This window comes from Bacillus sp. FJAT-50079, from assembly GCF_018343515.1.
Lineage (GTDB): Bacteria > Bacillota > Bacilli > Bacillales > Bacillaceae_C > Lederbergia.
Genome location: NZ_JAGYPD010000002.1, coordinates 115,344 through 173,014 on the forward strand (window position 1 = coordinate 115,344; position 57,671 = coordinate 173,014).

Annotated in this window: 64 protein-coding genes and 6 pseudogenes (2 of these 70 cut by a window edge); 57 read left to right on the forward strand and 13 right to left on the reverse strand. The window is 36.4% G+C overall.

The genetic code is table 11. The annotated features are described in order from the left end of the window. Together KHA95_RS23085 and KHA95_RS23090 are read left to right on the forward strand one after the other, a co-directional pair. On the forward strand, positions 1–88 hold the 3' portion of the coding sequence (locus KHA95_RS23085) for a hypothetical protein (protein WP_283248137.1). 65 nt of this gene lie to the left of the window's left edge; the window shows 88 of its 153 coding nt (coding positions 66–153); its start codon lies beyond the left edge, outside the window; the stop codon is at positions 86–88. Further along, positions 75–551: pseudogene (locus tag KHA95_RS23090) on the forward strand (aminotransferase class III-fold pyridoxal phosphate-dependent enzyme). The gene KHA95_RS23085 and the pseudogene KHA95_RS23090 overlap by 14 nt, the downstream one beginning before the upstream one ends. Here the strand turns inward: KHA95_RS23090 and KHA95_RS04390 are convergent. Continuing rightward, complete coding sequence (locus tag KHA95_RS04390) at positions 544–1,440, reverse strand: LysR family transcriptional regulator (RefSeq protein WP_213136276.1); 897 nt, start codon at positions 1,438–1,440, stop codon at positions 544–546. The pseudogene KHA95_RS23090 and the gene KHA95_RS04390 sit on opposite strands and share 8 nt — an antisense overlap. A 247-nt stretch (positions 1,441–1,687) precedes the next feature. Here KHA95_RS04390 and KHA95_RS04395 point away from each other — a divergent pair, with 247 nt between their 5' ends. The 4 genes from KHA95_RS04395 to KHA95_RS04410 all read left to right on the forward strand — a co-directional run bounded on the left by KHA95_RS04395 (position 1,688) and on the right by KHA95_RS04410 (position 5,226). Further along, a complete protein-coding gene (locus KHA95_RS04395) occupies positions 1,688–2,398 on the forward strand; it encodes an MOSC domain-containing protein (RefSeq protein WP_213136277.1) in 711 nt (236 codons plus the stop codon). A 340-nt stretch (positions 2,399–2,738) separates the two neighbouring features. After that, complete coding sequence (locus KHA95_RS04400) at positions 2,739–3,107, forward strand: iron chaperone (protein ID WP_213136278.1); 369 nt, start codon at positions 2,739–2,741, stop codon at positions 3,105–3,107. A 289-nt stretch (positions 3,108–3,396) separates the two neighbouring features. After that, positions 3,397–4,125 carry a metal-binding protein ZinT gene (locus KHA95_RS04405; protein ID WP_213136279.1) on the forward strand — a complete coding sequence of 243 codons (729 nt, stop codon included), beginning with the start codon at positions 3,397–3,399 and terminating at the stop codon, positions 4,123–4,125. Positions 4,126–4,335: 210 nt separating this feature from the next. Beyond that, positions 4,336–5,226, forward strand: coding sequence for a PhzF family phenazine biosynthesis isomerase (locus KHA95_RS04410; RefSeq protein ID WP_213136280.1), 891 nt, complete (start codon positions 4,336–4,338; stop codon positions 5,224–5,226). A 205-nt stretch (positions 5,227–5,431) separates the two neighbouring features. Here KHA95_RS04410 and KHA95_RS04415 read toward each other — a convergent pair whose 3' ends face one another. Then, positions 5,432–6,208: a class I SAM-dependent methyltransferase gene (locus KHA95_RS04415; protein WP_213136281.1), complete on the reverse strand. Its 777-nt coding sequence runs from the start codon at positions 6,206–6,208 to the stop codon at positions 5,432–5,434. A 192-nt stretch (positions 6,209–6,400) separates the two neighbouring features. Between KHA95_RS04415 and KHA95_RS04420 the strand changes: the two are divergent. The 6 genes and pseudogenes from KHA95_RS04420 to KHA95_RS04445 all read left to right on the forward strand — a co-directional run. Continuing rightward, a pseudogene (locus KHA95_RS04420) lies at positions 6,401–7,102 on the forward strand (helix-turn-helix transcriptional regulator); the annotation flags it as partial. Between the two features lie 64 nt (positions 7,103–7,166). Continuing rightward, complete coding sequence (locus KHA95_RS04425; RefSeq protein ID WP_213136283.1) at positions 7,167–7,562, forward strand: hypothetical protein; 396 nt, start codon at positions 7,167–7,169, stop codon at positions 7,560–7,562. Between the two features lie 62 nt (positions 7,563–7,624). Then, positions 7,625–8,350, forward strand: coding sequence for an alpha/beta fold hydrolase (locus tag KHA95_RS04430; protein ID WP_213136284.1), 726 nt, complete (start codon positions 7,625–7,627; stop codon positions 8,348–8,350). Positions 8,351–9,081: 731 nt separating this feature from the next. Continuing rightward, complete coding sequence (locus KHA95_RS04435; protein WP_249316586.1) at positions 9,082–9,315, forward strand: hypothetical protein; 234 nt, start codon at positions 9,082–9,084, stop codon at positions 9,313–9,315. A 41-nt stretch (positions 9,316–9,356) separates the two neighbouring features. Beyond that, positions 9,357–9,679: pseudogene (locus tag KHA95_RS04440) on the forward strand (zinc ribbon domain-containing protein); the annotation flags it as partial. Positions 9,680–9,979: 300 nt separating this feature from the next. Next, positions 9,980–10,861 (forward strand): NAD-dependent epimerase/dehydratase family protein, encoded by an 882-nt coding sequence (locus tag KHA95_RS04445; protein WP_213136285.1) that lies wholly within the window; start codon positions 9,980–9,982, stop codon positions 10,859–10,861. Positions 10,862–11,028: 167 nt separating this feature from the next. Here KHA95_RS04445 and KHA95_RS04450 read toward each other — a convergent pair whose 3' ends face one another. Further along, positions 11,029–11,922: a manganese catalase family protein gene (locus KHA95_RS04450; protein ID WP_213136286.1), complete on the reverse strand. Its 894-nt coding sequence runs from the start codon at positions 11,920–11,922 to the stop codon at positions 11,029–11,031. A 39-nt stretch (positions 11,923–11,961) separates the two neighbouring features. Beyond that, the gene (locus KHA95_RS04455; RefSeq protein WP_213136287.1) at positions 11,962–12,183 is read right to left on the reverse strand and encodes a YuzF family protein; all 222 of its coding nucleotides are present in this window, start codon (positions 12,181–12,183) and stop codon (positions 11,962–11,964) included. Positions 12,184–12,504: 321 nt separating this feature from the next. On the opposite strand from KHA95_RS04455, the gene KHA95_RS04460 reads away from it, so the two are divergent. The 18 genes and pseudogenes from KHA95_RS04460 to KHA95_RS04545 form a co-directional block, all read left to right on the forward strand. Next, positions 12,505–13,386 carry a hypothetical protein gene (locus KHA95_RS04460; RefSeq protein ID WP_213136288.1) on the forward strand — a complete coding sequence of 294 codons (882 nt, stop codon included), beginning with the start codon at positions 12,505–12,507 and terminating at the stop codon, positions 13,384–13,386. Positions 13,387–13,458: 72 nt separating this feature from the next. After that, on the forward strand, positions 13,459–14,271 hold the full coding sequence (locus KHA95_RS04465) for an ABC transporter ATP-binding protein (protein ID WP_213136289.1): 813 nt from the start codon (positions 13,459–13,461) through the stop codon (positions 14,269–14,271). A 2-nt stretch (positions 14,272–14,273) separates the two neighbouring features. Then, positions 14,274–14,978, forward strand: a complete 705-nt coding sequence (locus KHA95_RS04470) for a hypothetical protein (RefSeq protein WP_213136290.1) — start codon at positions 14,274–14,276, stop codon at positions 14,976–14,978. A 30-nt stretch (positions 14,979–15,008) separates the two neighbouring features. Continuing rightward, positions 15,009–15,194, forward strand: a complete 186-nt coding sequence (locus KHA95_RS04475) for a hypothetical protein (protein WP_213136291.1) — start codon at positions 15,009–15,011, stop codon at positions 15,192–15,194. Positions 15,195–15,448: 254 nt separating this feature from the next. Next, a complete protein-coding gene (locus KHA95_RS04480) occupies positions 15,449–16,456 on the forward strand; it encodes a ketoacyl-ACP synthase III (protein ID WP_213136292.1) in 1,008 nt (335 codons plus the stop codon). Positions 16,457–16,502: 46 nt separating this feature from the next. Beyond that, positions 16,503–16,928: a 3-hydroxyacyl-ACP dehydratase FabZ gene (gene fabZ, locus KHA95_RS04485; protein WP_213136293.1), complete on the forward strand. Its 426-nt coding sequence runs from the start codon at positions 16,503–16,505 to the stop codon at positions 16,926–16,928. Positions 16,929–16,948: 20 nt separating this feature from the next. Then, complete coding sequence (locus tag KHA95_RS04490; RefSeq protein WP_481748409.1) at positions 16,949–17,518, forward strand: histidine phosphatase family protein; 570 nt, start codon at positions 16,949–16,951, stop codon at positions 17,516–17,518. A 168-nt stretch (positions 17,519–17,686) separates the two neighbouring features. Then, a complete protein-coding gene (gene panE, locus KHA95_RS04495; RefSeq protein ID WP_213136295.1) occupies positions 17,687–18,607 on the forward strand; it encodes a 2-dehydropantoate 2-reductase in 921 nt (306 codons plus the stop codon). Positions 18,608–18,676: 69 nt separating this feature from the next. Then, positions 18,677–19,486, forward strand: a complete 810-nt coding sequence (locus tag KHA95_RS04500; RefSeq protein WP_213136296.1) for an MBL fold metallo-hydrolase — start codon at positions 18,677–18,679, stop codon at positions 19,484–19,486. 128 nt (positions 19,487–19,614) lie between these two features. Beyond that, complete coding sequence (yiaA, locus tag KHA95_RS04505; RefSeq protein WP_213136297.1) at positions 19,615–20,085, forward strand: inner membrane protein YiaA; 471 nt, start codon at positions 19,615–19,617, stop codon at positions 20,083–20,085. 127 nt (positions 20,086–20,212) lie between these two features. Continuing rightward, a complete protein-coding gene (locus KHA95_RS04510; RefSeq protein ID WP_213136298.1) occupies positions 20,213–21,190 on the forward strand; it encodes an NAD(P)H-dependent flavin oxidoreductase in 978 nt (325 codons plus the stop codon). Positions 21,191–21,299: 109 nt separating this feature from the next. Next, a complete protein-coding gene (locus tag KHA95_RS04515) occupies positions 21,300–22,307 on the forward strand; it encodes an aminoglycoside phosphotransferase family protein (protein WP_213136299.1) in 1,008 nt (335 codons plus the stop codon). 88 nt (positions 22,308–22,395) lie between these two features. After that, positions 22,396–22,896 carry a hypothetical protein gene (locus tag KHA95_RS04520; RefSeq protein WP_213136300.1) on the forward strand — a complete coding sequence of 167 codons (501 nt, stop codon included), beginning with the start codon at positions 22,396–22,398 and terminating at the stop codon, positions 22,894–22,896. A gap of 180 nt (positions 22,897–23,076) precedes the next feature. After that, the gene (locus KHA95_RS04525; RefSeq protein WP_213136301.1) at positions 23,077–24,261 is read left to right on the forward strand and encodes an RNA-guided endonuclease InsQ/TnpB family protein; all 1,185 of its coding nucleotides are present in this window, start codon (positions 23,077–23,079) and stop codon (positions 24,259–24,261) included. 206 nt (positions 24,262–24,467) lie between these two features. Further along, the gene (locus KHA95_RS04530; RefSeq protein ID WP_213136302.1) at positions 24,468–24,884 is read left to right on the forward strand and encodes a VanZ family protein; all 417 of its coding nucleotides are present in this window, start codon (positions 24,468–24,470) and stop codon (positions 24,882–24,884) included. Further along, on the forward strand, positions 24,853–25,530 hold the full coding sequence (locus KHA95_RS04535) for a hypothetical protein (RefSeq protein ID WP_213136303.1): 678 nt from the start codon (positions 24,853–24,855) through the stop codon (positions 25,528–25,530). The genes KHA95_RS04530 and KHA95_RS04535 overlap by 32 nt, the downstream gene beginning before the upstream one ends. A gap of 63 nt (positions 25,531–25,593) precedes the next feature. Further along, positions 25,594–26,304: pseudogene (locus KHA95_RS04540) on the forward strand (AraC family transcriptional regulator); the annotation flags it as partial. Positions 26,305–26,528: 224 nt separating this feature from the next. Next, positions 26,529–26,846 (forward strand): annotated as a pseudogene (locus KHA95_RS04545) (transposase); the annotation flags it as partial. A 129-nt stretch (positions 26,847–26,975) separates the two neighbouring features. Here the strand turns inward: KHA95_RS04545 and KHA95_RS04550 are convergent. Both KHA95_RS04550 and KHA95_RS04555 read right to left on the reverse strand, forming a co-directional pair. Further along, positions 26,976–27,776 (reverse strand): CPBP family intramembrane glutamic endopeptidase, encoded by an 801-nt coding sequence (locus KHA95_RS04550; RefSeq protein WP_213136305.1) that lies wholly within the window; start codon positions 27,774–27,776, stop codon positions 26,976–26,978. 298 nt (positions 27,777–28,074) lie between these two features. Then, positions 28,075–28,479, reverse strand: coding sequence for a VOC family protein (locus KHA95_RS04555; protein ID WP_213136306.1), 405 nt, complete (start codon positions 28,477–28,479; stop codon positions 28,075–28,077). 370 nt (positions 28,480–28,849) lie between these two features. Between KHA95_RS04555 and KHA95_RS04560 the strand changes: the two genes are divergently transcribed. The 10 genes from KHA95_RS04560 to KHA95_RS04605 all read left to right on the forward strand — a co-directional run bounded on the left by KHA95_RS04560 (position 28,850) and on the right by KHA95_RS04605 (position 38,262). After that, positions 28,850–29,881: a S66 family peptidase gene (locus KHA95_RS04560; RefSeq protein ID WP_213136307.1), complete on the forward strand. Its 1,032-nt coding sequence runs from the start codon at positions 28,850–28,852 to the stop codon at positions 29,879–29,881. Positions 29,882–29,993: 112 nt separating this feature from the next. Continuing rightward, the gene (locus tag KHA95_RS04565) at positions 29,994–30,839 is read left to right on the forward strand and encodes an AraC family transcriptional regulator (protein ID WP_213136308.1); all 846 of its coding nucleotides are present in this window, start codon (positions 29,994–29,996) and stop codon (positions 30,837–30,839) included. Between the two features lie 447 nt (positions 30,840–31,286). Continuing rightward, on the forward strand, positions 31,287–32,087 hold the full coding sequence (locus KHA95_RS04570; protein WP_213136309.1) for an SDR family oxidoreductase: 801 nt from the start codon (positions 31,287–31,289) through the stop codon (positions 32,085–32,087). Positions 32,088–32,210: 123 nt separating this feature from the next. Continuing rightward, positions 32,211–34,133 (forward strand): BglG family transcription antiterminator, encoded by a 1,923-nt coding sequence (locus KHA95_RS04575; RefSeq protein ID WP_213136310.1) that lies wholly within the window; start codon positions 32,211–32,213, stop codon positions 34,131–34,133. Positions 34,134–34,333: 200 nt separating this feature from the next. After that, positions 34,334–34,759 (forward strand): transcriptional regulator GutM, encoded by a 426-nt coding sequence (locus tag KHA95_RS04580; RefSeq protein WP_213136311.1) that lies wholly within the window; start codon positions 34,334–34,336, stop codon positions 34,757–34,759. A 15-nt stretch (positions 34,760–34,774) separates the two neighbouring features. After that, on the forward strand, positions 34,775–35,320 hold the full coding sequence (srlA, locus tag KHA95_RS04585; protein WP_249316588.1) for a PTS glucitol/sorbitol transporter subunit IIC: 546 nt from the start codon (positions 34,775–34,777) through the stop codon (positions 35,318–35,320). Between the two features lie 12 nt (positions 35,321–35,332). Beyond that, complete coding sequence (gene srlE, locus KHA95_RS04590; protein ID WP_213136312.1) at positions 35,333–36,340, forward strand: PTS glucitol/sorbitol transporter subunit IIB; 1,008 nt, start codon at positions 35,333–35,335, stop codon at positions 36,338–36,340. A gap of 73 nt (positions 36,341–36,413) precedes the next feature. Continuing rightward, the gene (locus KHA95_RS04595; RefSeq protein ID WP_213136313.1) at positions 36,414–36,773 is read left to right on the forward strand and encodes a PTS glucitol/sorbitol transporter subunit IIA; all 360 of its coding nucleotides are present in this window, start codon (positions 36,414–36,416) and stop codon (positions 36,771–36,773) included. A 103-nt stretch (positions 36,774–36,876) separates the two neighbouring features. Further along, positions 36,877–37,560 (forward strand): transaldolase family protein, encoded by a 684-nt coding sequence (locus KHA95_RS04600; protein ID WP_213136314.1) that lies wholly within the window; start codon positions 36,877–36,879, stop codon positions 37,558–37,560. Between the two features lie 33 nt (positions 37,561–37,593). Next, a complete protein-coding gene (locus KHA95_RS04605; RefSeq protein ID WP_213136315.1) occupies positions 37,594–38,262 on the forward strand; it encodes an HAD-IA family hydrolase in 669 nt (222 codons plus the stop codon). A 590-nt stretch (positions 38,263–38,852) separates the two neighbouring features. Here KHA95_RS04605 and KHA95_RS04610 read toward each other — a convergent pair. From KHA95_RS04610 to KHA95_RS04620, 3 genes are read right to left on the reverse strand one after another with little or no spacing between them, the layout of a single operon-like run. Further along, a complete protein-coding gene (locus tag KHA95_RS04610) occupies positions 38,853–39,188 on the reverse strand; it encodes a DMT family transporter (RefSeq protein ID WP_249316590.1) in 336 nt (111 codons plus the stop codon). A gap of 10 nt (positions 39,189–39,198) precedes the next feature. After that, complete coding sequence (locus KHA95_RS04615) at positions 39,199–39,513, reverse strand: DMT family transporter (protein WP_213136316.1); 315 nt, start codon at positions 39,511–39,513, stop codon at positions 39,199–39,201. Then, complete coding sequence (locus KHA95_RS04620) at positions 39,513–40,058, reverse strand: TetR/AcrR family transcriptional regulator (RefSeq protein WP_213136317.1); 546 nt, start codon at positions 40,056–40,058, stop codon at positions 39,513–39,515. The genes KHA95_RS04615 and KHA95_RS04620 overlap by 1 nt, the downstream gene beginning before the upstream one ends. 122 nt (positions 40,059–40,180) lie before the next feature. On the opposite strand from KHA95_RS04620, the gene KHA95_RS04625 reads away from it, so the two are divergent. Both KHA95_RS04625 and KHA95_RS04630 read left to right on the forward strand, forming a co-directional pair. After that, complete coding sequence (locus KHA95_RS04625; protein ID WP_213136318.1) at positions 40,181–40,720, forward strand: GNAT family N-acetyltransferase; 540 nt, start codon at positions 40,181–40,183, stop codon at positions 40,718–40,720. Between the two features lie 138 nt (positions 40,721–40,858). Next, complete coding sequence (locus KHA95_RS04630; RefSeq protein ID WP_213136319.1) at positions 40,859–41,407, forward strand: GNAT family N-acetyltransferase; 549 nt, start codon at positions 40,859–40,861, stop codon at positions 41,405–41,407. A gap of 81 nt (positions 41,408–41,488) precedes the next feature. Here KHA95_RS04630 and KHA95_RS04635 read toward each other — a convergent pair whose 3' ends face one another. Then, positions 41,489–41,680, reverse strand: coding sequence for a DUF4177 domain-containing protein (locus KHA95_RS04635; RefSeq protein ID WP_213136320.1), 192 nt, complete (start codon positions 41,678–41,680; stop codon positions 41,489–41,491). A 473-nt stretch (positions 41,681–42,153) separates the two neighbouring features. Here KHA95_RS04635 and KHA95_RS04640 point away from each other — a divergent pair, with 473 nt between their 5' ends. The 11 genes from KHA95_RS04640 to KHA95_RS04690 all read left to right on the forward strand — a co-directional run bounded on the left by KHA95_RS04640 (position 42,154) and on the right by KHA95_RS04690 (position 51,443). Beyond that, positions 42,154–42,372, forward strand: a complete 219-nt coding sequence (locus KHA95_RS04640; RefSeq protein ID WP_213136321.1) for a hypothetical protein — start codon at positions 42,154–42,156, stop codon at positions 42,370–42,372. Further along, a complete protein-coding gene (locus KHA95_RS04645; RefSeq protein ID WP_213136322.1) occupies positions 42,373–42,642 on the forward strand; it encodes a GNAT family N-acetyltransferase in 270 nt (89 codons plus the stop codon). A 189-nt stretch (positions 42,643–42,831) separates the two neighbouring features. Then, positions 42,832–45,168, forward strand: coding sequence for an RNA polymerase recycling motor HelD (gene helD / locus KHA95_RS04650; RefSeq protein ID WP_213136323.1), 2,337 nt, complete (start codon positions 42,832–42,834; stop codon positions 45,166–45,168). 163 nt (positions 45,169–45,331) lie between these two features. Then, entirely contained in the window at positions 45,332–45,784 is a 453-nt protein-coding gene (locus tag KHA95_RS04655; RefSeq protein ID WP_213136324.1) for an HIT family protein, read from the forward strand. Then, positions 45,777–46,589, forward strand: a complete 813-nt coding sequence (locus KHA95_RS04660; RefSeq protein WP_213136325.1) for a PP2C family serine/threonine-protein phosphatase — start codon at positions 45,777–45,779, stop codon at positions 46,587–46,589. Before KHA95_RS04655 ends, KHA95_RS04660 begins: the two co-directional genes overlap by 8 nt. A gap of 105 nt (positions 46,590–46,694) precedes the next feature. Then, positions 46,695–46,889, forward strand: coding sequence for a hypothetical protein (locus KHA95_RS04665; protein WP_213136326.1), 195 nt, complete (start codon positions 46,695–46,697; stop codon positions 46,887–46,889). A gap of 57 nt (positions 46,890–46,946) precedes the next feature. Then, positions 46,947–47,615 carry a response regulator transcription factor gene (locus KHA95_RS04670; protein WP_213136327.1) on the forward strand — a complete coding sequence of 223 codons (669 nt, stop codon included), beginning with the start codon at positions 46,947–46,949 and terminating at the stop codon, positions 47,613–47,615. After that, a complete protein-coding gene (locus KHA95_RS04675; protein WP_213136328.1) occupies positions 47,612–48,979 on the forward strand; it encodes a HAMP domain-containing sensor histidine kinase in 1,368 nt (455 codons plus the stop codon). The genes KHA95_RS04670 and KHA95_RS04675 overlap by 4 nt, the downstream gene beginning before the upstream one ends. Before the next feature lie 114 nt (positions 48,980–49,093). Then, positions 49,094–50,005 (forward strand): ABC transporter ATP-binding protein, encoded by a 912-nt coding sequence (locus tag KHA95_RS04680; RefSeq protein WP_213136329.1) that lies wholly within the window; start codon positions 49,094–49,096, stop codon positions 50,003–50,005. Continuing rightward, entirely contained in the window at positions 50,002–50,712 is a 711-nt protein-coding gene (locus KHA95_RS04685; protein ID WP_213136330.1) for an ABC transporter permease, read from the forward strand. The genes KHA95_RS04680 and KHA95_RS04685 overlap by 4 nt, the downstream gene beginning before the upstream one ends. Further along, on the forward strand, positions 50,712–51,443 hold the full coding sequence (locus KHA95_RS04690; RefSeq protein ID WP_213136331.1) for an ABC transporter permease: 732 nt from the start codon (positions 50,712–50,714) through the stop codon (positions 51,441–51,443). Before KHA95_RS04685 ends, KHA95_RS04690 begins: the two co-directional genes overlap by 1 nt. Positions 51,444–51,582: 139 nt before the next feature. On the opposite strand, the gene KHA95_RS04695 is transcribed toward KHA95_RS04690, so the two are convergent. Beyond that, positions 51,583–51,927: an ASCH domain-containing protein gene (locus KHA95_RS04695; RefSeq protein WP_213136332.1), complete on the reverse strand. Its 345-nt coding sequence runs from the start codon at positions 51,925–51,927 to the stop codon at positions 51,583–51,585. Positions 51,928–51,998: 71 nt separating this feature from the next. Beyond that, a pseudogene (locus tag KHA95_RS04700) lies at positions 51,999–52,148 on the reverse strand (IS1595 family transposase); the annotation flags it as partial. A 156-nt stretch (positions 52,149–52,304) separates the two neighbouring features. Between KHA95_RS04700 and KHA95_RS04705 the strand changes: the two are divergent. From KHA95_RS04705 to KHA95_RS04715, 3 genes are all read left to right on the forward strand, one after another. After that, a complete protein-coding gene (locus KHA95_RS04705; protein ID WP_481748417.1) occupies positions 52,305–52,742 on the forward strand; it encodes a GNAT family N-acetyltransferase in 438 nt (145 codons plus the stop codon). Positions 52,743–53,313: 571 nt separating this feature from the next. Beyond that, positions 53,314–54,549 (forward strand): MFS transporter, encoded by a 1,236-nt coding sequence (locus KHA95_RS04710; RefSeq protein WP_213136334.1) that lies wholly within the window; start codon positions 53,314–53,316, stop codon positions 54,547–54,549. A 258-nt stretch (positions 54,550–54,807) separates the two neighbouring features. Further along, positions 54,808–55,680 (forward strand): YitT family protein, encoded by an 873-nt coding sequence (locus tag KHA95_RS04715; protein ID WP_213136335.1) that lies wholly within the window; start codon positions 54,808–54,810, stop codon positions 55,678–55,680. 191 nt (positions 55,681–55,871) lie between these two features. Here the strand turns inward: KHA95_RS04715 and KHA95_RS04720 are convergent, their stop codons facing one another. Next, entirely contained in the window at positions 55,872–56,756 is an 885-nt protein-coding gene (locus tag KHA95_RS04720; RefSeq protein WP_213136336.1) for a fructose bisphosphate aldolase, read from the reverse strand. Positions 56,757–57,475: 719 nt separating this feature from the next. Between KHA95_RS04720 and KHA95_RS04725 the strand changes: the two genes are divergently transcribed. Further along, positions 57,476–57,671, forward strand: partial view of an MFS transporter gene (locus tag KHA95_RS04725; RefSeq protein WP_213136337.1) — the beginning only. It continues 1,025 nt past the right edge of the window; only the first 196 of its 1,221 coding nucleotides appear in the window; its start codon is at positions 57,476–57,478; its stop codon lies off the right edge, out of view.

The window sequence follows — 57,671 nt, forward strand, 5'->3', positions numbered from 1 at the left end:
TTCGACCTTATGCAAGGAGCATGGAGTGCGCTCATTATCGATGAAGTACAAACTGGGATGGGCGTACGGGAAATTTGTTTGCTTATAAGCAATATGGCATCGAACCGGACATCATCACACTTGCGAAAGGATTAGCCAGTTGATTTCCAATCGGCGTGATGATGGGAAAACAAAAAACATGGTTCGACCTGTAGGGGCGCTCCTCTTGCAGCAACAGCTGGGCTGGCCACGTACTTGATGAACGTATAACAGAACATGTTGCACAAGTAGGAGCGTATGCTTTAAAAAGACTGATAGATCGACTTCAACATTACTCAATAGTGGAATCTATAAGAGGGGTCGGTCTTTTAATTGGTATTCAATGCCGTGATTCAGTTGCTCCAATGATTCAAGAACTGGTTCAACAAAGACTGCCCGTACTTACAGCAGGGACCTATGTGATCCGCTTGTTACCGAGCATATTAATAACTAAAGAAGAAATTGACCAGGCTATTGATCTCATTGAAAACGTGCTGAGGCGTATTGAAAGATTCCTTGCCCGGCCTAGCTAATGGGTTCATCCTTGACTGACGAAATCAATTGTTCCATAAAAACACGACTGGCTGCACTTAAATATTTGTTCTTTCGATGAACAATACCAATTTGTGTAGTGATCACAGGATTTTGAATAGGTACCGTTCGAATTTGTGTATTATCAATATAATCTAAGTAAGCTTTTGGTAGTATGGTGACACCAACCCCCTTGCTAACCATATTGATGATCGATTCCATCGTTGTCATTTCCAGTACGGGCTGGGGGGTGAATGTCAATGAACGGCACTGCTCATTAATCACTTGCCGCAAAAAATAGGTGTCAGGCAATAAAACAGATGGCGTATCCTTCAAAATATGAAGTGTCACAAATGCTTTCTGTGCAATGGGATGATCTATCGGTGCAGCAAGGGCAAGTTTTTCCTTATACAATGGGATGGCTTCTAGGTCATCATGTTCCATGGGCAAAAATACGATCCCAAAATCAAGTTCATTTTGCAGTAATCCTTTGTAAATATCACCAGTACGTAGTCCGTGCACAGAAAGCTCTACATTGGGATAAGCAGAGTGAAACCCAATGACTGTAGGGGAAAGCAAGTAATTAACAACTGTCAGAAGTACGCCAATTTTCAACGTACCTCTCTTTAACCCCTGTAGCTCGCTAATTGCCGCACGTGACTGTGAGAGTTCATGAAACACATTGTAGCTGTGGTGTAGCAATATTTTTCCCGCCTCGGTAAGCATGGTTTTTTTACCAATACGATCAAACAGGGGTGTGCCCACTTCATGCTCCAGTAAGCGAATTTGCTGACTTAGTGAGGGCTGAGCGATGCCAAGCTTCTCAGCCGCTCGGGTAAAATGCAGTTCCTGACACAGGGTCATAAAATATTCCAATTGCCTTAGTTCCAACGAATTCCCTCCCGTATGATATTTCTGAATAATAGGTTTATTCTATCATATATACTAATTCATAATAAATACCTAATAGATAATAAGGATAAGAGAGTGGGTGGACCAAGTTTATAACTTCAAGGATAGAAGCTCAGATTTGCATTTAAAGATCCGTTTCAAATAAATAAAGGGTTACATAGTTTACAAAAACAGCTCTATTCGTTTATGCAGTCTCAAAACATATGATAATAAGGGGGAGAGATTAATGGAGCAGCCATTCATAGAACGAATAATGGTTGGAATGCCGCGAACATATGGACGAAAAGAAGCTAAACAGCCAATGGATCGTGAGTGGACAAGCGGAATTGTGAAGCAAACTGTAAAAGGAAAGATTTGGGCGGGAAAAACGAATCTTCAGGGGGATGGGCAAGCCGATCTCAAACATCACGGTGGGCCGGAAAAAGCAATATTTGTCTATCCCGTCTCGCATTATAATTATTGGCAAAAAAGGCTGCAAAAAACCGATTTTACCGTTGGTGCTTTTGGCGAAAACTTGGCTGTACAGCACATCACCGAAGATGACCTGTGTATCGGTGATATTTTTCATATTGGGGGAGCTATCGTACAAGTTTCACAACCAAGACAGCCTTGTTGGAAGCCGGCAAGACGCTGGAAGATTAAAGATTTAGCTTTACAAATACAACAACAGGGCAGGACAGGCTGGTATTTTCGTGTTCTTAAGGAAGGTGAGATTCAAGCAGGGGATCAGCTTCAACTTCAAGAAAGACCTTTTCCTGAGTGGACAGTGGCGAGATGTAACGATGTTATGCATAATCAAAAACATGATTTAGGATTAGCAGCTAGACTTGCTGCTTGTGAGCTCCTAGCATCTAACTGGCGTACTGTGTTAAACAAACGAGCACAGGGCGAGGGAAAATTAGATATCCGTAATCGGGTAATCGGTCCAAATGAATAATCACCAAGGCGAAAAGCTGATATAATGAATTGAGGAACTTGGGGAATGGGATTCGAATATTTAAAACCACACTGCTTTTTTATTGTTTAGAGGATAATTGGAAATTGTATAGGAGTACATAAACAAAAAATATATATAAGGCATGTTACTGATGGTAGAGATAAAATTCCGTTCCAAAAGCAAACAGGGCTTAAATTTATCTTGAAAAGAATATAAATCAGTCTCTAATTTGCGTTTTAAGTCATTTATATTAAAATATAAACTGAAATTAACCGACGAATCGGTTTGAATAACTATTCTCAATGATATAATTTTTCCTTATAGATTAGGAGGCAACAATATGAACGTTTTTGCAGAATTCTTAGCGAAAATTGATAATCCCCAACATCGAGACAGAACGCATGAGGTGTTGTCTTGGGTAATTGAAAAATTCCCAACTCTAACTCCCGTCATTAAATGGAACCAGCCTATGTTTACCGATCATGGCACATACATTATTGGGTTTAGCATAGCTAAACAACATTTAGCAGTTGCTCCTGAGAGTGCAGGTATCGATCATTTTTCTGACGAAATTGTACAAGCTGGCTATGATCATACAAAGCAATTGGTACGTATCTCATGGAAAGGGCCAGTCGATTTCTCGTTACTTGAGAAAATGATCGAGTTTAATATTTTAGATAAGGCAGAATGCTCGACTTTTTGGCGTTAAATATATACCGTTCGGTTGATTGATTAGTCAATAAAAAAAGCCTGATTTCTCAAGTGAAAGCTGAGAAACTAGGCTTTATTAAATTTATTCTCCTGAACATGATTAATCTGCATTTTTCTTAAACTTATAACGAAAATATAAAATTATTACAGCGTGTTTCCTGATCACTATAAACAGATCAAATAATTTTATTCAGTTTATTGGTACATTTTCCCTTGACGATTATAAATGGAATATGTTACATTCTAAATCGTAATCATTACGATTTAAAGGAAAAGGAGTGTTATCATTGAAAAATTCATTTGCAAAAGGGATAAGTGTATTGGCTATAAGTTCACTACTAGTAGCATGTCAGTCGTTAGATTCATCCGAAAGTGAATCTGCCGCTAAAACAACAACATCACCAGTTACAGAAGCCTCTTCTGAAAGACAAAAGCATGAACACGAACATGAACATAATCATGCACATGATGAAGAAACAGAACAAATTTATAAAGGTTATTTTGATGACAATCAAATAAAGGACCGATCACTTTCCGATTGGGAAGGAGACTGGCAATCTGTGTATCCATATTTACGGGATGGTGCGCTGGATGAAGTATTTAGTCATAAGGCAGAGCAAAAAGGTGACATGACGGCGGCAGAATATAAAGAGTATTATAACGAAGGGTATCAAACAGATGTTGAACGCATTGTCATACAAGAAAAGACTATAACGTTCTTCAAAGATGGGGAAGAATATTCTGGTGAGTATATATATGATGGCTACGAAATTTTAACATATGATGCGGGAAATAGAGGAGTAAGATACATATTTAAACTAGAGCAAGAAGCGGAAGGTCTCCCTCAGTATATCCAATTTAGTGATCATAGTATTTATCCGACTGAAGCTGGTCATTATCACCTGTATTGGGGTGACGATCGCGAAGCATTATTGGATGAAGTCCTTCATTGGCCTACCTACTATCCATCGGAAATGGACGGACATGATATTGCCCATGAAATGATGGTGCATTGAGTTTCGACTTTCGATCAACTTAAGTTAAACGGAGAGAGTTATAGTTTTTAAGTTAACTTGAAAAGGGGAGGGGCCCCTTTTCAAATATGAATCCATTTAATATTTTTCTAATAATATTTATAATAAGTTATAATAAAATTGCCAATAAAATCCCTTCTATCGAACCGTTCAGATAAGGTTTGATTTTCAAGGAGTAAGGAGATATGTATTTTGGTAAAGGTTATCGTTCAGCATGTTGATGCGTTTAGTTCCATTCCAGAGAAAGGCAATCCTGCAGGGGTCGTATTGAACGGCGAGAATTATACAGAAAAACAAATGCTTGCGATCGCCGCAGCAGTTGGATTTAATGAAACAGCTTTTGTCGTTCCTTCACAAATTGCCGACTTTCGTATTCGTTACTTTACACCCGGCCATGAAATAAATGTTTGTGGCCATGCGACAATGGGAACTATCTATGCCCTAAAAACGAATGGATTGCTAGAAAAATCAGCTTTCACAATTGAAACAAATGTTGGTGTACTACCGATAGAGATCCGTGAAGAATATAATCAATTGTATATTACTATGCAGCAGGCGCGACCGCAGTTTCAATCATTCGAAGGTTCAAAGTCTGATTTAGCTGCGGCTATTGGATTAAAAGAAGAGGATATACATCCGGAATATCCGATTGTATATGGCAGCACAGGTATTTGGACGCTAATTATCCCTATTAAAAAGCGATCTAGCTTTTCAAACATGACACCTAACAATAAAGAATTTCCGAATATTTTACAAAAGATGCCGAAAGCTTCTATACATCCCATTTGTATGGAAGTGCGCGATCATGGGAGCAATCTTCATGCCCGTCATTTTTCATCTCCTTATTCGGGAACGATTGAAGATCCAGTTACAGGAACAGCTTCAGGTGTGATGGGAGCGTATTATAAAAAGTATATAAATAAAAATATTAGTTTACCTGCGACACTAATTGTAGAGCAAGGACATGAAATCAATAAAGATGGACGAGTGTATGTCCATGTAAAAGAAAAAGAAGGGGAACTAGACATTTCTATTTCAGGTACGGCTGTTTTTGTGAAAAATATAGAGATTGAATTAGAATAGTTTGTCATAAAGGGAAGAGCCTAACTACAATTTTATGTAGGAAGGCTCTAACGCTTTCCAAAAACAAATGACTGGGAATATTCAAATCAATTCAAAGCAAACAACGATCCATTTTTCTTAACGTACAAAGTGCAATATTTATTCACATTATTAATTAGGGCCACTTACTACCTCAAACATAAAGTTATTGCTAGATCGTTAAAAATTAGTTCTTCATATATTGAACCATCCATTCATCGACTTGTAAGGAATCAATGCTTTGTTCATTTATAATAATATGAAAATATTCGTGAATCTTCTCATCTGCTTTAAGTATATAGTCCGTAACCTTGTCTATTTGATGTTGATTAACCGCCGTTCTTTTTACCCACTCTGGAAATACGTATGTTTTCTTTCTCACCTTTGATTTAATTTCCATTAAATTTGCTTCCGAAAATAAAGGTCTCCACTTTTCAATTGAGAGGCAAGCAGCGTGACTTTCATCTCTCAATCTTTCAAATGTATTCATGAATTTTGCCAGGTGACTTTCTTCAGGAACTACATTATCAATCATTAGAAAAGAACCATTTGGTTTTAGCACTCGGGCAACTTCTTTAACAAATCTGTCCGGATTCGGAAAATGATGGGGAGCAATCCGACAAGTAATTACATCAAAGGTTTGATCTAAAAATGGAAGATTCTCAGCATCTGCAATGACATAAAAAATATTTTGAAAAGAGCTTCCTAAATGTTGGGACGTATTGGCTAACATTTCTTTCGTTAAATCTGATGCAACCACTTGTTTGACATGTGGTGCTAATGCTTTTGCTACATGTCCACCACCTGTTGCAATATCTAATGCAATCCAATGATCTTGAGGTTTTAGCCAATCCACCAGCAATGTAAGGTCTTCCCCTTTGGAATGAGATTCACTTGTTACATATTTATTCGCATTGTTCCCAAATTGTTTAATGACTTTTGCCTTCACATTTTCCTTATCCACTTCAGCTCATCCTTTCCTAACAAGTTTCAACTACATAATTATATTATGATGGACTAGTGGATAAAAATGAAGCATATCAATGTGAGAGCAAATGATCATAAATAGTGTATATATTTGGTGAGATAAGTCGTTCCATTATTATCACAAAATTGGTCTTTGATGTCCAAAAACTCTTTACTATTCAGCTATTTGAAAATAATCGCTCGAAAAGGTGACGGATTATTTATAAACAATGGCTGCTTACACATGGCAGAGGGGAAGGATCAATCCGGTTGTGTGTATGTTTGTTTAAATGTTTCTCCTCATTTTCTTTTATCACAAGAACTCTACGCAATTTATGTATCTCCCTATATTCAGGCGACCAATTTACCTTGCGTTCTTGTCGAAGCACATGCAGTTTGGGGGGAAAATAGATTAAATGCCATTTTAAAAATCAAACAGCTAATTGAGGAAAAAACAGACTACTTTGAAATTGGTATAACTATGCAACTAACGTTAATTTGGAAAAACTTAATATTAAATGGTTTTCAACCAGAATATGTTCAGACAGAAATGGTAAAGTGTGAGCGAATGAAGCAAATGTTAAGTTGGATACACCTGCATTATGATAGGAAAATTATGTTGGATGACATTGCAAGAGCAAGGCAATTGAGTCGCTCTGAATGTTGCCGGTACTTCAAGCGGATTTTAAAAACGACACCGTTACATTACGTGATGGACTACCGAATTGAAAAAAGCCTTGTCCTATTGCAAGAAGCGGAGTCTAATGTTACTGAAGATGCTTATCAAGTCGGTTTTAATAGTACAAGCTATTTTATTGAGAAATTTCGAAAGTCAATGAACATGACGCCATTGGCCTACAAAAAAGATAAAATGAATGATGAATTAAAATAGCAGCTCTATACTAGAAAAACACGTACTGTTTGACCTGAGTGTTTGCAAAAAAAGGAGGGAGAAAATGAAAAAAATTGGAGTGATTTTAGGTATCGTCATCGTTATGATTGGTGTGTTCATATTTGTAAATAAATCATACTATCCACATCTTCCAATCGAGCATTTATCAGCAAAAGAAGTAATTGAAAAACTGGAAGAATCCGATCGTAAAGTAGTGGAAATTGCAAGCGAAGATGAAGCCATTTGGTATATAACAAGAAGCGAAAATCAAGGGATTTCAATCGCTGATGAACAGATTAAAGAAATGATCGGTTCGAAGGGCTGGATTTTTAAGGAGAAAGAGGGCAGCGGCTTATTTTTTGAAAAAGATGGTGAAAGATTAGTTGCTACAACACAAATGTGGACTAAAAAATATGTTATTGTAAAAATTCAAAGCAAATTTTATTCAGCTAATGGATGAATTTTCTTTAAAAACATTTTTTCTTAGTTATGTAGTTAAGGAAATGGTAGGGGGGTTACATAGTGGAATTTAAGGAATTTGGTGACGGTGATGAATTATTACTATTTCTTCATGGTGGTGGTGTAAGTAGCTGGATGTGGGAGTCGCAAATAAATTATTTTAAAGATTATCGTTGTATAACTCCTGATTTGCCGGGGCATGGAGCAAGCAGTGATGAATTATTTTCTATGAAATATACAGTAGAAACATTATGGAGTTTACTCGAACATATAGCCCCAAATAAAAAGTGGAACATTATTGGATTTTCCCTAGGTTCTCAAGTCGCTCTTCAAATGATAAGTGAACGACCAAACGCTTTTAAACGAGCGATGATTAATAGTTCATTAATTATTCCGCAAAAGATAATGAAAATGTTTGTTACTCCGACAATATATTTAACCTACCCCTTGATAAGAAAAAAGAAATTTGCTAAATTGCAAGCGAAAACAATCGGTATTAGCGATACATATTTTGAAAAATATTATTTAGATACGTGTAATATGAGTAGAGAGAATCTAATAAGAATTTTGAAAGAAAATTTAAGTTTTACACTTCCGCCCAATTTAGCTAATGGAAACACTCAGTTCTTATTCACAATCGGTGAGAACGAAAATTGGTTAATGAAGCAGTCCATTAAAAAACTTGCTAGTTTTGGAAGGACTGTAACGATTGAAAACGTAGGACATAATGCACCATTAGAAAATCAACAATCATTTAATCAACTGCTCGATGAACTATTAAGTTATTGATTTAGCGAGAGTGTTTTTAAATTTCCAATCTCCGGGTTAGGTTTCGCCTTTTATAAGAAGGATGCTATTGACTTTAACTGTTGGAGTGGTCGGAGCTTTAACAACAGTATTGCTTTTGTTCTACAAGTAAAATCAAATCACAGCGTTTATGAAAAAGTTGCCAAGCATTCCCCCTTGATTAGTATTTAATTAAAGGGGTGTTTTTGTATGAAAAAACAAATCACTCAAATGAAAACTGGGATCAAATAATGATTGTAATCATGATTGAAAATAAATGGCTATTTAAATTAAGTCTAAAAAAATGACGACATTATTAGAACATATTGTAATTAACGTAAGTTATGCAATTAAAGTTAGTGAAGTGTTGAGCAAAATTTATTGCAAATTTTGATATAGAAATGAAAGAATCATATGTTCAAAGGAGAGGAGATAGTATTTATTTATTTGTTTGTTTGCCACTAGTCGATTGGGGCATATGTGTTCACTTAGGTAACTGGTACCGAATAGTGGGAGGTAGTCGTTGGTTAAAATCTTTGTTGGACATCCTTTTGACTTATGTAACTAATGTAAGTCTTTCGAGAGAATCGAAAGTGATTTATGTACTTCGTTATATTTGACAATAATGATATAGAAAAAGAGGGATGTACAATGAACAATAAAAAGTGGCTATCCATTTTATTGTTCATTGCTTTTTTCATCATAATTTCTCTTCCTACCCCTGATAGTTTGCATTGGCTGGTCAAAGGGCTTTAGGTATATTAGCTTTAGCAGTCATTCTCTGGATGACAGAGGCTGTCGCTTATCCGGTAAGCGCTGCTATCATTGTTTGTCTTATTACCATTTTTATCGGTTTGTCCCCAACAATCGATGATTCTTCACTGCCCTATACGACTCAAGGGGCTTTGAAATTAGCTTTAGGGGGATCAGTTGGATGGTTGGCGGTGCATTATTTATCGCTACCGTAATGGAATTAACAGGCTTGCATAAACGTGTAACGCTTTTTATTCAAGCCCTTCGCTTCGGTAAAAGCGTTCACGACAATGGTTGGGGCATGTTCACTATTTTCTTAGCGTACAAGCTGGAAGTAGAAGGGAAACAACTTGTGAAAATCGATGAGTGGTTCCTTTCTACGAATAAGCGTTCTTGTTGTGGCGTAAACCGATGAAACTATATGAACGCACTTACCGTTGTTCATGTGGATATGTAGCAGATTGTGACTATAATTCCGCAATCAATATCAAAAATGAAGGCGACCCCCTTATTGGCATTAGCATAGAAGTAAAAACTCTTGGAACAAGAGGGTTAGCTCGGTCATTTTTCGTTAGCTAGTAAAAGTAACGATAAGTCGAGAAGCGCCCACTTCAAGCGCCCTTAAGGGTGGGAAGTGGTGGGAGTAGTTCACAATCAGGTCTGCCAATTACAATCATTGGCTATGTTTTAATTATCATTTTCAGTTTAACCTATTGGCGTTGGATCGGATTGCTTTGAATAATGAAGAAAAGGGCATCTTTCAAGAGGAGAAGATGCCTTGTTTTAATTATAGTAACGGTACCGTTATTAATAAGAAGGATTACAGCTATTTTTATAGAATTACACTTAGTAACATTTAAATTTGAGGAGAACGAACAAATGAAAAACATTTTAGTACTAGGCGGTACACGTTTTTTTGGTCGTGAATTAGTAGAGTTACTTATCGAAAACGGACATAATGTTGTCATTATGACACGAGGTCAATCGGGCAACCCTTTTGGTGATAAGGTAGAACATCTGATAGGCGATCGTTCGAATAAGGAGGATCTTGCAAAACTAACGGCAGGACGGACTTTCGATCTTGTTTATGATAATATTTGCTATTCTCCAAATGATGCTTATCAGTTTTGTGAAATATTTAATGGGAAAATTGATAAGCTTGTTTTTACTTCTACACTTTCTACATATGAAATGGATGGAAAGGAAAAAAGCGAGGATGATTTTGATCCATATCATTATCATATTCGTTTCGGTGAAAGTACAGACTTCACATACGGAGAGGGAAAACGTCAAGCTGAAGCAGTTTTCTTAAAGTATGCAAAATTCCCCGTTGTAGCCGTGCGCTTTCCTATTGTAATGGGAGAGAATGATTATACACAACGTTTGCATTTTCATGTTGAACGTATTGCGGCTGGGGAGCCAATTGGATTTTTGAATATGGATGCAGATATGTCATTTATCCAAGCAACGGAGGCAGCAAGATTTTTACATTGGGCTGGCATGTCAAAAGTGGAAGGTCCGTATAATGCAACAGCGAATGGGAAAATTTCATTATCTGATTTAATAAAATTAATCGAAGAAGCTACTGGGAAATCCGCAAAAATCTCTTTAGTTGGAAATGACGAAATTCGCTCACCATATGCGATTCCTTCTTCATGGTATATGACAAATGAAAAAGCAACAAAAGCTGGTTTTTCATTTACTTATTTAGATAACTGGTTAAAGCCATTGATCAAAGAAATCGCAAGCACGAAAGGGTAGGTAAGAATCTCCTTGTCAAACAACATTCAATCTTTTTTATTTGTAAATAACATTTTGCAGGTGCAGGAAATTTACAATTAAAATAGCTCTCACAAATACAAAAGTAGATGGAGAAAAACGACGCGTTTTTTTCCACCTACTTTATTTTATGCTAGTGTATGAATCATCTACATCTTTGACAAAAGACGTTTAGCAATTTGCTGATACTCATCAGGTCCAATACCCGGTGCAAACATCTCAGGAAGATCTTCGAGATCAGGTATTTCATAACCTTCTGGTATGCCTTCTTTCACGATCAGTTGCTCACCATTAGTAGGATTGGTACCTTTCCAAATTTGGCGTATATCTTTGTATTCACCTTCATCATTCCAAGTAAACAAAACATTTCCGAAACCTTGCTCTTCATACTTCCTAGCTGTATCAAATGCACGATTATCTAAATTAGGCAACGGTAGCATCTTGGTCAAATCAGTTCCGGTGGCTATTTCAATTGCTTTTGCATAAGCGAGTATATGAGTACCTCCGCGGACGAGTAAATAGCCGATCATTTCCCTCGCCGTAGGATGATCTGTCATTTCATAAACCCGCATCTTATGAGTTCTAGCACCACATTCCAGAAAAAAATTATGCAATAAATCAAGCACTAAATTCCCGCTGGAAAATACATAGTCACCTCGCCATGGATGCCCCATCGAGTCACCTGGGATAGAAGTCTGAGCAGTGGCTATAAATGCATGCGTATTTCGTTTGTTGACTGCATCTTGAAGCGGTGTAAGGTCGGGATCGGCCGTAAAGGATGTTCCTTTATTTACGATGTTGATCGTGTTTGACACAAGTTCCACATGACCGAACTCCTCTGCCGTAATACTGGCTACCAAATCATAGAAAGGTTTGAATTTCTTTTTTTGTCTAAAATTAAATGATTGAAACATGTAATTATTCAATGTTGACATTTCCCCAAATTTACCACCTAATAATTCCTGAACAGCCGCTGCCGCATTCGCATCTCCATATTCAGGTATTGGAAGATCAATGGCTAATTTATTTACACGTTTAAACATTTTTTCTCTCCCTTCATAAAATGAGTAGCTCTCATACGATTATGCAGTCGTGATCCATACAATTTCCTGTGCTCTAACATAAAAAGGGCTTCCACTTACTTCAATAACAATATGGTCAGGCATAACTTCTGTCAGCGAACCTTGTAAGGGACTTTTCGTTGTATTTACAACAACATTCTTATTCCTAAAATTTAGTAAAGTCTGGTAAAAATAAGGGTCAATGGCACTCACTATATCGACTTTCGATTGTTGATCGTTCATTCATATTCCACCTTTCGATTGAATCATTGTAGTATATGGGAGGATGCGGAAATGTATGTGTAATCCGATGTAGATTGTCTTGTTAATAATTTGTTCAAATGAGACAATTAAATATTCAGAAAGAGAGCCCAATATTGACAAGAAAAGGAGTTACAGGGGGAAGCCTGACTTTTTAATGCGTTTCCTAAAAGATCGGGTATTTTTCGGGCTCCTTACAGATCTCTCCCTAAACAGAAACTGCCGTATACTGAATTCTGTGCTTCAAGAAGAGGAAACAAAAACGGGCAAAAACTTTAAGAAGGAAAAGAAAAGAGGTATAAAATGAATAAAAACATAAAAAGATTAATGTTGTTTAATTTTCTATTTTATTTAAATAATTTCATTGTAATCATTCTTGCGAATGTTTACGGACTAAAGGATATTGCGGCATTATGGTTTTTCAGCCCCTTTATTTTAATATTATTTACTACCTCTGTGATTGAAATGTCAAAGAAGAAGTTAATAGGCTTGACTAAAAAAATGGCCATTTTAGATTTTGTATTAAGGTGCATCGTGTTAATCATTAACTTTCTTTCTATAAGTAGGCTCATTCCTTTTTCTTTTCAAAATATAATCGTCTTCGGGCTCATTTTTATGGCGTTAAATATAGTAATAGAGTGGGTGTTACATAAACAATTAGTTCCTTTGAAACATGCCGACGAAGATTTATTAACCAAAAAAGAAATAAATGAATTATTGGAGCGATCCGATCTAAAATTTAAGTCTCTTGCAGAAAAAGAAGTAATAAACAACAGTTACCGCTCCATCTTTTTTGCAGGTTATTCATATGTATTAATTTTCTTATTAATTGGAGGAGGGATTTTTGCGTTTGAATTTTTTAGTAAAGAATATAGACATATAGTGTTGTTGATCGCTGTTGTCCTTTTAGGTATCTATTTTTATTTAACAAATGAGAAATTTATTGCCTTCTATAAAAATGAAAAAAAGCGCCAGAGACTCATTTTTAGAGATAATATCACTTTCATCATTGGCTTATCAATGATTTATATATTGCAAGGCTATATTCATATTGGAACAGGAACATTTAATTTCTTAGGAATTTTTCTTGCTGTCTTATTCTTTTATCCAACATTGAAAACAAATCAACAAATAAGACAGGAATTTCATAAAATAAACAAGAAGTATCTTAGCAAAAGGGTGTAGAAACGAAAGTGGAATTCTTAACTAAATGCAGGCCAGACATCGTAAATGAAAATAAGATTAGGTAGTGGTTGAATGGGAAAGGCAAGTTTTGAAGCAATTGATATAAGTAAAGTATTTGAAGGACGAAGGATTCTTAACCAAATCAGCTTCAGTTGTGAAGATTATACGACTATGGCGATTTGCGGGCAAAATGGGTCTGGTAAAAGTACTTTATTAAAAATTTTAGCCGGAATATATGAACCTACTAGTGGAAAAGTCAACAGGGGAAAGAAAAAGATTGGATATGTACCAGAGCATTTTCCAGAAAACCTACGATTCAAGCTTAAAGAATATTTACTACTAACAGCGGCCTTTCAAGGTTTTTCAAAGCAACAAATTGAAGCAGATCTTTTAGAATATACTACATTCTTTGGATTACAATCATTTGTTAATACACCTTTAAAGCAATGTTCAAAAGGAATGAAACAAAAGGTAGGTTTAATACAAGCGCTTTTGACGAAACCAGATGTTCTTCTTTTAGACGAACCACTTACTGGATTGGATAGCTCAAGCCAAAGAAGATTAATTTCCATTCTAGAAAAACTAAAAAAGCAAGTAACGATTATTTTCACCACGCATGAAGACAAGATGATCGAGAAATTAGCAGATAAGATCCTCTATGTGGAATCTGGAATGGTTTCACGTTATGTACAGACACGAAATGAACAAAAGCTAATAAAGATTACATTTAAACATAAGGATATTTTCACAGAACTACATGCCCTTGATATTATTTATGAAGGGAATACTGCTTTAATAACCGTAGAAGCGGCCAAGTGTGATGAATTATTGCTCGATTTATTACATAAAAAATGCTCGATTTTAGAAGTGAAGGAAAAGAGGTAAGCATGATTGGATTTATTCGTTATCAATTGATTAGTTATGTTCGCTCATTAAAAATGATTCCTCCCCTAACTGTTTTCTCTGTCTGGATATTTATTTTGTATGCATACAGCGGTGTTCCGATTTTAAGCAGCTATGCAGTCTCAAGCATGACGATTTATTTAGTAATGACGTGGTTGGCTATGAGTATTTTTTCACTAGAGGAAGTTAGTGAGAAACATCTATTATTTGTCCAATTGAATAGTAAAATTCGTTATATATGGGGAAATTGGACAATGTGTTTCATTTTTGCATTCATACTTATCCTATTTGTCATTCTTTATCCGATCTGGATGAACAATTTTAAAGGTACAATTTTGCCGATACATATTGGCTTAACCATTTATAGTCATTTCTTTTTAGCTTGGTTTGGAATGTTAGTAGGTACTTTTTTCTCTATTACTTCGTTTTCCACAAGAAAATACGCTTGGCTCTTAGCGATGTTCGTCATTGTTGTATCTATTTCATATGAAGGATTAGTGGAGAAAGTAAGTCTGCTTAAATGGGTACTTCTCTTATTTCCACCAGTTACACATGTGCTTCATTATTTGAATGAAGGTGATGCAGTACAAATCGGGAAAGCTTTTTGGATGCTTGCAACTTGGGCATTCGCTTATTCGGTTCTTGGTACATTTGTCGTATTGCGAATGTTTCTAAGAAAGGAAAGGTAATCATAGCCAAGTTCAAAGGAGGAATTTTCTATGGAGAAAAAGAATTGTAAAAAATGTGGTGGCATACATTTTACAGAAGCGACAGATTTTATGCCTGTCAAACCGACTAAAAGCTCTTGGAAAGGAGCAAACAAAATATATACGTTTTGTTTAGATTGCGGGGAAGTAGATTCTATTAGAATCGAAAATACTACGATTTTTAAAAACGATAATTAGAGGTGATGAAAAAGTGTACTAGTGGGGTTGCTAGTACACTTTTTTATTTTTCGATTTCACTTCAAGTATGGAATTTTTCCTGCTTACTTCAATGCCGTTATAGCTATATCGGGCGATTTTCCTTAATAAATAATTCGAGCAACGGCCATTCGCAGAATTTTGTATATTTTAAACGTTGATTTATTTGATCTTTTTCCGCTATAATTAGTACCAGGTATTAATATTAGGTTATAAAAATCTGTGAGGTGAGCGATATGGTTGGAGCAAGTGTTACTGCAATTGGAACTTATGTACCTGAAAAGAAATTAACAAATGTTGATCTTGAACAAATGGTTGATACGAGTAATGAGTGGATTATTCAAAGAACAGGAATTCGTGAACGGAGAATTACCCGGCCTAATGAATTTACAAGTGATTTATGTGTATCTGCTGTAAAAGACTTAATGCAAAGATACAATAAAACAGTTGAAGATGTAGATATGATTATTGTGGCTACGAGCACGCCAGATTTCTCATTTCCATCTGTCTCAAGCATCATACAGGAGCAATTAAACATACACCAAGCGGGAGCGATCGATTTAAATGCGGCATGTGCAGGTTTTGTTTATGCCTTGCATACAGCACATAGTTTGATTTCTTCAGGTCTTCACAAAAAAGTGCTCGTTATAGGAGCTGATACAATCTCGAAAATTACAGATTATACTGATAGAAGCACATGTATTTTATTTGGGGATGGGGCAGGAGCTGTACTAGTTGAAAGAAATGAAAACTCAGAGGATTTTATCGGATTCCATGTAGGAAGTGATGGAAGTGGTGCACAACATGTATATCGTTCTGGGCTATCAACTCAGGTGAATGGGATTGAGTTGATTGATACTCAATTACTTGTACAAAACGGCAGAGAAGTTTTTCGCTGGGTTGCAAGGAATGTTCCTGATGGTGTTAGACAGATTTTAGATAAAACACAAACGAGTCTAGATCAAGTTGATTGGTTCATTCCTCATAGCGCTAACTTACGGCTGATCGAGCCAATATGCGAAAAATTAGAATACCCAATGGAAAAAACGCTTTATAGTTTGGTGGAGTTTGGAAACACTTCTGCTGCTACCATTCCTCTAGCACTTGACCTGGGAATCCGTGACGGGAAAGTTAAAAACGGCGATCGGGTTCTGATGTATGGATTTGGTTCTGGTTTGGTTCACGCTGGACAGCTTTTACAAATAAATTTCGACGAACAAGTTTCAGCGCCTACACCATTGTAAAGAATTTTGACGTTAAAGAAATGATTACACAATGGAGGTATTGATGTTGGTTGAAGCTTATAAAATATTAGAAGTAATTAGACATCGTTATCCATTTCTATTAATCGATCATATTTTAGAGTTAGAGGAAGGAAAACGAGCAGTAGGTTTGAAATATGTAACCGCGAATGAGCATTTTTTTATCGGACACTTTCCAAATGATCCTGTTATGCCGGGGACATTGATTATTGAGGCATTAGCTCAAATAAGTGCGGTTGTAATGCTGACGAAAGAAGAAAACGAAGGACGATTAGGATTATTAGCGGGGATCGATCAATGTCATTTTAGAAGACAAGTAAGACTAGGAGATCAACTACGCCTCGAGGTTGAAATCACTCGATTAAAAGGGCCGATTGGGAAAGGCAAAGGGGTCGCAACTGTTGATGGAGAAATTGTTTGCGAGACAGAGCTAATCTTTGCCTTTGGAGATTGACAACTACTTATTGCAGGTGGATGATTGTGGAAATAACATTGATAAGACATGGTACATCCAAGTATACTGAAAATAATCGAATCACATGTAAACAGTTTAAAAATTGGGTTGAAAAATATGATGATCATGGAGTGTTTGCGGAAAAATCATATCCATTAGAAACCGTTAATAAAATGGCAGCAGCGAATATGATCGTTACAAGTGATTTAGTTAGGACTGTTGAATCGGCTAAATTATTACATTCTCACATAAACGTTATATCAGCTCTGATGTTTCGAGAAACAGAGTTACCCAATCCAATGACAAATTTTTGGGGGATAAAATTAAATCCAAGTCTTTGGGCCTTGTTTTTAAGATGCCTATGGATTTGTGGTTACTCGCAACAATGTGAGTCTTTCATTAGTGCAAAACAAAGAGCTAAAACGGCAGCCGCACAACTAGTAAAATATGCTAAAGACCATCATACAGTTGTTCTAGTCGGACATGGATTTTTCAATATGTTAATAGCGAAAGAACTCCGGAATATGGGTTGGAAAGGGAAAAGAAAAGCAAGTGCTAAACACTGGGCTTGTACTACATATACATATTAATATGAAGATAGTAGAAGACGGATCGCACCATGTGCCGATTTTGTAAAATTTTAAAAATACAAAACATTTATTCCGCTGTTCGCAAGGAAATAACTCAAACAATTGCCATTATTGGAGATACAGCTATTTAATTGATTGTGTAACAACATTTGAAAGGGAGAATGATTAATGCGCATTTTAGTCGTAGGAGCTGGGGGAGTCGGAGGTTATTTTGGAGGCCGTTTAGTAGAAAAAGGGGAGGATGTAACGTTTCTAGTCCGCAGTAAAAGAAAACAGCAGCTGGAAAAAAACCAACTAGTCATTAACAGTGTAAAAGGAAATTTTTCATTTCAGCCAAAATTAATTACAAAAGCGGATCAAAGCGAGACGTTTGATATCGTTTTATTTTCCACTAAGGCATACCATTTAGAAGAAGCAATAGCTGATTTAAAACCATTTATAGGTGAGAAAACAGTTATTATTCCGTTATTAAATGGCGTCGCACATCTTGCTTTACTAAAAGAAACATTTAGTGATCAGAGCGTGATCGGCGGTCTATGTTTCATCGAAACGACTTTAAACGAGAATGGGGAAATCATTCAAACAAGTGATGCAGACCGCCTTGTCTTTGGTGAGTTAGGGGATCCAAATTCAGAAAGAATACAACGAATTGCGGATGCATTTAGTGGAACAAAAGCAGATTTCACATTGAGCAATCATATTGAGCAAGATATATGGTATAAATATTCATTTATAACGGTTTTGTCAGGAGTAACAACCCTGATGCGTGCTCCAATCGGTCCGATTCGAACAAGTGATGGCGGACAAGCGTTTGTTCGTCAATTATTTAATGAGGTCGTGGAAACGATGAGAGCATTTGGAGCGCCCATCCAAGATGGTATCGTTGAAAAGCAGATGAAAGCAATGAACCAGCTTTCTTATCAAATGAAATCATCTATGCAAAGGGATATGGAAAAAGGTTCACAAATAGAAGGCGATTTTTTACAAGGCTATTTGTTAAAGTTAGCGAAAGAATACAATATAGAAACACCATTGTTGAAAGTAGTTTACCAGAATTTAAAAGTATACGAACAGATGCTGTCAATCTGATCATGCCTTTCTAAAAATACGGACTTGCATAAAAACATCTAATTGAATCGTTCGAATGGAGGAAATCATTTGGATACACTTACATTTTACGGGACAAGCGATGCACAAGGCGTACCGAGATTATTGTGTGGCTGCCACGTATGTAAATCGGTGAAGCCACATAATCATCGAACGCGACCAAGTTGTGAATTTAATATCGATGAACAAACATTTTTAATTGATATTTCACCTGACTTTAGATCACAATTTCAACTTTACAATAATAGCCATATTCCTTCAACGGTGTTAATCACCCATGCACATAATGACCATGTTGCAGGTTTGGGAGATTTTGCTGATTTATGTTATTGGAATAATAAAGAGGTACAAATTATAAGTCCTCCTGACATCATCAACATGTTAACAAACCGCTTTCCTTACTTGGTTAACAGAAAAGGTTTAACTTTTGTAGGCACGGATCAATGGGCTAACAATGGGATTAAGATCTCTTTTCATCGGGTAAACCATGGGATTAAGATCTCTTTTCATCGGGTAAACCATGGTCATAACGGCTACTCTTATGGGATTTTAGTCGCTAAAGAAAATGGATACCGTTGGGCTTACATGTCTGATTCTTTCGATGTTTTGGAGGATCAGTGGCGACCATTTTATCATCTCGATTTATTCATATTTGGAACTTCTTTTTGGAAAGAAAATCAGCCAAGATGGAAAAGATCTGTTTATGATGTGACTGAAGCTTTCGATATTAACAGAATGATCGAGCCAAAAAAGATGATTTTAACACATTTATCTCATGATATTGATATAAAGAAGCGTACGAGGGAGTTACCTAAGAATATGATGTTTGCTTCTGATGGTTTAAAGATTACGCTTAACTAAGCTGAGTATTTAGGCTTATTTATAACGTTTAGTGAAACTTTTCCAAATAGTCCACGTATTATATAAAATGTAAAAACAAAGATACAATAATAAGGTAATTATAATGACAGAAAGAGGTGAAAGAATCAATGTCGAATGAGAATGAGGTTTTATTTGAAAAGGAAAAACAAAATATTCCAAAAGTAAAAGTAGAAAGAAAAGAAGGTGAACCGACTGCAGCTTTTAAAGGGGCTTCCTGGGCGGCGCTGTTGGTAGGTGTCTCAGCTTATCTGATCGGTTTGTTTAATGCAACAATGGAATTGAATGAAAAAGGATATTATTTTGCAGTCTTAATTTTTGGGCTCTATGCATCTGTGTCTTTGCAAAAGGCAGTAAGAGATAAAGATGAGGACATACCTGTTACGAGTATTTATTATGGTATTAGTTGGCTTGCACTTATTATAGCTATTTCATTAATGGCTATCGGTTTATACAATGCAGGAAGTATTGTTTTAAGCGAAAAAGGGTTTTATGCGATGTCATTTGTGCTTAGTTTATTTGCAGCGATCACCGTTCAGAAAAATATTAGAGACACAAACAAGGCGAGAGAAAGAGATTAAGTTAGTTGCTCATTTTAGCTAGTTTAATAATCGGCTTTATATTTTTTTCAGCTTACGTTTTAACCCCGTTCTAAATGTAGATCGGGGTTATCATTTTTTACACTTTTAAATGTGAAGGAGGAGAACGATGAAAACACGAGTAACAGACATTTTTGGAATTAAATATCCGATTGTTCAAGGTGGACTGGCATACCTTGCCTATGCTGATTTGGCGGCTGCCGTCTCGAATGCGGGGGGACTTGGACAAATTACTGCAGCCACATTACGTACACCTGACAGACTTCGGAAGGAGATCCGTAAAGTACGGACGCTTACGAATAAGCCTTTTAGCGTGAATTTTGCAATCGCAAGACATGATGGCCAATACAAGGAATTGCTTGAAGTAGCGATCGAGGAAAAGGTACCAGCCATTTCAATAACAGGCGGCAACCCACAACCTGTGTTTGAGCGAATCAAAGGAGAAAATATAAAAACACTTGTACTTGTATCAGGAGTTAGACAAGCACAAAAAGCGGAACAATTAGGTGCAGATGCAATTATGGCAGTCGGCCAGGAAGGTGGAGGGCATGTAGGACGTGACGATATCGGTACAATGGTACTTATTCCTCGTGTTGTAGATTCTGTATCCATTCCCGTTTTAGCCAGCGGAGGGATAGGGGATGGCCGCGGTCTATTGGCAGCTTTCGCATTAGGAGCAGAGGGAATAGAAATGGGGACTCGCTTTATTGCCACACAAGAGTGTGTTCATGCAAACAAAAAATATAAGCAAGCAATTCTCGCAGCCAAAGAAACAGATACAGTAATAATAAAAAGAACGTTGGGGGCGCCAGGACGAGTGTTAAAAAGCGGATTTACACTGGATATTATTGAACAAGAACAGAATGGCGCAACTTATGAAGATTTACAAACTATGATTAGTGGGAAAGCGAATTGTAATTATATTTATGATGGAAAAGAAATGGAAGGCTTTGGATGGGCGGGACAGGTGATTGGTCTGATCAACGACATTCCAACCGTTCAGGAGTTAATTGATGAAATGGTTTTAACGGCCGATAAAAGATGGGATCAGATAGGAAATATGATCAAAGAGAAGAAGCATAGATAATTTTCCGGTAGTTTCGCAATGTTTAAGTTTGATTTGGTATGCAGGACTTATTTGAATAGAGAACGAAGTCATTATTATCAAAGAGTTTGTAAAAAGAGAGGTTGCTTATATGACGGCTGAGATTATCTTTGCTTCAAATCAATTAGGTATAATAAATGATGACCAATTACAGTCAATGCTTGAAAAATTTAATATGGGTACACTCATTTCATTTAAAAAAACAGCAAATGGAGCGATGGGTCAAACAATGTTTGTTTCATCAACGGAAGGTGAGTTTGTTTTTAAAGGAAATCCACTTTATAAAGGGCAATTGGTTGAGGAAAAATTTTTTATTGAAAATCTCCAGCAAAGAACGAATGTGCCTGTTCCAGTACCATATATTATTGATGATTCTCAAGAATTTTTTGGTTGGAGTTATGCACTAATGCCCCGTCTTCAAGGTGAACATCTATATTCAAAATCTAAACTACATGTAGATGAAAAGCTTGAAATTGCTGAATTGATATCTAAAACAATGGCTGAATTTCATACATGGTCTGTTACCGAATCTGGGGAACTTAATACAGAAAACTTCAACATTACACCCTTTAAGGATACTTATGTCCAATGGCTTTATAAGCGAATCATGTTTTGGCTAGAGGATGCAAAAAAATATTCCATTATAACGTCTGAGGATTTTGAGTGGGTAGAAACGTTATTAGATGATTCCAAAGAATCTTTAGATCGTTTCTCATCACCAACTTTTGTAATGGGGGATTTTAAACCTGGGAATTTCTTAATTAACTTAGGCGATCGTGGATTGGAAATTAGCGGTGTATTTGATTTTACCAATTCCTATTTTGCGGACCCGATTTCAGATTTAATCAAGATGATTACATTTTACATGGATAATAATGAATGGGAGATGGCTAAGCACTTGGTCCGTGTGTATTGCAGTGAATTCAAAGAAAAAGAAGACTTGATAAAACGTATGAAGGTACATATGCTTCATCAACGGATTTTAGATTGGGGCTGCGCAAAAGCAATGAATATGGTTACTTGGGATGATGAATTGCTATTTTCTCAGTGGGTTGAAGGGTACACAGATTCAGTTGCGCGTTTTTTAGAGGGAGAATAATAAACGGTACTTATTATTCTATTGAAACTTTTTTCATCGTATTCCGTAAAATAGATGGTTTAAAATATAAATAATAGGTGACTAGATTATGAAAGCATACTGGGTGAAACAGCTTTGGGTACTTATTTTTTTAGTTTTGCTTACGGTTGTGGCAAATTTTAATATGCTTCAATCATTTTTAACAATAGAGACTACTGGTTTAAAACAACTCGCATTATTTTTAGTCATTTCAATCATTTTATTCGCTTGTAATCAGCTACTTTATAATTACGCAAAAAAAGAGCCACAATTTATGCAACATTCTATTTGGAGTAAAATGTTTATTATTCTGCCCATATGGCTAATGATTTCCTTTGTCATATTTATTACTTTATTTTTTATGACGCCATTGGGGGACATAATGAGTCAATATGCTTGGTCTATGTTTATTGTTATTTACTACTTCTTATTTTTTATGAATCTATTGGTTTTATCGATTGTACATAAATTTATTGATTCACCAGCAAAAATAGAGAAAAAACTGCTCATTACTTGGGCTAGTTCAACTTTGATAGTAGCTATCATTCTCTTCATGTTACCGAGCCTTTAATGATGTAGTGACAAAACTCCCCGCTTCGATTAAAGCTAGGGAGCTTTTTTTAACACCCTAGGGCAGAAGTCTCCTTCCTCAAAATCCGAAAGATGTAGGTTTATTTTAGATCCTTTCACTAGAATATACGTTCTATTTTTGGTATGATTGATATAGGAACGTATGATTGGAGGGATGTAAATGATTCGCTGTATGAAGACTTCATTTCGAGCAAATCAAGAGACTATCAACCGATTATTCGAGTATCGTGTTTCAGGAGAAGTTTGGAACCGCTGTCTTGAACTAGCGAAGGAAACTCATCTGAAAACAGGCAAATGGGTGACGAAAAGTGGGTTACAGAAAGGCACAAAGGGAATGTTCCCTATCCACTCCCAATCTGTACAGGCTGTTTGCCATAAATACCTGTTTGCACGTGATGCGGCAAGGAAAGCAAGAAAGGCAGGTCATCAGACGAAATATCCTTATAAACAGAAAAAACATTTCAATACGAAATGGGCAAACAACGGTTTCAAGCTATTTGAAAACGGAAAGATTGAGTTATCGATGGGGGATTTTGCAGGCAAAAGACAGAAACCATTGTTTATTTGGGTGAAAGAACTGCCGAAGGGACAAATCAAAGAAATTGAATTGATCTTCGACCGAAAACTGATAATCTCGATCGCATATGAAGATGGAAAAGAATCAAAGGAGAATAATTTTACACATCGCGCAGCCATTGATGTAGGTGAAATTCATACGATTGCCGCAGTGGCTGAGAATGGCGAAAACATCATCATTACGGGTCAAAAGGTGCGTTCGATTCATCGCTTACGCAATAAAAAACTCGCAGATCTTCAGCGGAAAATGAGTCGTTGTAAGAAAGGTTCGAGGCAATGGAGGAAGTATCAACGGGCTAAGGTATACATTTTATCCAAAAGCAACAACCAATTAACAGATGCCATTCATAAAACGACGAAACAGTTTGTGGATTGGTGCATTGAAAATGAAGTAAAGGAAGTGGCTTTTGGCGATGTGGACGGTGTTCAGCGACATACATCCCCACGTAAAAAGAAAAAGGTTCGCCGCAGAAAGACGAACCAAAAGTTATCCAATTGGTCCTTTGGTAAAGTATATACCTATTTGACTTACAAATTGGAAGCTAATGGGATCAAAATAGACAAACATGACGAACGGGATACGAGCCAACAATGTCCTTGTTGTGCGAAGAAACGAAAAGTAGCTTCGAGAATCTACACCTGTTCATGTGGATACAGCAATCACCGTGATATTCACGGCGCAGCGAATTTCTTCGCTAAAACATTTTATGGCGAAATCAGAAAGCCTTATTTTAGCCTAAAGCATACAAAGTATCTACGGATCGCCTAACGGCGGGAAGTAGTAGATGGTCTGTTCCGACCCAGTCAATCACCATATTGGCTGTTGCCAAATCTAATTGTTGAGGACAATACCTGTGACTTGTCATAAAGGGGCATGTCACCCATATTCCTTGTTGGTATGAACTCAACAATGTATTTGGAAACCCCCACTTCAAAAACGGGACGTTTTAAGTGGCGGGAGGTTCATATATATTCATGTTTGTGCCGTTTGGTATCTTTTTGCCGTTATTACATTCACGGTTTCAAAAAGCAAGATGGACAATTGGACTGGCATCATTATTTACCTTTTCCATTGAAAGTGTCCAGCTAATCACAGGATTTGGAATTTTTGAGTTGGATGATTTATTTAATAATTTTCTAGGCGCGATCATCGGCTATGGGATCACGATCGGTTTCATGAACATAAGAAAAAAAGAAATAAAGCGATCCGTCGTTTATTTTGCGCCTTTATTGCTAGTGATTCTTATATCCGGAGGCATGTTTGCCTACTACTATTCAAAGGAATTTGGCAATCTTTCCATCGTACCAGCTTATAAAACAAATATGGAAAATGATACGATCACGATTGATGTTCAGCTTGATGAACAAAAAAAGGACAGTTCCGATTTATAAAGCACCAAGCTATACGAAAGCTACCGCGAATGATTTTGTCATCGCGTTTTTTAATAAAATAAATTTGGATGCAGCAGACTTAGAGGTTATTTATTATCAGGATGAAGGTGTCTATTGGCTTAGAGATGAGAATACTTATAATATATGGTTTCATTATTTAGATGGAAGTTATCGTTATAAGGATTTTTCCAGCTTTGATGAGGAACTAAAAGATGCAGATGAAGAAATGTTAAAAGAACACGTATCAAAATTTGGCATAGAGATTCCACAAGCTTCGTCTTTCCAACAAGTCGATACTGGTACGTATGAATGGACGGTCGATAAAGAAGTAAGGGAAAACCATCTAATTGATGGCTTTTTAACGGTAAAGTATTATAACGATAACACCGTGAAGGAAATAGACAATCGATTCATTACTTATGACAAGGTGAGGGATGTTCAAATAAAAAGCGAACAACAAGCCTATAATGACCTAACAGAGGGTAGATTTACATATTACTCTGAAAATAACAACGTTAAAACCTTACATATTACTAAAGTAGAAGTAACCTATCATTTAGATTCCAAAGGCTTTTATCAACCTGTATACGCCTTTCATAGTATTGTAGATGGATTGGAAACGAAGATCTTATTACCTGGAATGTAAGAAAGATTAACTCCTTCAACGGGTTTGTTAGTCGCACGATTAATTAAAAATGAGGATGGGTGTAGGATGAATATTTCTAGAGAATTTGAAGTTGAAAAACTAAAAAATGAAAAAAGAGAGTTTTTTAGTAAAGACACCCTAAACATATTAAATGGTCAGGCAATGTATGAAGAGTTTAAAGAAAAGAATTTAATGGGGGATTCTGATTTTGCTCCATTTAATGAAGCGATGTGTGTAAATGCGACTACGAAAGAAGTTTTTAGTAAAGGGTTTATAAAAACACGGGCATTGGGGCATCATGAATCTGTTGAAAATTATATCAAAAAAGTAATAGATCCATTAGCTAATCTATTTAATAAAAAATATAAGTATATCGTTTTATGGTTTGGTGAAGACATGTTTTGTCAAATGAACCTCCTTACACTTCTTTCCTATCTTGAACAGTCTAGCTTTGATGGCAAAGTGTTTTTAAACAGCTTTAAAGAGGATGAATTTAAAGTAAGTCAATTCGAATTGACATTAGGCAACTATGCTTCCGTATACAATGAAGTTTTGGTAAATCGTCAAAAACCGTCAAACGGTCTACTCCCAGTAATGGATCAAGCAATAGACATATATTTAGACATGTTAAAAGAAAATAATGAAGTAGTAAAATATATTTCTGAAAATAAAGATTTACCAACAACAGGATTAGTTAACAGGTTATTTCAATTGTTCCCAGCGATAGGATATGGGGATTCACAATATATAGAGATTATTAATAAAACTAAATGAATGGCAAGTGAACATCTTGTAAATAAAATGAATCGATTGAACTAAACAGAGCTTTGGGATGTTAAAAGAACCCTTAAATGTTTGAATAGGGATGACACTTCATCTTATTTATTAGGGCTTCTTTATTGGAGGGAAACTTAATTTGATCATATCGAATCATCATGGTGGCTTCTATCACTGTGTCTTGGATGTTCTTAAAATCCCTCTATAAAAGCTGTGGCGGTAAGATATATGAATGTGAAGACTGTTCAGGATGCCCACTTCGTTCATCTTGTACGAAATCGAAAGAAGAAAACAATCGAAAATTAATGGTGAATGAGAAATGGGAACAACAAAAAGAATATGTGAGAGCGAAGCTTTCAGAAGAAAAAACGGGTAGCCTTTACCGTCAACGTAAGATTGACGAAGAACCAGTTTTTGGATTCTTGAAGGCTAATTTGCGTTTCACTCGATTTTCTGTCCGAGGTAAATCGAAGGTTGAAAACGAAATGGGGCTCGCATTAATGGCCGTGAATTTAAGAAAATTCACGGCCAACAACTAGTGTAGTATGCAAATTAGAATAAAGAAAAAAAGAAGGAAATTGAGTACACTCAATTTCCCTTTTTTCTTTATTTGAAGCTAGTTATGTCCCAGCCTTCTTAAATTGGAATTTAATTACTTAACATTATACCTATACTATTCGGCTGTTCTTCTTGTCGTATATCACAACGGTTACAATTGAAACAAGAACAATCACAGTATTTGCGGCAATGGTTCCCGCCCAAGTCATAGTCATGGTGCCGAAGATGGGGGATGCCGCATTGAACATGGTGTGGAATAATACGCACATAAACACACGGCCTTTTCCTGATATTTTGTAGATTGCCCCGTTGAAAAACCGAAATGCAATGAGTTGAACTGCAAACATCCCAAAGTTAATGAGTCCCTCTCCGTGATTCGTCCCCGGAATGAAAAAGAGAGGGATATGCCATAAAATCCAAATGATTCCTACAAAAAAAGAAGACAAAACAAAACCGTATTTTTTGTCAAGCTCAGGCTGCAATATGTACATCCAGCCAGCTTCCTCCAAGCCACCGATTATAAGATTACCAAGCAGGGAAAGGAAGAACGTATAAAATGGAAGCACCATTTCCGTGCGGCCTGAAACTGCAATATGTATCAAAAAATACAGTGCAAGTCCTGCAACAACAAACAAATAGAGAGATATGCTATTTTTGGCATAAAAAACAGTTTTCAACCATTCCTTGAAACCTGCTATTTTGTTATTTTTCTTCAGAACGATATATGAAGCAATAGCGGGCGACAAAATATAGATTGCAAAAGGGATATTCATCCCGAATTGCTGTAACGAGTGAACCCAATTGTGAACCGAATATCCGAATTGCCCAAGAGCAATCAAAGCACCTGACACAAGATAGGCTATGCAAAATGTCAGCATCGTAAATTGTACTGTGATTTTTTTGTCTATCACGATTTCTTCACCTCACATTTTAAAGTATACATTAAATTTTAACGGATGGACGCTTTGACTTTTATCACCTAATGTTTGCTTTCTGCCAATTCAAAGTTGCGCTCCGCACAAAATATAAATAGCCTACAGTTACAACTACTAAACTAAATTCTGATTTATTCAATTACAGCAGAGATGGATTAAAAAGGAGGCACTGCATATTTATTATCACAACATGTGCTTCAAGATATAAATGACTTTGTCTACAGTCTGAGATCCTAGCAATTCGTTTTGCTAGGATCTTTTATGGCTTATAGAGTTAACAATAGTCAGGTGCTACCAATTCGACCTTAATTCGATCGGGATCTTCAAAGTAAACAGCGTATTGTTTCTCTCCTCCAGCATATGGATGTTTGTTAGTATAAAGGATTTTTATTCCCCTTTTTTCTAATTTGCTTGTCATATCATCAACCTGTTTGCGTGAGCTTGCATGAAATGCTAAATGGTTAAGACCTACTCGACAGCGATGGTAGGAGATATCAAGAAATCTTTCCTCCGCTTGCACAAAAACAATATAAGTTTCGCCTATTTTCCAGCTCCGCCCACTTTCCCATTCCTGATAAAGGCGATAACCTAATTCCTCTAAGAACCACTCCCAAAAATCAATCGTTCTTTTTAAATCAGATACGTATATTTCAATGTGATGAATAAGCCCCTGTGACAATGGATACCCTCCCTATGGTTATACAATTTTAAAACTTCTACTTGTATAGATTGTACCAGACGATTAAACCGCTGTGTTCCCATTTTAATTTAGCAGGAAGGATTAGAAGAAAGGAACACATTGTTCTACATTTTTCGAACGTTGAGCTGATAGTATGGCAATGAAGGCTAGTTCACCAACCCTATGTATGAAGCGTAAAAATGAAGGATTATTTAAATGTTCAGGTGAACGAAACATTTTCTATTTGTTTTATTCATCAAGTTTGATAAACTCGTGTATTATTAGAGAGCTTCAATATTTCCTAAATTTTCAGATTGTATAGTTAATGATAGGCTAGTTTGTTTCAGATAATATAAGGGTGGGAGTAAATATGTTAATAAAGCCAAAGAAATTGCAAGCAGGGGATCGTGTTGCAACAGTAAGTCCTTCATGGGGAGGAGCAGGTGATCCAGAACTTAGATGGCGATATGAACAAGGGGTAAAGAGATTAGAAGAAGTGTTTGGATTAAAAGTTACTCCAATGCCGAATAGTTTGAAAGGTGGAGACTATCTTTATAAAAATCCACAAGCTCGTGCGGAAGATTTGATGTCGGCATTTAAGGATGAAAGCATTAAAGCAATTTTTGCAAATATTGGCGGTGAAGATAGTATCCGCTTGCTACCTTATATTGATTTTGATGTAATACGTGAAAACCCAAAAATTTTCATGGGTTATTCTGATGTGACCATTTCGCATTTATTTTGTCATAAAGCAGGAATTTCTTCTTTTTACGGCCCAGCGATTTTAACCGACTTTGCTGAGAACGTTCAGATGGATCCTTATACAATTGAAATGATCAATCGAACCCTCTTTTCAAATGAGATAGTTGGTGAGATACAACCGGCTAAAGAATGGACAAGCGAATTTTTAGAATGGGCTGAAGAGAATAAGAATTTGCGGCGGACAATGCGGAAAAATGCAGGCGTTGAAGTCCTTCAGGGATCAGGAGTAGTACGAGGACGATTGATTGGGGGATGTATCGAAGTACTAGAATTTGCAAAAGGAACAGAACTTTGGCCTGATAAAGAATATTGGAAAGATACGATTCTTTTCTTTGAGACATCTGAAGAAAAGCCGAAACCCGAATTGATTAAGTATTGGCTACGAAATTATGCCATTCAAGGCATTCTACAAAATGCGAATGGAATCATTTTTGGTAAACCACAGGACGAAAAGTATTACGACGAGTATAAAGTAGAAATACAAAAAGTTATGAAAGAATTTAATTTGGAGGATCTGCCGATTTTTTATAATCTGAATTTTGGTCATACCGAACCGAAATTTATTTTGCCATATGGAGCAATGGCAGAATTGAATTGTGCTAAGAAAACTTTCACCATTTTAGAAAGTGGAGTGGAATAATTCTTTTTAGTAAGATCTGTCCAAAAAGAGCACGAATAATCAGGTATGATGAATTCGTCGTTGATAAACTACTATTGAAAGGAGGAGGTTTCTTATCGAAGGACTGCAAAATATGCTAAATAGCATCGAACATATAGAAAGGAACTTAGACAATGAGCTTGTAATTGAAGATGTTGCTGCAGTGGCGTTCATGTCTAAATTTCACTTTCAGCGAATGTTCAAGATGTTAACTGGATATACCGTAAGTGAGTATATCCGAAATCGTCGGATGACAGTTGCTACGCAAAAGCTGATTCATTCTAAATCTAAAGTAATTGACATTGCAATGAAGTATGGATACGAGAGCCCGGAATCTTTCACAAAAGCATTTCGAAAAGTTCATGGGATTAGTCCATCTGACGCAAGGAAAAAGAGTACCTCCTTGAAGGCATATCCGAAACTTTCCTTTCAAATTCAAATAAAGGGTGATGTGGAAATGGATTACAAGATTGTAGAAAAAGACAGCTTAAAAGTGATAGGAAAGAGCATCCGAACGAGTACAATTGGGGGGGAGAACAACCGAAAGATCGCTGCCTTCTGGATGGAATCGAATCAGAACGGATTTACAGAACATTTGGCTAAAAACTGCGGACCACTTGGATTAATAGGGATTTGCTTAGATTTTGACAAAGAGCAAGAAAATCTAACGTACCTGATCGGCGCGGAAAAAAATATTGAACAAATCCCAGTTGATTGGGAAGAAAGAGAAATCCCAGCTGCAACATGGGCTGTTTTTCCAGTACATGGGGCTATGCCTGAAGCAATGCCAAGAGTATGGGGGAGGATCTTTTCCGAATGGTTTCCATCAACTGGATACGAACATGCAGGTGGACCTGAAATGGAAGTATATTTAAGTGACACTGACCCCTATTCAGAGGATTATTATAGTGAGATATGGATCCCGGTTAAAAGCAAATAAAAGGCAAGCGTAATAACAACTTTTAGAAGGACAAAAAAGCTTCTTAGGGAAGTATGATCATTAATTATAACTTCATATCTAGTTTTCAGACTATAATCCATTTTGATAAATATTTTCACGAAATGGATTATTTTTTTCTGCAAACCTTTTTAAACCACTCAAATAAAAGAAAGTCGATTCCTCTATCTCACTGCTAAATCCCCTGTTCGAAATGACTATAAAAACTTTTCAAATATAGTATTTCATCGGTTTATAAGAACATTACTAAAAATGAAAAGATCAAGGCTGATAAATGAATTGAATAACGATTTCATGTGCATGATCTAAATAGTACACATCTTTTCACCTATGTGTGAAAAAGTGTGTATTAATTTATCTTATCATTGTTCCTATAATAAAAGCGCAGGTTGAAAATGCTTACCTACTAGAATGAAGGAGGAGAATGATATGGGTAATACTTGGCTTGGTTTAGATGGAAAAGTCGCAATTGTAACCGGTGGTGCTTCTGGCATTGGATTAAATATTTCTAATGAACTAGTAAAGAATGGGGCAAAAGTTGTTGTTGCTGATTTGAATGGAGAAGAAGGACAACAAGCGAATGGCTCATATTTTCTGAAGTGCGATGTAACAAAAAAGGAAAGTGTTGATCAAACTGTAGCTAGAACGGTTGAATTATTTGGTTCAGTAGATATTCTAGTGAATAATGCAGGGGTCAATCTTCCTCGTTTATTGGTTGATGATAAAGGCGAAAGACCAGAATATGAACTAAGTGAAAAAGATTTTGATTTTATGGTGGCAGTCAATCAGAAAGGTCCATACCTTTTTGCACAGGCATCTGCTAAAGAAATGTTAAAACATAATAAAGGTATTATTATTAATGTTTCTTCTGAAGCGGGACAAGAAGGTTCAGCGGGTCAAAGTTGCTATTCTGCTACAAAAGGCGCGGTCATTGCATTTACTCGTGCATGGGCGAAAGAATTAGGAAAATACAATATACGTGTTGTCGCGATTGCCCCTGGAATTCTTGAAACAACTGGTTTAAGAACAGATGCTTATAATGAAGCATTGGCTTACACCCGTGGTGTGACAGTAGATGGTTTATCAAGTGATTATAGTAAATCCATCCCACTTGGAAGAGAAGGGAAATTAACTGAAATAGGCGATCTTGTTTCTTACCTCGCTTCTGACCGATCTAGTTATATTACTGGAACGACCATTAACATCTCGGGCGGAAAATCACGCGGATAACCTGTAAGGAAAAGAGGCAGATCAAAGCCTTAATGAATCGCCAGTGAAAAGGTTGTTCAAATGACTGTATTTCTTTGAGCGCTGCATGATTACTGGCATTCAGTTCGATTAAGAGGTGACGAAATGTCTAATATGATACTAAGTGATAGAGTGGTCCAAATCATTGAGATAGCTCGAAAGAAATCCTACAGTTCCCTTGATGATCTGGCTGAAGGATTGGCAGTGAGTACAAGGTCGATCCGCAATTATATTAAGCAGTTGAATAATGATCTGATCGGAATTGTCTCTTTAAAAAATGAAAAAGGGAAAGGCTATTACTTGCATGTTTTGGATGAGCCAATGCTTCAGTCCTTGCTTGAAATAAATAAATCAGACGAATTGCTTGATTCACCAAAACGCAGGATGGCACTGATTATTGATCGATTGATCAATAGTGAAGAGATTTATACTTTAGATGATTTGGCCTTTGAAATGCATATGAGCAGAACGACTTTAATTAATGAATTGAAAAAGTCGTCTGTTTCCTTGAAGTCGTATAACTTAATCATTCAAGGAAAGCAAAACAAAGGGATGTATTTAAGTGGAAAGGAACTCGACCTGCGATTCTTTCTCTTAGATAACATATACGATTTATTGTATGACTCATATCCAATTGACCCCGACATCATAGAAGAGATTGTAAAGATTTGCATTCAGCATGATTTGGAATCCACCACGCAAACAAGATTATTACAATTTATCATCGTAATGTTGGATCGGCTTTTAAAGGATCATCCACTAACGGAAATGGATGAGAAGCATAAAAAGTTATTGGATTCAAAAGACTATGAGATTGCATTAGAAATCGTTCATGCGATCGAAAGTCAGCTGCCAATCAAGATTCCTCAGCTTGAAATTTTGTTTATTACCATGCCGATTGCGGGGAGAAGAACGCCAACAAATAATCGAACAATGGCTAATATCGTGATTACAGATGATATAAAAAACTTATTAGAATCAATTGTTGAGCAGGTGGGATTTAATAAGGAAATTATTAAGGAAAATGAATCCTTTTTTACGGATCTCCAATATCATCTAACCTTCATGATCAACCGTTTGATCTTTGGTTTGCGCTTAAAAAATCCTTTGCTCGCTGATGTAAAAGAGAAATACCCTGTCGCTTTTAAAATGGCACAAATTGCCGGTCAAGTAATTGAAAATAAGTATGAACTTGAAGTGACAGAAGATGAGCTCGGTTATCTAGCTTTCTATTTTGGCGTCTTTATCACGAACAATGATGTCAAGGTGAAACGATTTCAAAAAGCAGCCATCATTTGCGGAACTGGAAGAGGTACGGCTAAATTGGTTGCTATTCAATTGGAACGGATTCTCAATCAAGATACAGAGATCCACCTATACTCGGAACAAGAGGTGACGAAGGAGCTTTTAGCTCAGTATGATATCGTCTTTACGACGGTGACATTACCATTTGAAATGAGTACTCCATTCATTATGATTAGTGAAATTTTTAATGAAAAGAGTGTTGAAAGAGAAATTGAAAAGATTAGCTATATGCAAACATTTAAGATCCAAAATGGAAGTACTCATCATTCCATCTTAAAAAATCTGGTTACGAAAGATAAACTCTTCATGTTGGATAGTACAAATAGCTATCACGGAAATGTAAGAGAAATGATTGATCATTTAGTCCGTACAGGCTATCTCGATGCAGGTTTTAAAGAACGGTTAAAAGAGAGAGAAAATAAAGGATCAATGGTTTTTGATCATTATATTGCTTTACCACATACGTTTAATTACCAATCTTCTTCCATTGAGCTTGCAATTGGTATCTTTCCTGAAAGCGTCATCGCGGATGGGAAGGAAATAAAACTTGTCTTCCTTCTAGGATTACCAGAACAACAATCGGACAACATCGAGCACCTAATTGTAAAAATCTATGATGAAATTATTCGTATCGCTAATAATAAGAAGTTAATTAACGTATTGGTTCGTGCAAAAGGTTACGATGATGTGATGAAAATTCTAGAAGAGGGAAGTAGACCGTAGGAAAAAGATGAAAGCGGTATTCATGAAAATGGTTATAAGGATTTGCTGATTTACATGAAGTGACGGGGAACAGCTATCATACCACCTGTACAATCAACCATTGTATTAGCTTTAGTTCGCTTACTACCTTTATCACAAACGAAGACACTGCTCTTTCATCATTTGAATCATAAATAAATTTAAGTAAAAGGGATGAAGAGATGATTTGGTATTTAATTATATTAGTTGGTATAGCGTGGCTTGTGCAGAGTATACTCGGCTTTCTTCAAATCAGGCATTTTAATAAGAAATATGCTGAAATGAGGTCAATGGGGCGAGTGGCAATTGGAAAAAGGACAGGGAAGCTGCGAGCAGGTACCGTAGTGATGTTTTGCATTGATAAAAGAAATAAAATTTTAAAAGCAGCAAAAATGCAGGGGGTTACTGTTTTTTCACGTGTAAGAGATTTAAAGGGCTTCGAAGGAAAATATTTATTGAAAATTTCGGAGGAAGACTTTAAAGGCGTGGATCAGTTAACTAGACTAGCGATTGCTGATGCCTTAAGAAGTTATGACATTATTTCTAAAGGCGGGGAGCTTAAAGTAAAAAAAGGATGGATTGATTATCTCATTCCTAAAAAGAAATAAGAAAAAGGTGAAATAATGGATACAGTTATAAAATATGCTGAAGGATTTATGAATTTATTTCGACACGGTGGAGAGGTTTTTGTGGACCTTGTTACTGGAATTGTACCACTTTTAATTATGTTATTGGTTGCAATGAATGCGTTAGTTCGTTTTGTGGGTGAAGAAAAAGTAGAAACACTAGCCAGAAAATCAGGGAAAAATCCTTTTACTAGATACTTTGTCTTACCTGTTATCGGAACATTTGTATTGGCAAATCCAATGACATTATCACTGGGAAGGTTTCTGCCGGAAAAGTACAAACCAAGTTATTACGCAGCAGCTTCATATTCATGCCATACGCATAACGGATTATTTCCACACGTAAATCCCGGCGAATTATTTGTATTCTTAGGAATTGCGGCTGGAATCACTAGCTTAGGTCATGACATCACAGAATTAGCCCTTCGTTATTTCCTAGTAGGTATTGTGACAAACTTCTTAAGAGGTTGGGTAACGGATTTAACAACAGCATATGTAGCAAAACAACAAAACGTAAAATTAAAAGATTCTGTTCAATTATAGGCGGTGGGAAAAATGACAATATTTCAATCAATTAAAGTATCAAAAGGTTCAGGTGGCTTTGGTGGTCCATTAGTAATAACGCCAACAGCTGAGAAAAATAAAGTTGTGTACGTTACTGGCGGTCAAAGACCAGATATTGCAGAGAAAATTGCCGAACTTACTGGATGTGAATTAGTCGATGGGTTTAAAACAAGCGTGCCAGAGAATGAAATGGCGTGTGTGATTATCGACTGTGGCGGAACGTTACGTTGTGGTCTATATCCTCAGAAACGAATTCCAACGATTAATATTATGCCAACTGGTCAAAGTGGACCACTTGCAAAACATATTACGGAAGATATTTACGTTTCTGGAGTAAAGGTTGAAAATATTCAGCCGGCTGAAGCAGCTGCTACTCCTCAACAAGCTGCTACGCCAGTAAGCGAGGAAGAGAGCAAACCAGAAGGAAAGTATAGTACAAATAAGAAAATTAGTGAGCAAACAAAACCAAAAGGCTTCATGGCAAGAGTCGGAATGGCTATGGGGTCGATTACAAACGTATTTTACCAAGCTGGACGCGATGCAATCGATACAGTTATTAAAACGATTCTTCCATTTATGGCATTCGTTGCTATGCTCATTGGAGTTATTATTGAAACTGGTATTGGCGATGTCTTTGCGAAATTCTTATCACCATTTGCTGGTTCAATCTGGGGACTTATCGTTATCGCGTTAGTATGTTCATTTCCACTTTTATCCCCATTCTTAGGACCTGGTGCAGTTATTGCACAAGTAGTAGGAACACTAATCGGTGTAGAGATTGGAAAGGGAAATATACCTGCACACTTAGCATTGCCTGCATTATTTGCGATAAACGCTCAAGCTGCGGCTGACTTCGTTCCAGTAGGTCTAGGATTGGCAGAAGCAGAGGTTGAAACGGTTGAAGTAGGTGTTCCATCCGTCCTCTATTCAAGATTCTTAACAGGTGCACCAACCGTTTTTATCGCATGGCTAGCAAGTTTTGGATTATACGATAGTTAACTATTAAAAAGTCTATACAGAATTCCATATCCTGTATAGACTTTTACAGAATATCGATAAAGGAGAGTTTATGATGTCTAACAAATATGTAACAAAGGTGAATAAAATTGGTCCATCAGTAGCAGATTTCCTCGGCGAGAAAATGCTAATCCTTTTTGGGGAAAACGCCCCAACTGAGTTAGCCGAATATTGCTTATTAATTGATGTGAACAATGTTGAAGGTGATATCGAAGCTGGAGACACACTTCAATTGGGGGAAAACAAATATACAATTACTGCTGTCGGCGATGCTGTCAAACAGAATTTAACATCACTTGGTCATATCACATTAAAATTTGATGGATCTCAAACACCAGAATTACCTGGAACACTTTACTTAGAAGATAGTGATATTTCTGACGTTACAACTGGTGATCTCATTCAAATCTATTAGAAATGAACAAATCAATGATCGGCTTAACTTTTGTTAAATCCATGAAAAGGGGTAACAAAAGTTAAGCTATTATAATATACCCATTAGAAAAGGAGAGGAAGCAATGCAACTCGTTATTGATTCAGCTAATATTGAAAAAATAAAGGAATTGAATGAGTATTTTCCGATTGATGGAGTAACGACAAATCCTACGATTATCGTTAAAGAAGGAAGGCCTTTCCTGCCATTATTAAAGGAAATAAGAGATGTGATTGGAGAAGAAAAAGAGCTATTTGTTCAAGCAGTAGCTGAATTAGCGGATGATATAGTTAAAGAAGCTCGTTATATGAATAAAGCAATAACTGGCAATGTGATCGTGAAAATTCCTGTAACTGCAGAAGGGATAAAAGCGATAAAATTGTTAAAAGAGGAAGGAATTCGTACATTAGCTACGACGATCTATACACCAATGAGTGCCTATATGGCCGCAAAGGCAGGTGCTGAATATGTTGCACCATACGTCAACCGAATTGATAATTTAACGGGGAATGGTGTAAATGTCGTATCAGAAATAACGCGGATTTTTGCCCAACATCAACTTTCTTGCAAAGTATTGGCAGCAAGCTTTAAAAATGTGCAGCAATTACATGATGTTTGTTTAGCTGGTACTCATGGGATTACAGCTGCTCCAGAATTAATCGAGGCCATGATTGTAAATCCTTCCGTTGAGGCAAATGTGAAGCAGTTTAAAGAAGATTGGATCAACCAATATGGGAAAGAAAGCGATACTCTTATTTCCACATTGTAATAGATCAAGAAAATAAAAGTAGAAGGTGATTAAATGGTAAAGGCAATCGTTTTTGATTTTGATGGACTTATCATCGATACAGAGTATGCACTTTATAAAGCATTTTGTCATTTATTACAGATAGATGATCAGGATCTTCCAATTAAAGAGTATGCTTCATTTATCGGAACGGACTCCGTAGCTCTTTATGATTATATTTGTGAAAAATCGAATGGAACGTTGTCACTGGAAGAAATAAAGGAACAATCCTCGATCCTACATAAGGAAAATCTAAAATTGCCAATTGCACGAGATGGTGTGGAGGATTATTTAAAAGCAGCGAAAAGCAAGGGATTGAAGATAGGACTTGCATCAAGCTCGAATAGGGAATGGGTCATGTACTTCTTAAAGGAATTAAATCTTCTCGAATATTTTGATGTAATTCAAACACAGGATGATGTAGAGAAAGTAAAACCAGATCCAGCTTTATATCAGAATGTCATCAACCATTTTGGGATAGATCCCTCTGAAGCAATCGCATTTGAAGACTCTGCAAACGGAGCGAAGGCAGCCGTCGCGGCGGGATTAAATTGTGTCATTGTTCCGAATCAAATTACAGAGAATCTACCATTCGAGCGTTACACTATGAGATTAGCAAGTATGAAAGAAATCGAGCTTTCCGCAGTAATCGATCATGTAAAATCGATGAAAGTAAGAAACTAAACTGAGTGAAAGAATAATATAAGTTACAAAAAGCTGTCTAGATTTTCTAGGCAGCTTTTTGTATAGAATTCATTTAAATTCATTTTATATTCTCCTTTGTCTTTTTATCCGTATAATGATCGTATATCCATTTTTCTGTTAATTAATTGATGTATGTTTTTAGTGATTGAAGTCAGGAAGAAATTACAGATAGCAATAACATTTTTAGGAATAGGTTTTATTTTAGGAGTGATCGGAATATGGTAAGGCCCTATTGATTTTTAGCGCTTTTTGCTTGCGGTAAATATCCATCAAAAAGGTAGAAAATAAAAGTAGATGATGAGATTAATTAATTCAGAGCATGTAGTAAATCAAAATTCGCGGCACCATTTTAGCACTTAAAATAGCGTATTAGAATCGTAACTAAATCAGTATTCAAAAACGCACAGATGATAAAAAACTGTGCGTTTTTGCTCTTGAGAAACTAACTTTAATATATCTTTTTTCATGTTATTTTCCTCTTTCGAGTGGCATCCGTTTAAGAAAAGTAATGCGGTCATCAAAAAAAAGCTTTGCTATTTTCTTCATGTTAATACCTCACTGAATCCTTTTTAATTTTTTGCTTTTTTCACATTTGGAACATTCATCATAACGACACCAAATATAATGGATAAGATACCTAGAACAACCCCTAGATTGATTGGATCTGAAAAGAAGATAATCCCTAAAATCGCTGTTAAAGCTGTGCCAACACCTGACCAAATCGCATAAGCAATGCTTAGCGGGATAAATTCCAGTGATTTGCTCAAAAAATAAAAGGCTAAACCGTATCCTATTATTACTCCGATCGTTGGCAATATAACGGTAAATCCATTAGATAATTTTAATAACATCGTGGCGATGATTTCTGTCGTAATCGATATGCTTAAAAATATAAATCCCTTCATTATTAACCTCCTACATTCCATTATTTAGGAGGACGACGCCACCGATAATAAATAAGATGCCGAGCGCTTTTTTGAAATGGATCGTCTCTTTATAAAAGATGATGCCAATAAGAGCCGTTAAAGCTGTTCCGACGCCTGCCCAAATCGCATAGGCAATGCCGAGTGGCAATTCTTTCAAGGAAAGCGAAAGTGTATAAAAAGCAACTCCATAACCTAATGCGACACCGATTGTCGGTCCAATACGTTTAAATCCATTCGTTAATTTTAGAAGAGAACTTCCAACCACTTCTGAAATAATTGCAATAGATAGCCAAAGAAATCCCATTACTGTTGCTCCACAATAAATGATTTTAAATAATTAAGCGTCTGATCCACTTCGCTTTGAGTTGGTGCAGCCAGTTTGAATAATTGATTATAATATAAACCGTCCAATGCAAACCGCACGAAGAGCTGTTTTTGTTGATCAATTGTGTCATGATCTTGATAGGATAACAGCTGCTGATACATTTGTGACAATTGTTGTTTAAGTTCATCAGGAAGCGTCGTTTGAGCAAGCAATGCCACGTTTACTTCCGCATTGGCTATTAAGTCCTCTTCTGTTAACTGGATAAGGGCCAGTGTATAACGGTAGGAACTTTCAGGTAACTCGGCTGCGATTTCTAAAAAGCGCTGCTGCATCTTTTCAAAAATATACGTGGTTAAGCTGTTCAACAATGCTTCTTTTGTTGGAAAATGATAAAGTAATCCACCTTTGCTCATGTTCGCCGCCTTTGCCACGGCATCTAACGTCAAAGTCTCTAATTTATCATCCATTAATAATTGCTTTGCCGTTTCTATTAATAGAACTTTTTTATTTGCTCTTTTCGTCAAAAGAACCACTCCTTTAACTGACCGTCTGGACGGTTTTATTTTACCTTTTAAAAACATCATTGGCAAATTGTTTAGCTCTTGATTATATTGATGATATCCAGATGCGGAGAGGGACGATAAAATTGAAAAATGTATTAATTAGAAGACCTAGGGTAGACGAACAAATAAAGTTACACGAGTTTTTTAGAATAGTAATAACCGATACATTTTTAAAAGAGGGAATTGAAGATATGCTAGATGATATAGAGGAAGAAATAAAAGTTAAGAAAAACGCTCTAAAAAGGGATTTAGACAGTGAGGGGGAAGAGCGATATTTCTTAATTGCTCTAGATGGACAAAAAATAATTGGGTCGATCGAATATGGCCCGGTAAGTTCACTTATCAATCATTGTACAGACCATGCATTAAAACAATTAAAGGAAGTCGGGACCGTATTCGTGCATCCAACCTATCAAAGGCAAGGAATTGGCAATCAATTATTAGATCGAATGTATTCAACTTTAAAAAGGAAAGGCATAGAAGAATTCTGTTTAGATTCAGGATATAAGCATGCTCAAAAAATATGGAAAAAGAAATTTGGAGAACCAGATTATTTATTAAAAGATTATTGGGGAGAGGACTTTCACCATATGATCTGGAGAATCAAAGTTAATCACTTATAAATAGATAGTGGATGAAAATGAAATTTGGAAGATTAATAAAGGATTTGCTACAAATCTAGCGAATAGGAAAGCTATCATCATTTTATTATCGTAATTTTCCGCGTGGCAAAAATGCTAATAAGCTAGGGAGGACTTCTCATGATCTACGACGATCAAAATAAAACAATTACCACGAAAAGGTTAGCACTAAGACTGTTTCAAAAATTCGATGCAGCTACGATTGCTAAACTTTGCAATAATTATGAGATTTATCGGCATACGTTGCTACTTCCTTATCCGTATACGCTCGACCATGCTTTATCGTGGATTGAACACCATTTGGACCATTTTAATACAAACAAATCGTTTGAATTTGCGATAACAGATAAGGATAGTGGAGAATTGTATGGAGCGATTGGATTATCGAATAACCAAATGTTCCATCATGGTGAATTAGGCTACTGGATTGGTGAACCATTTTGGGGAAATGGCTATGCGACAGAGGCAGCACAGGCGTTAGTACAATTTGCTTTCGATGAAAAGCAATATCATAAAGTATTTGCTCGTCATTTTCAATCAAATCCAGCTTCAGGAAAAGTGATGCAAAAGATAGGAATGAAACAAGAAGGGATTCTCGTTGAGCATGTGCGGAAAGAAGATCGATACGAAGATCTCGTATGTTATGGGATTGTTAGATCAAAAAGTTAATTGGGTGTGGTCATTGCGAAGTATTATCGAAATTAAGGAGAATTGCATATTTAATCGATGTTTTTTTAAAAAAAGAACCCTTCATTCATTGAGGGGTCTCTCAAAAATAATTTCAAAATAAGCAGCAGAACCATATCCTTTAATAGCTGGAGCAAAAATTTGGACGAATCTCCATCCATCTTTTGCATGTTTTTTAATGATTTCTCTATAATCCTCTGTCGGCTTATTGTTCCAAGAAGATAGTTTAATTTCTACAAATTTGTATTCATGCATGATTTCAACCTCCTGTCAGTTCTTCTACGAATAAAATAAGTTAAAGGTTTCAATATTTACGTAGGTTAAGATTTTCTAATTAGTACTTAAGATTATCCCAAGTATGACACGTCCTTCCCACAAAAGGTACGAAGAAATTCAGCATCTATAAAGTTATAAATTCGCACTGCTTGATGTTATCTTTTGGTAATGCGGCTGCTGAAGAAAATCCGTTAATTAAAAAACTTAGTTTAGGTGTTTTCTTAACAAATCATCGAACAATCGCTCTTTATAAATCGATGGGGTTCGTTGTGGAAGGGTGCAAGATTAAAAAAATTAAGTTAAACGAAAATGAATGTATTGATGATGTTTCTTAATTTGTTTAATAAAAAAGGCAGAATTAAGAAGGTGCACTGGATTTTGTTCGTATGGAGGGTAGGGAACAAAAGCTCAAGCAGCGATGGATACTATATAAAAAGGACGGAGGAATGAGCTTGGCAAATTATAATGTTAGGCCAGCTAAGAATCAAGATATTGAGTTCCTTTGGGAAACGCTTTATCAAGCGATTTACGTGACCGAAGAAGAAGAACGGCCCGCACGGGAAGTTTTAAAACAACCTGATATCGAGAAATACTTGTGTAATTGGGGAAGAAAAGGGGACATCGCTTATATTGCTACTGATGAAGGCAATACCCCGCTTGGAGCAGTCTAGGTGCGGTTATTTGATGAAACCAATAAAACCTATGGATATATTAATAAAAACATACCAGTTCTAAGTATGGCGATTTTACCAGAATATAGAGGGCAAGGATTAGGAACAGTTCTTCTTAATGAAATGATTGACAAAGCCAAGCAATCTGATTATATTTCATTATCATTAAGTGTAGACCCTAAAAATCCTGCGCTTCGCTTATATGAAAGGGATGGATTTGTGAAAGTTGGTGTAAATGGAACATCATGGGATATGGTCAAAAAGTTGTAATAGAATTGCTTTGTATAGGTTTTTTTAACGATCGTATTCATGCCTATATGTATTGAACCAATAAGGTAAGTGTGGTAAATTAGTATAGAAACCCAAAATCTTTATTTTAAAAAATAATTATCCTTATTTTAATTTTACATCAAAATCTTCTGGGTGTCAACTCTAATTTTAAAGGAGTGCAATAATAATATGAACGATGAACTTCAGCAAGAACAAAAACGGTTAGATATAGTTATTGAGACAATTGACGAACAAATCGACAAGTTAGAAGAGGAAACTGGACGGGGACGTAAAGAAGTTATCAATATTCGTAAACATTTTTGGGATGATGTAAAAATAAATGTCGATACGTTTGACGATTATCTTGAGACGATCATTGGCTTGAGACAGCAAGCTCAAGCTTTAAGTGTAACTCAGAGCACTCATCGGCATAAAGTCAATCGGCTATCCGCGTTACGCCGCATGCATGATGTACCTTATTTTGGTCGGATCAACTTCATTGAAGAAGGAAATAAGGATGTAGAAAAGATCTATATCGGGGTTGCAACACTCACAGATACAAGTGGAGAGGAATTCTTAGTATATGACTGGAGGGCGCCGATCTCAAGTGTCTACTACGATTATCCGCCTGGTCCAGCAGAATATACGACACCTGGAGGCGTAATCAGCGGCAAACTGGAGGAAAAGTGGCAATACATGATTCAAAATGGTGTGATCGAGTCGATGTTTGATACAAGTATTACGATCGGCGATGAGATTTTACAGCAGGCGCTTGGTAAAAGCACGGATAAACATATGCGCAGCATTGTTGCTACGATACAACAAGAGCAAAATCAGATCATTCGTCATGATCGCGGGCGGCTGCTTATTGTTCAAGGTGCAGCCGGAAGTGGTAAAACATCCGCCGCTTTACAACGGATTGCTTACTTACTCTATAAACATCGAGAATGGCTCAAAGCCGACCAAATTATTTTATTTTCACCAAACGCGATGTTTAATCATTACGTTTCCCGAGTGTTACCTGAGCTTGGTGAAGAAAATATGCAACAGGCCACATTCCAAGAGTACTTAGACTATCGGTTGGGTAACGCATTTCATGTGGAAAATCCTTACGAACAATTAGAATTTGTTTTAACAGGCATGAATGATCCTTCCTATCGAATAAGAACGGCAAGTATTCAATTCAAGGCATCGACCCGTTTTTTTGAGACGATTAAAACATATAGGCAGTCGCTGGAGCTGGCTGGGATGATCTTCAAAGGGGTTAAATTTAGAGGAAAATCCTTTGTATCAGCTAAACAAATAGCAGCAAGATTTTATAGCCAAGACACCTCACTCCGCTTTTATAACAGAATTGAAAAGATAAAAGAGTGGCTTATAGAGCAAATAGATGAAACGGAAAAGGTCGAAATGACGAAACAATGGGTTCAGGATGAAATCGAATTGCTTAGTAATGAAGAGTATCAGAAGGCTTACACCCAAATGCAAAAGAACGGAAATATTACAGATGACGATTTTGATGATTATGAAAGGGAAAGCAACATACTTGCGCGTATGATCGTTCGCAAAAAGCTAAAACCATTGCGCAAATGGGTCAGAACTCTTCGCTTCGTCGATTTTACTGGAATATATATGCAGCTTTTCTCTGATTCAGCGAATATTAAACAGTGGATTGATGGGGAAACACCAGATGAATGGAAGGACATATGCCGATTAACAATGGAAATGCTTCGTGAAGGAAAACTATTTTACGAAGACGCGACTCCATTTTTATTGTTAAAAGAACTGATCCAAGGGTTTCAAACGAATGTTTCGATTAAACATGTACTTGTGGACGAGGCTCAAGATTACTCCCCGTTTCAATTTGAGTTTTTAAAACTGTTATTTCCTTCAGCAAAGATGACGGTATTTGGAGATTTTAACCAAGCCATCTTTGCCCATGCGCATGAAATGGTTGATTTCCAAACACTTACCGCTTTATACGGACCAGATGAAACGACTGCCATTCACTTGACGCGCAGCTATCGCTCGACAAAACCGATCGTCGAGTTTACACGGGGGCTTGTGCCAGGCGGGAATCAAATTGTGGCTTTTGAACGTGGCGGAGAGAAACCAGCACTAACGAAACGATCCGATCACGCCGAGCTTCACCATCTCATCGCTTCCAACATCGAAAAGTTGCGCAAGCAGCAATTTCAGACAATCGCGATTATATGCAAATCCGCCAAGGAAAGCGCTGCTGCCTACGAATCACTAAGTGATGTGGAAGGAATTAAACTTGTGGAAAGTGGCTCGATTGAATATGAACAAGGTATCGTCGTCATACCGGCATATTTAGCTAAAGGAATTGAATTTGATGCCGTTATTATTTACGATGCATCTGCGCAAGCTTATGGTGATGAGAACTTGCGCAGATTGTTTTATACCGCCTGCACAAGAGCAATGCATGTTTTGCAGCTATACAGTGTAGGGGAACCAAGTCCCTTCTTACAAAACACTGCGATAGAAATCGTAGAGATCAATTGAATATGAAAGATTTTTGTTTGTCAAGATGCCGAAAATGATACGCCGGGAACGACTTGTTTCCGGTTCTTTCTATTCCTTTTAAGATAAAATTTCATAAAAATATACTAGTAGAGCTATATTTGTATTATAATTTTAGGAATATTTGAAAGGTGAGGGATGGTTTATGGCGGATTGTTTCATTTGTAATAAGCATGCTGGTGCGATTCAAACATCAGCAGTTATCATTTACGAAGATGAATATGTTTATGTCGGGCACATCGACAGAAATGGGAATCCAAACTATTTAGGTCACATTATGATTGACTTGAAAAGACATGTTCCAACACTCGGTGATATGAATAGGGCTGAAGCAACGGCGTTTGGGCTGATGATTGCTAGAGTAAGCAAGGCGCTAATGGAAAGCGAGAAGGCTGAACATGTCTATTCTTATGTTTTAGGTGATGCTGTTCCTCATCTTCATATGCATCTTGTCCCACGTTATCCAAACACACCTAAAGAACATTGGGGACCTCATTCCGTTTATGATTGGGATAATGCTCCAATGGGAGACCCAAATGATGTGATTGAATTTTGCTCTCGTATTAAAACATATTTGGAGAATACCCCATATGAGTAATTATGTGGAGGAGTTTTGCTGGATCGGCAGCCAAGAAAATTTTGCAGACACCCCAAATATATTTCAACTAAACGACGATATTATGGTTGGGCGCTACGGAGGTAATTCCAATGTCGGTCAATTCAAGAATGAAGATGGGTGCTTGGTATGGTTAAATAAAAAGCAAGACTGGGAATTCGCTATTCTTCTGGACTCGCATAACACATCAGAGAGTGCTGAACTCATTTTAGGGCAATTTACTAGGGAAAAATCCAAAATCAAACATGTATTATCTATGCCTACGAATCATCAAATGTTTAAAAGACTTGAAGAGTTGATTTTAAATATGTTCCAATCGGAAGAATTTCTTTCCGCTTGTCGAAAGGTTAGTGGAGAAACTGCTTGTTTGATTGTTGCTAGAAAAGATAAATTTATATGGTGGTTTTCAGTTGGAGATTGCGTTCTTTATTTATTTCATCGCGAACTCGCTGCACTTGGCCAGTATCAGTTAAATCAAAGGCAATTTTACGAGTGGATAGGGCAAATCAATACGTTCGAGCTGGACGTTCCTTGTTATACACTAGGGATGAGGGAATTGCGGAAAGGGGAAAATCGTCTTTTTCTAACTACTGATGGTTTACTTGAATGCCCAAATGAACCATATGTAAACCCAATGAATATTTATCATTCTTTCTCTCATACCAAAGATGAGGAAAGCATTCGATTCATGTTGAACAAGATAAAAGATAATGAGGTTAGAGACAGCACTACGATTATTTCTTGGAAAGTAGCTATTTCGAAGGAAGCTACTAAACCAAGTAATTAATAAGCGAGCCTGATTACTAGCTTAAACTAGTTGAATTTTTCACATTAAAATAACGATCATGCTATAGTTATATAGGTTTATATTTTGATAAATGGAGAAGTGTACATGACTATCATTAGTTTTATTATTATTGCATGGGTGCTAAGTTGGTTCAAATTTGAGCAACTTTTCATTCGGGCATTTAAAGAACTGTTTAATAAAGAGATTACCATTGCGAGTTATTATTTCTTATTCGCTTGCGTAGGAGCGATTGGTGATGTAGTAGCACTATTTAACGGGAGTATTTATGATAAATTTTAATGAGATGCTTCCGACGGGAGCTTACACTCTATGTTAGGTGAAGGGTTGGAGAGGAAAATGGTCCATGTATTGTATATAGAGGACGAAACTGAAATTGGCAGTTGGGTAACAAAGGATTTAACGGAAAGAGGGTATGAAGTAACGTGGCTGCGATCGGGCGAAGGTATTGAAAAATATATACAAACCGCCCATATCGTCATTTTAGATGTAATGTTACCAGGATTAGATGGTTTTTCTATTGGCAGACGTATCAAAAAAGAAGATGGAGACTTACCGATTTTAATGCTTTCCGCACGAACAGCGGTGGAAGATAAAATAGAGGGTCTTCACTTTGCTGATGATTATTTAACGAAACCTTTTCACCCAGATGAGCTTACGGCGCGTGTTGAGGTGTTATTAAGAAGATATCAAAAGAATGACGACACATTAAAACTACAACATTTGACTATTTATACAAAAGATATGAGGACCGTTGACAACGACACAGGTATCGAAATTCATTTAACAGGAAAGCAATACCACTTATTTCAATTCTTTATTCGGCATTTGAACCAAATATTAACGAAGGAGCAGCTTTATGAGGGCGTTTGGGGAGAAAGTTATATTGATGGAGATAAGACATTAATGGTCCATATTCGTTATTTACGGGAGAAAATCGAAAAGAACCCGGCAAAGCCAACTATTATTGAAACCATTCGTGGAATCGGATATAGGGTAAAACTATGAGGGAGTTTTTCCGATCCTTATTAGCGAAGTACATGTTCATTATTTTATTAGCCATTTCCCTCGTTCAAATCTCATACCTAGTAATTGCTATTTTTGTATCTGGACTTGCAAAAAACTTAGAAGGGGAAAGCTTGTCACAAGGTAGTGAGGGTTTAACTAAAATAGAGGAAAAGTGGCATGCTGAAGCAAAAGATCTGCAACCATTCACATCGGAAACAATCGAACAACATTTTACAAAGTGGAAACGTCAATATGAAGATGCATCGATGTTCTGGGTCGATGAACATGGAATGTTAATTAAACAAATGGACGTTAAAGAGTCACTTCCTTCTGAATGGTCATCTGCCTTTACAGCAAAATTTATAAAAGAGCGTTATGACGGAGACCCTTTTACGGTAATTGCGTTTGTTGGAAAAGATGAATCGCATGGATTTATTGTATTTGAGATCCAAAGAGAAGCATTTAGCCCAATGGTGGCAAAAGTGTATGAACAATATGGAATGATTTTATTATTCGGTGTCATCTTTTTTATTGCCTTATTTATTGCTGTTTCCTTTTTGTTTTTCAGAGGGATTAGAAAGCGATTATTGCAATTACAAGATGCAATGGAAATACGAGATGTTGATGGTCTGCCGATTGAAATACATGTAAACAAAAAGGATGAAATTGGACAACTTGAAAAAACGTTTAATCAAATGGTATTTGAGTTAAGGGAAAGTAAACAACGAGAACAGGAGGAGGAACAATTACGCCTGGAGTTGATTGCGAATCTTTCCCATGATTTACGAACGCCTTTAACAAAAATCAGAGCGCAAAGCTATTCGATCGCAAAGGAAGAGTTATCACGGGATGGGAAAGAGGCTATAAAGGCGTTAGAGTCCTCGATTGTGAACATTGATAGGTTAATTGATAATTTAATGTCCTATACTTTATTAATGGATAGTAAATATAAATTTGACCCGAAGGACATGGATGTAATCCGTTTTGTTCGTGAATGTTTAGCTTCATGGTATCCTGTTTTTGAAAAAGAAGGATTTGAAATGGAAGTTCAATTAAGCTCATTTGAAAAAAAGAAATGGATGGTTGATCCAATTTGGTTAGGACGCATTCTAGATAATTTATTGCAAAATGTGTTGCGTCATGCTAAAAGTGGAATGTATATTCATGTGAAAACAGAGTCCACAGATAAATATGATGCCATCGTTATTTCAGATCGTGGAAAAGGGATGAAACATCAATCAAATGAAGCAGGTGCCGGGATTGGTTTGTCCATTGTTGATATGATGGTAAAAGGCATGAATTTGGATTGGGATATAGCGTCAAGTGAAAATGGAACAATCGTTAAAATAAAGAAATATAAGTAAGGGTGTATTTGAAATGGTTACTTTCAAATACACCCTTTTTTTAAACAAAATTTAACCTTTCCGGATACCTAGTTTTAACCTACCCTTTCTATGATAGAAGATGAGGTGAGATAAATGGAATATGTTGTACTGACAAAAAATCTATCAAAGCGTTTTGGCAAGGAAGATGCAGTAGTAGGATTGGATATGAAAATAAAGAAAGGAGAAATATACGGGTTTTTGGGGCCCAATGGTGCTGGTAAGACAACGACGATTCGCATGCTTTTAGGGCTGATGAAATCAACAGCAGGCACGATCCATATTTTCCAAAAGGATTTAAAAAAAGAGCGAATCAATATATTAGAACGAGTCGGTTCGCTAGTAGAAAACCCATCCTATTATCCTCATTTAACTGCTTATGAGAATTTAGAAGCAATGAGGATGATTGTAGGTGCTCCGAAAACAAGAATTCACGAAGTATTAGAGATTGTTCGATTATCCGATGTGGCTCATAAAAAAGTGAAAGGATTCTCATTAGGAATGAAACAACGATTAGGCATTGCTGCTGCTCTATTAAATCATCCGGAACTGCTCATATTGGATGAGCCTACAAACGGACTGGACCCATCTGGCATCATTGAAATACGAAATCTAATTAAACGATTACCTTCTGAAACGGGAATGACGATTTTAATTTCGAGTCATTTGTTAACAGAAATTGAACAAATGGCAACAACGGTTGGCATCGTTACGAAAGGAAAGATGATTTTTCAAGATTCCATCGAAACTTTACGCGCGTACGCACAACAAAAGGTAATAATAAAGGCTGGCGATAGTAAGCAAGCGTGGCGATCATTATTAGGCAAAGGAATAAAAGCAGATTGGCACGATGACATGATTTTTTTATCTGAGCGCTCAGATGAACAAGTAGCAAGAGCAGTTCAAATCCTCGTCCAAGATGGATTTTCGATTTATCGGGTGGAAGAGGAAAAAAGATCGCTAGAGGATATATTCCTGCAAATGACGACGGAGGAGAAAGTAGGATGATAGGGAAACTTTTATTTGCTGACTTTTTAAAAATAAAACGGAAAGGGTTTTGGTTTCTCACTTTTTTAGGACCATTGGGTGTCGTGGCTTTACAAATGGTTAATTATGGAGTTAGAAAAGATTATTTATTACAGCAAAGTGAGGATCAGTGGGGGTATTACTTATTAAATGTAAACTCCTTTATTCCCCTTGCCATCGTATTAGGAATCGTTATTCTAACCTCTTTTATCGCGAGTATTGAAAATGAAACAAATGCATGGAAGCAGTTAATTTCGTTACCTCTCTCAAAAATGAGTGTATATTTATCTAAATTTACTGTTCTTGCTTGTTTACTATTTTTGTCTTCCGTACTGTTAATGTTGTTTTCCTTAGCTTATGGAATTTCTTTGAATTTAGAGGGAGCGATTCCTTATGCGGAATTAATAAAACATAGCTTCTATCCTTATTTTGCCGCATTACCTATACTGGCACTGCAGACTTGGATTTCGATCGTCAGTCAAAACCAAGCAATTCCGATTACAACAGGGGTTTTAGGCGTAATATTCGCTTATTCGGCATTTATTTTGCCAGATTGGATGATTTGGAAATGGCCATCATTAATGAATGAATGGAATGAGCCGATCATCAATGTCATGCTAGGATTGGGAGTAGGAATTGTACTGTATATCGTTGGCATGGTCGACTTCACGAGAAGGGATGTGAAATAATGTATTCTATTTTACAATCTGAATGGTTTAAATTACGAAAATCAAAGATGCTGCCAATTATTTTTACAGGACCGTTGATTGGAATTTTCATCGGGTTAACGACAAATGTGATTGATATAGGTGTTGAAGTGAATGAATGGTATCTATCATTATTATCGATGAATCTAACGTATGCTATACTATTTTTACCTTTAATCACAGGGGTTTTAGCAAGTACGATATGCAGATATGAACATCAATCAGGTGGATGGAAACAATTATTAGCTATGCCTGTCACAAGAGGAAGAGTATTTTTCTCGAAATACATACTATTAATGATCCTCGTAATGAGTATGCAAATATTATATCTTGCTGCTGTTTATACAGTGGGGATGGTGAAAGGTTTTGTCGATCCTTTTCCGATAAATATTGTTTGGAAAAGTATTTTTGGCGGATGGGTGGCAACATTACCGTTAGTCGCTTTGCAATTATGGATGTCTATCTTGTTTAAGAGCTTTGCTGCGCCTTTTGCTGTGAATGTGATTTTTACCATCCCGTCCATATTAGTTATTAATTCCGAGCGTTTCGGTCCGTATTATCCATGGGCCCAACCGTTTTCAATGATGTATATAGGCGGAGGCACTGAAGATGTATTTTTTGTGCCGTGGGAACAATTATTAATCGTTGTAGGAGGAAGCTTTATCTTGTTTTGTCTCGGAGGATATTTATACTTTCAGAGAAAGGCAGTCTAACATGCGGGATTTTATTAATAAATCGCTTTATTAAAGTTTAATGTGATATTGAATGAAAAAATTAGAACTTCCAATTGTTTGGAAGTTCTGTTTCGTTGTATGCTCTTCTTCAACTAAAGCTACCGTTACTTAATAAGCCTTAATCTAATAAATTAATTGTAATTGCTAATGTACCCCATTCCTTTTCTTTCTCTGGAGTATATATTCTATAAGTACATTCTACCATTTCGTCAATTGAACCACCAACAGCATCAAAATCACTCGCAGGAATACTTTTATACATTTCTTTGAATGTTGGAAACTCCCTTAATTCAATGACCTCAACTGTTAGTGTTTTATTATTTTCTGGAATTTTTGTAAACTTTATAGTATCCCCTACACTTATTTTTCTTCTTTTTTCATCATTCAATCTTACTTCTACTTTCTTTCTACCAGTCTTAATTGAATTAAAAGGTGTTTCATAAAGTCTCATATTGTGTTCCATTTCCTTAACTCCTAATTATCTATTTCTTCTTCAACTAACCTGCCCTTTCGTAGAAGAAGATACGATGTTACAATCGTGAATTTAGTTAATCTAAGTGTATCATAGCTTTCCAAATTTTGTATTAGATTCCCTCTAATAATCAAGTCATTCATTTTGACTTCATTTCTTTGATGTTGAATGCTTTCTAATACTTGAAGCCAAACTAGATTTAAATTTAGATAGGATACATTAGCAGAAGATCAAGCTGTCATTTAGGCTTATTGAATATCATAAAATACTTATAATTAACTTATGCTGTGGATTCAGTTAGCATTGAAATTGATAAAAGTTTTACTTATAAGAGGGGGATTGGATTGAATAAAGAAATAAGGTTCAGAATGGCTACTGAAAAAGATTTAGATTGCATTGTTGCAATGCTGGCAGATGATGTTTTGGGAAGTAAACGTGAGCGTTATGAGCAACCACTTCCAAATAGTTACATAAAAGCATTTGAGGCTATAACATCTGACCCCAATAACGAGTTAATAGTGGCTTGTGACGGAAATGAAGTGATTGGGGTACAACAAATTACTTTTACACCTTATATAACACATCAAGGTGGATGGAGAGCTACTATCGAAGGAGTGAGAACATCCGCTTCTGTAAGAGGAAAGGGTGTAGGTACTGAACTTATAAAATGGGCAATTCAACGTGCAGAAGAACGCGGTTGTCATTTGGTACAACTGACAACTGATAAAAAAAGACCAGATGCGTTAAGGTTTTATGAACGGCTAGGTTTTAAAGCAACGCACGAAGGTTTAAAGCTAAAGATTTAAAGTTTTTTGTTTAACTAACAGGTGGCAACCACATTTAAGTTATCAACAATTAACTTTAAACGAGCCTAATAATTTTTATGTTATTGAGTTCTATTATTATATCTAGTTTTGTTGCATACCCAACTTCATGATTTTTGTAAATTGAGAATCGAACATGACTATCATTCGTTTTATTATTGTATAGGAGCGATCGGTGATATTGTCGCATTATTTATTTTAATCTAATAACAAAGTAGCAAATTAATGATTGTTTTCATAAAACGATTTTGCTATGATATTAACAGCTATAAAGAAATGGAGGTTTTTCTTGTGACAGCATCAATGAGATTGAGATTCCCTACGTTCATTCGTTAATTAAATACGTTTGAAAGCTCTGCCTACGTTCAGAGTAACGGGATTGGTCTGTCTATTTTTAAGAAAACCTACATTTAACGGTTGTATTAAAAGAGGGGATGAGTCTACCTCTTTTTTTGTTGTGGAAAAAAACAAATATGAAATAGAGCGCCAAGAGATTTATGAATGTAGGTGAAGGATGGAATTTGAAAATTAAATAGAAATGGGTTGATCTTTCATGCATACAAACAATAATGAGAATTGGTTAAAGAATATTATTCTCTTTTTAAGTAGCCAGACGATTTCATTATTTGGATCGTCTCTCGTTCAATACGCGATTATGTGGTACATCACTCTGACGACAGAGTCGGGTATGATGATGACGTTATACATTATTTGCGGATTTATTCCAACGTTTATTTTATCGCCTGTTGCAGGAGTATGGGCAGACCGTTACAATCGAAAAATGCTCATTATTGTATCAGATGGTCTAATTGCATTAGCAACACTTATTCTTGCCATTCTCTTTTTAATGGGCTTTGATGCAATTTGGTTGCTATTCGTAATTGCCGCGGTTCGTGCTTTTGGAACGGGTGTTCAAACGCCGGCTGTTGGTGCTATTTTGCCACAAATTGTTCCAAAAGATAAACTGACGAAAGTAAACGGAGCAAACGGAAGCATTCAAGCGATGATTATGTTTGTTTCCCCAATTGTCAGTGCCGCATTATTATCATTAGCATCGATTGAAATGATCCTTTTCATCGATGTGATTACGGCAACGATAGCAATTGTTACGCTGCTTGCCTTCTTAAAAATCTCTGTCCATGAAAAGGCATTGACAAAACAAACAACGAGTTACTTTAGTGACTTTAAACTAGGATTACAATACGTATATAACCATACGTTTTTGAAAACATTCTTCCTATTCTTTGCTGTGTTCTTTGTATTAATGGCTCCAGCTGCCTTCTTGACTCCATTACAAGTAACACGAAGCTTTGGGGATGATATATGGAGACTAACAGCGATCGAAATTGCCTTTTCCATTGGGATGATGGTCGGCGGAGGAGTAATTGCTGCCTGGGGAGGCTTTCCAAATAAAATTAAAACAATGACTTTAGCAAGTATCATTATGGGAGTCTGTACATTTGCGCTCGGGATCGTTCCAATCTTTTGGATCTATCTCCTCTTCATGGCATTTTTCGGAATTGCCATGCCTATCTTTAATACACCAACGACTGTATTATTACAAGAGACGATAGAGGAAGATTATTTAGGGCGAGTTTTCGGAGTAATGGGGATGATCTCAACTTCGATGATGCCAATAGGAATGCTTATCTTCGGTCCGATGGCAGATTTTATCAAAATCGAATGGCTATTAGCAGGAACAGGAGTATTTATTATCATACTGTCCATCTTCTTAGGCAAAAACAAAGTATTAATTGAAGCAGGGAAACCTGCGATAAAAGAAGCTTAAATACACGATAGAAATAGATAATCCCCCTTTAAACCGAAAGGGGGATTTAAATAAGTCAAGGGAGAATTGGTTTACTTATAATAAACGAGTTAATAATATTACTCAGTTAATAAATAAATTTTACATAATTATTATTTGAGCACTTCAAAATAGTTTTATTTTTTATAAAAAACGAATATAATTTAACTCTAAATAGTGCGAATGTGTAATCAAATAATTACATAATTGAATAAAAAAGTTTGAAACGAGGATTTTAAAATGAGCACAATTACAAAACGAAGACCCCATAAACTTATGGCTGTTCCACGAATCTTATTGATTATTATTGGGGGTTTTATAACAGCGTATGGACTTGAATCGGTGCTAATTCCTAACAATGTCTCCGATGGCGGAGTGACAGGCCTGAGTATTGTCGGTTCACAGTTAATTGGGTTACCATTAGGACTTCTCATTGCATTGCTGAATATCCCATTCATATTTTTAGGATATAAACAAATTGGTAAAAGTTTTGCCATTTATTCGGTTATCGGTATCGCTTCACTAGCGACCGGCACTAGTGTCATGCACCATGTGCCGACTATTGTTCAGGCAGATACATTATTAGTCACTGTTGTTGGTGGTATCATCATCGGTTTTGGTATGGGTTTAGCGTTGCGTAATGGCGGTGCTTTAGATGGAATTGATATGTTAGCCGTACTACTTTCTCGTAAATTACCTTTTGGAACCAGTGATCTTATTTTATTTTTGAACATGTTTGTCTTTATTGTTGTCTCAACCGTATTCGGTCTTCAAGGAGCGATCTTATCGGCAATCGCTTATTTTATTGCTTCTAAAGTCATTCACATTGTTGAAGAAGGTTTAAGCGGTTCTAAAACCTTTAAAATTATTACAAATGAACCCGAATTAATGATAGAGACCATTCGTGACCGCTTAGGACGGGGGGCAACGTTTAATATCGTTCGAGGCGCTTATTCTAATGAAGAATTCAAGGAAATCACGTGTGTGATTAACCGCTTAGAAGATAGCAAAATGAAAGAAATCATTCGTGAAATTGACGAAAATGCCTTTGTAACGGTATATGATGTAGCAGAAGTTAAGGGCGGTAACTTCAAAAAGCATGATATACATTAGAAAAACGTTTATATTAAAATAAAGCTAAGAAAATTTTACCCCTTTGAAGATGCACTCTAAAGGGGTATGTTTGTGCCAATAATAACATCTAAAGTCGATAAGTGAATTCGAAAAATATAAGTGGTTTGTACTACATCTTTTTGTATAGCTATAAATTAATAAAATCTATAAGGGCGTTAGTCCTAAAATTTCTATACAGAAGCATCATAAATAGAATCAATGGCTTTGGCGAGTTTTTCATTAAACTCGGTGTCTGTTTGGTTGACATTCAAGTCCTGACTCAAAGCTCTGGAAAAGCTGGCAATTAGTCCATCATTTACTTTTAGCTTTTCATTCGCCACATCTGTGGAGTATCCGCCGGAAAGTGCAACGACGCGAACCACCCTAGGATGGTTAATGAGCGATTTGTATATATTTGTAATAGTAGGGATGGTTAATTTTAACATCACGTTTTCATTTTCTTGCAAGTGATTGAGATGATCTAGAAGTTCATCTTTTAACAGCGCTTCACATTTTTCCTTTTCCGGGCTGTTAATATCAACTTCTGGTTCAATAATTGGTACGAGTCCAGCAGCTATAATTTGTTTTCCGGTTTTAAACTGCTGATCAACAACGGCTTTGATGCCTTCTGGATTGGCTTCCTTTATTACTGAGCGCATTTTCGTACCGAAAATATGACGCTCCTTAGCACGCTCCAACGTTTCGTCCAGGTCGTCGATTGGTTTCATTCGTTGTACGCCATTTGATTCTTCGGCAAGTCCTTTGTCCACTTTTAGAAAAGGTACAATTCCTTTCTTTTCGGCTAAATAATCTCCTGTGTACATGCCCTCGATTTTCCGATCCATCGTTTGTTCAAAAAGGATAGCACCTAAGATTTTATCTGAATTAAAAGCAGGTGATGTAATAATCCTTGTTCGCATCTCATGTACTAAATCAAACATCTCACCCTCATTGCTATATGCATCTTTTGAAACACCGTATGCGGCAAGTGCATTGGGCGTACTGCCGCCACTTTGATCCAGTGCTGCAATAAACCCTTTACCATTTTTAATCTTTTCAAATTGACTTTTTTGCATCCTATTCACTCCTTCTGCATATAGAAAGAAATATTCGAGCAACCGTATATTTTTAGTGTAGCATAAGGGAGACTGCTGACAAAAGACGGAAGCCTTACTTTAATACCCTCATTAAAATGGGCCAAACTAAAAAAACGAATACTATTGTAGTTAGAGGTTCGTCCATTATGTTTGAGAAGCTTAATGATGAGAGTGATACTCGACAGATAAACAATACTCCAAATGCATTTATAGGGAGGGGTTGGCTATAAAATAAAAAAAGTCTGCCATCGACCTTATGAATATGTTACACTTCTGATAACTTGTAGGAATTTATCTGATGAATCACATTAATAACTTAACTAGCTATTGAGCAGGGATTTTTCCATTAGGGAAGATTATTGCTTTTTGGTTTTTAAAGACACACCCAGATCATAAATAATATAAAAATTAATATGAATGGCTGTTTTTTCAGAAAGGTAATTGTGTAATCTGTGCTTTCTTTGATTAAAAAGTGGTATACCTTATACAAAGTAAAATATACCCAGGTCTTTGACAGCTAATTTTGACCCGGACCAAATCTTTTTCACTATCTCCCCATAATAATTTGAGTATTCTGCCTTGTCTACCTTGAATCAGTCTGAATTTCAATAAAAAACAAAATATAAACGGGAGGGTATGTCCATTGTAAAATTCCCTTTTTATCATCAAAATAAACATGGTAAATAAGGGGAGAGATGATGAAAAGTAATTCATTCCGTTTTTTATGGATGGGTCAATTGTTTGCTAATTTAGGCGATATTTTTTATGTCATGGGGTTAATCTCTATTTTGTATGCGATGACCGGGTCCGCAATGTATTTGGTATTGTTACCGTTTTTAAATACGTTTGGAAGATTCATAAGTGGGGCAATTTCACCTTTACTACTGAACAAAT

Excerpts from the sequence above, each read along its gene's own strand:
- KHA95_RS04395 (WP_213136277.1), top strand. The coding sequence starts at position 1,688 with ATGGAGCAGCCATTCATAGAACGAATAATGGTTGGAATGCCGCGAACA.
- KHA95_RS04400 (WP_213136278.1), top strand. The coding sequence starts at position 2,739 with ATGAACGTTTTTGCAGAATTCTTAGCGAAAATTGATAATCCCCAACAT.
- KHA95_RS04425 (WP_213136283.1), top strand. The coding sequence starts at position 7,167 with ATGAAAAAAATTGGAGTGATTTTAGGTATCGTCATCGTTATGATTGGT.
- KHA95_RS04445 (WP_213136285.1), top strand. The coding sequence starts at position 9,980 with ATGAAAAACATTTTAGTACTAGGCGGTACACGTTTTTTTGGTCGTGAA.
- KHA95_RS04450 (WP_213136286.1), bottom strand. The coding sequence starts at position 11,922 with ATGTTTAAACGTGTAAATAAATTAGCCATTGATCTTCCAATACCTGAA.
- KHA95_RS04455 (WP_213136287.1), bottom strand. The coding sequence starts at position 12,183 with ATGAACGATCAACAATCGAAAGTCGATATAGTGAGTGCCATTGACCCT.
- KHA95_RS04460 (WP_213136288.1), top strand. The coding sequence starts at position 12,505 with ATGAATAAAAACATAAAAAGATTAATGTTGTTTAATTTTCTATTTTAT.
- KHA95_RS04465 (WP_213136289.1), top strand. The coding sequence starts at position 13,459 with ATGGGAAAGGCAAGTTTTGAAGCAATTGATATAAGTAAAGTATTTGAA.
- KHA95_RS04470 (WP_213136290.1), top strand. The coding sequence starts at position 14,274 with ATGATTGGATTTATTCGTTATCAATTGATTAGTTATGTTCGCTCATTA.
- KHA95_RS04475 (WP_213136291.1), top strand. The coding sequence starts at position 15,009 with ATGGAGAAAAAGAATTGTAAAAAATGTGGTGGCATACATTTTACAGAA.
- KHA95_RS04480 (WP_213136292.1), top strand. The coding sequence starts at position 15,449 with ATGGTTGGAGCAAGTGTTACTGCAATTGGAACTTATGTACCTGAAAAG.
- KHA95_RS04490 (WP_481748409.1), top strand. The coding sequence starts at position 16,949 with ATGATTGTGGAAATAACATTGATAAGACATGGTACATCCAAGTATACT.
- panE (WP_213136295.1), top strand. The coding sequence starts at position 17,687 with ATGCGCATTTTAGTCGTAGGAGCTGGGGGAGTCGGAGGTTATTTTGGA.
- yiaA (WP_213136297.1), top strand. The coding sequence starts at position 19,615 with ATGTCGAATGAGAATGAGGTTTTATTTGAAAAGGAAAAACAAAATATT.
- KHA95_RS04510 (WP_213136298.1), top strand. The coding sequence starts at position 20,213 with ATGAAAACACGAGTAACAGACATTTTTGGAATTAAATATCCGATTGTT.
- KHA95_RS04515 (WP_213136299.1), top strand. The coding sequence starts at position 21,300 with ATGACGGCTGAGATTATCTTTGCTTCAAATCAATTAGGTATAATAAAT.
- KHA95_RS04520 (WP_213136300.1), top strand. The coding sequence starts at position 22,396 with ATGAAAGCATACTGGGTGAAACAGCTTTGGGTACTTATTTTTTTAGTT.
- KHA95_RS04525 (WP_213136301.1), top strand. The coding sequence starts at position 23,077 with ATGATTCGCTGTATGAAGACTTCATTTCGAGCAAATCAAGAGACTATC.
- KHA95_RS04530 (WP_213136302.1), top strand. The coding sequence starts at position 24,468 with ATGTTTGTGCCGTTTGGTATCTTTTTGCCGTTATTACATTCACGGTTT.
- KHA95_RS04535 (WP_213136303.1), top strand. The coding sequence starts at position 24,853 with ATGAACAAAAAAAGGACAGTTCCGATTTATAAAGCACCAAGCTATACG.
- KHA95_RS04560 (WP_213136307.1), top strand. The coding sequence starts at position 28,850 with ATGTTAATAAAGCCAAAGAAATTGCAAGCAGGGGATCGTGTTGCAACA.
- KHA95_RS04565 (WP_213136308.1), top strand. The coding sequence starts at position 29,994 with ATGCTAAATAGCATCGAACATATAGAAAGGAACTTAGACAATGAGCTT.
- KHA95_RS04570 (WP_213136309.1), top strand. The coding sequence starts at position 31,287 with ATGGGTAATACTTGGCTTGGTTTAGATGGAAAAGTCGCAATTGTAACC.
- KHA95_RS04575 (WP_213136310.1), top strand. The coding sequence starts at position 32,211 with ATGTCTAATATGATACTAAGTGATAGAGTGGTCCAAATCATTGAGATA.
- KHA95_RS04580 (WP_213136311.1), top strand. The coding sequence starts at position 34,334 with ATGATTTGGTATTTAATTATATTAGTTGGTATAGCGTGGCTTGTGCAG.
- srlA (WP_249316588.1), top strand. The coding sequence starts at position 34,775 with ATGGATACAGTTATAAAATATGCTGAAGGATTTATGAATTTATTTCGA.
- srlE (WP_213136312.1), top strand. The coding sequence starts at position 35,333 with ATGACAATATTTCAATCAATTAAAGTATCAAAAGGTTCAGGTGGCTTT.
- KHA95_RS04595 (WP_213136313.1), top strand. The coding sequence starts at position 36,414 with ATGTCTAACAAATATGTAACAAAGGTGAATAAAATTGGTCCATCAGTA.
- KHA95_RS04600 (WP_213136314.1), top strand. The coding sequence starts at position 36,877 with ATGCAACTCGTTATTGATTCAGCTAATATTGAAAAAATAAAGGAATTG.
- KHA95_RS04605 (WP_213136315.1), top strand. The coding sequence starts at position 37,594 with ATGGTAAAGGCAATCGTTTTTGATTTTGATGGACTTATCATCGATACA.
- KHA95_RS04610 (WP_249316590.1), bottom strand. The coding sequence starts at position 39,188 with ATGAAGGGATTTATATTTTTAAGCATATCGATTACGACAGAAATCATC.
- KHA95_RS04615 (WP_213136316.1), bottom strand. The coding sequence starts at position 39,513 with ATGGGATTTCTTTGGCTATCTATTGCAATTATTTCAGAAGTGGTTGGA.
- KHA95_RS04630 (WP_213136319.1), top strand. The coding sequence starts at position 40,859 with ATGATCTACGACGATCAAAATAAAACAATTACCACGAAAAGGTTAGCA.
- KHA95_RS04635 (WP_213136320.1), bottom strand. The coding sequence starts at position 41,680 with ATGCATGAATACAAATTTGTAGAAATTAAACTATCTTCTTGGAACAAT.
- helD (WP_213136323.1), top strand. The coding sequence starts at position 42,832 with ATGAACGATGAACTTCAGCAAGAACAAAAACGGTTAGATATAGTTATT.
- KHA95_RS04655 (WP_213136324.1), top strand. The coding sequence starts at position 45,332 with ATGGCGGATTGTTTCATTTGTAATAAGCATGCTGGTGCGATTCAAACA.
- KHA95_RS04660 (WP_213136325.1), top strand. The coding sequence starts at position 45,777 with ATGAGTAATTATGTGGAGGAGTTTTGCTGGATCGGCAGCCAAGAAAAT.
- KHA95_RS04665 (WP_213136326.1), top strand. The coding sequence starts at position 46,695 with ATGACTATCATTAGTTTTATTATTATTGCATGGGTGCTAAGTTGGTTC.
- KHA95_RS04670 (WP_213136327.1), top strand. The coding sequence starts at position 46,947 with ATGGTCCATGTATTGTATATAGAGGACGAAACTGAAATTGGCAGTTGG.
- KHA95_RS04675 (WP_213136328.1), top strand. The coding sequence starts at position 47,612 with ATGAGGGAGTTTTTCCGATCCTTATTAGCGAAGTACATGTTCATTATT.
- KHA95_RS04680 (WP_213136329.1), top strand. The coding sequence starts at position 49,094 with ATGGAATATGTTGTACTGACAAAAAATCTATCAAAGCGTTTTGGCAAG.
- KHA95_RS04685 (WP_213136330.1), top strand. The coding sequence starts at position 50,002 with ATGATAGGGAAACTTTTATTTGCTGACTTTTTAAAAATAAAACGGAAA.
- KHA95_RS04690 (WP_213136331.1), top strand. The coding sequence starts at position 50,712 with ATGTATTCTATTTTACAATCTGAATGGTTTAAATTACGAAAATCAAAG.
- KHA95_RS04695 (WP_213136332.1), bottom strand. The coding sequence starts at position 51,927 with ATGGAACACAATATGAGACTTTATGAAACACCTTTTAATTCAATTAAG.
- KHA95_RS04705 (WP_481748417.1), top strand. The coding sequence starts at position 52,305 with ATGGCTACTGAAAAAGATTTAGATTGCATTGTTGCAATGCTGGCAGAT.
- KHA95_RS04710 (WP_213136334.1), top strand. The coding sequence starts at position 53,314 with ATGCATACAAACAATAATGAGAATTGGTTAAAGAATATTATTCTCTTT.
- KHA95_RS04715 (WP_213136335.1), top strand. The coding sequence starts at position 54,808 with ATGAGCACAATTACAAAACGAAGACCCCATAAACTTATGGCTGTTCCA.
- KHA95_RS04720 (WP_213136336.1), bottom strand. The coding sequence starts at position 56,756 with ATGCAAAAAAGTCAATTTGAAAAGATTAAAAATGGTAAAGGGTTTATT.